A 57,243-nucleotide genomic window follows, 5' to 3' on the forward strand; every position below is an offset into this window, starting at 1 on the left:
AGATGTGGTCGACGCCGGCGCCGATCGAGAAGATGGCGCGCAGATTGGGCAGCGACGACAACAGGTTCGGCCGCTGTTTCCACACCACAGCATAGGTAATCAAGGGATCGCCGGCGCCATTCGGCTCGAGCACCACCTCGCGCTCCGCCGACAGCAGTTCGCGCCAGCGCAGCGGATGAATACCGGTGAGGGCAAGCAGGATGCGGCCTTTTTCCATTGCGGATTGTTTTTCCCTTTTTACCAACAGCGTTCGCGTCCCGACGCGCAAGGCGCGGCAGCGTTTTGATTTTGTGCATGATCTCTGGCGAAAATCTACTCGCTGACGATGCCGACCGGCGCCGTTTCGATCTTGAAGGCGGCCGAGATCAACGCCTTTGTATAGTCGGTCCGCGGGTGGCCGAAAATCTGTTCGGAAGGACCGGCCTCGACGATCCTGCCGTTGCGCATGACGATGACTTCGTTGGCGAGCGCGCGGATAACCCTCAGATCGTGGCTGATGAAGAGGTAGGCGAGGTCGTGCTTGGCCTGCAGGCTGCGCAAGAGGTCGACGACCTGCGCCTGCACGCTCATGTCGAGCGCCGAGGTCGGCTCGTCCAGCATGACGAAACGCGGGTTGAGCACCATGGCGCGCGCGATGGCGACGCGCTGGCGCTGGCCGCCGGAGAATTCGTGCGGATAGCGGTTGCGCGTCGCCGGATCGAGGCCGACTTCCCCGAGCACGTCGACGACTCTGCTGTCCCGCGCATCAGGAGACAGCTTCGGCTCATGGATCTTCAACCCTTCCTCGATGATCTCGGCGACCGACATGCGCGGGCTAAGCGAGCCGAACGGATCCTGGAAGACGATCTGCAACTCGCGCCGCAGCGGCCGCATTTCGTTGAAGGACAGCTGATCGATGCCGCGTCCGTTGAACTGGATGGTCCCGGTCGACGAGATCATCCTGGCCAGCGCCAGGCCGAGCGTCGTCTTGCCTGAGCCGGATTCGCCGACGACGCCAAGCGTCTGGCCGGCCCGCACGGTGACGTCGATGCCGTCGACCGCCTTCACATTGTCGACGGTGCGCCGGAAGAAGCCCTTCTTGATCGGAAACCAGACCTTGACGTCCTTGCCGACCATCACGGACTTGGCGGCCTGGTTGGCCGCCGGCGGCTTGCCTTTCGGCTCGGCGGCAAGCAGATGCCGCGTGTAGGCGTGCTGCGGATTGGCGAATATCTCCTTGGTCGGGCCGGTCTCGACGATCTTGCCCTTGGTCATCACGCAGACCCGGTCGGCGATCTTCCTGACGATGCCGAGATCGTGGGTGATGAACAGCATCGACATGTTCTTGCGGCTTTTCAGGCCGGCCAGCAATTCGAGGATCTGCGCCTGGACGGTGACGTCGAGCGCCGTCGTCGGCTCGTCGGCGATCAAAAGTTCAGGCTCGTTGGCCAGCGACATGGCGATCATGACGCGCTGGCGCTGGCCGCCGGAAAGCTGGTGCGGATAGGCGTCAAGCCGCTTCTCCGGCTCGCGGATGCCGACCTCGTGCAGAAGTTCCAGCGTGCGCGCCTTGGCTTTGCGATCGCCCAGGCCCTGATGCAGCTTCAATACCTCGACGATCTGCTGCTCGATCGTATGCAGCGGGTTGAGCGAGGTCATCGGCTCCTGGAAGATCATGGTGATCTTGTTGCCGCGCACGCGGCGCAAGTCTCTCTCGTCGGCGGCAAGCAGGTCGGCGCCGAGGAACAGTATCCTTCCCGACGGGTGGCTGGCGGTCGGATAGGGCAGCAGCTTCAGCACCGACAGCGCGGTGACCGACTTGCCGGAGCCGGATTCGCCGACCAGCGCCACCGTCTCGCCCTTGGCAAGGTCGAAGGAAATATGGTCGACGGCGATCGACTGGTCGCCGGCTTGCGTGAAGGCGACGCTGAGATCCTGGACCGAGAGCAGCGGGGTGTCGCTCATCTGAACGTCTTGCGCGGATCGAAGGCGTCGCGGGTGGCCTCGCCGACGAAGACCAGCAGCGACAGCATCAGCGAGATGACGACGAAGCCGGAAATGCCGAGCCAGGGCGCGTTGAGATTGCGCTGTGCCTGCTTCAGCAACTCACCCAGCGAGGCGGCGCCGGGCGGCAGACCAAAGCCGAGATAGTCGAGCGAGGTCAGCGTCGAGATCGAGCCGCTGAGCAGGAAGGGCAGGAAGGTCAGCGTCGCCACCATGGCATTGGGCAGCAGATGCCGGAACATGATGGTGATGTTGGAGACGCCGAGCGCGCGCGCCGCGTTGACATATTCGAAATTGCGGGCGCGCAGGAACTCGGCCCGCACCACGCCGACCAGCGCTACCCAGGAGAACAGCAGCATCAATCCAAGCAGGATGAAGAAGCCGGGCGGCAGGATGGCGGCGACGATCAGGAGCAGATACAGCACCGGTATTGCCGACCAGATCTCGATGAAGCGCTGGAACAGAAGGTCGGTCCAGCCGCCGAAATAGCCCTGCAAGGCGCCGGCCGCCACGCCGATCAACGCCGAGCCGGCGGTCAGGATCAGGCCGAACAGCACCGATACCCTGAAGCCGTAGATGACGCGCGCCAGCACGTCGCGGGCCTGGTCGTCGGTGCCCAGCCAGTTCCAGTTGCCGACGTTGCAATTGGGGTCTGCCTCGCCTTTCGGATACTGGTTGCAGCGCGTCTTCTTGTCGTAGAGCCAGGACGGCTTGGTCGGTGCTGCTTCGGGAATAGCGTTGTTGACGGTCTGGTAGGAGTAGCGCACCGGCGGCCAGACCATCCAGCCATTGGCGTTGATCTCGTCCTGGATCACCGGATCGCGGTAGTCGGTGACGGCATAGAAGCCGCCGAACTTCTCCTCGGGATAAGCGACCAGGACCGGAAACAGGATCTCGCCCTTGTAGGAGGCGATGATCGGCCTGTCGTTGGCGACCAATTCCGAAACCAGCGACAGCACGAACAGGAACAGGAATATCCACAACGACCAGTAGCCGCGCCGGTTGGACTTGAAGTTCTGCAGGCGCCGCTGGTTGAGCGGCGACAGAAAGGGCCGCGCGATCCGAGCCGGCGCCGTTTCGGCCATGGTCCGCGCCATCAGACGTCTCTCCGCTCGAAATCGATGCGCGGATCGACCCAGGTATAGATCAGGTCGGACAAAAGCCCGACGAACAGGCCAAGCAGCGAGAATATGTAGAGATTGGCGAAGACTACCGGATAGTCGCGCTGCACCACCGAGTTGAAGCCGAGCAGGCCGAGGCCGTCGAGCGAAAATATGTTCTCGATCAGCAGTGACCCGGTGAAGAAGGCCGAGATGAAGGCACCGGGGAAACCGGCGATGACGATCAGCATGGCGTTGCGGAAGACGTGGCCATAAAGCACCTGCCGCTCCGACAGGCCCTTGGCGCGGGCTGTGACCACATATTGCTTGCGGATTTCCTCGAGGAACGAATTCTTGGTCAAAAGCGTCGTCGTGGCGAAGGCCGATAATACCAGCGCGGTCAGCGGCAAGGTCATATGCCAGAAATAGTCGACGATCCGCGCCGGCCACGACAGCTGGTCCCAATTGTCGGAGGTGATGCCGCGCAGCGGAAACCAGTCCCAGAACGAGCCGCCGGCAAACAGCACCATCAGCAAAATGCCGAACAGGAACCCAGGAATGGCGTAGCCGACGATGACGACGCCGCTGGTCCAGACGTCGAAGGTGGAGCCGTCCTTGACCGCCTTGCGGATGCCGAGCGGGATCGAGATCAGATAGGACAAGAGCGTGATCCACAGCCCGATCGAGATCGACACCGGCATCTTTTCCAGGATCAGGTCGAGCACCGATATGTCGCGGAAATAGCTGTCGCCGAAATCGAAGCGGAGATAGTTCCACAGCATCATGCCGAAGCGCTCGAGCGGCGGCTTGTCGAAGCCGAACTGCTTCTCCAGCTTCTTGATGAATTCGGGATCGAGCCCTTGCGCGCCGCGGTATTTCGAGCCGACGTCGCCGGCGACATCGACATTGGCGCCGCCGGCATCACCGCCGCCGCCGCCGAGGCGATCGCTGCCGCCCTGGTTGGTCAGCCTGGCGATGACCTGCTCGACCGGCCCGCCTGGAGCAAACTGGATGACGGCAAATGACACCGCCATGATACCGAACAGGGTCGGGATCATCAAAAGGATGCGGCGCAATATGTAGGCGCCCATCAGGCTTTACCCTCCTTGAGGACGACCATTGTGTCTGAAGGTGCCCCTAAGGCAATCGCCCCAGGCCAATTGCCGAAGACGGTGCCGCCCCTCATTGCCCTGCCGGACATTTCTCCCCGTATAGTGACGGGGAGAAAGGGGCTGGCCCTAGTCTCGGCGCTTCTATTGCGACGCTTATGATCGGCGAAACCATCGATGAAAGCGCCCCTCTCCCCGTCGCTATACGGGGAGAGGATGCCGGCAGGCAGGTGAGGGGCGGCGCCAGCGCTCGCAAGAAATTCAGGCTTTGCCAATTTTTGCCGCCTTGTCTTTGTCGAACCACCACGACGTCTCGACCGGAAAGTCGTAATCCGGCTTTTGAGCGGGAAAGCCGAACATGTCCCAGAAGGCAGCCCGGTGATTCGCCAGATGGTATGTTGGAATCCAGTCTAGCCGCGCGCGCAAGACCCGATCGAGCGCGTTGAGCGCGGTGACGAGTTCGATCCGGCTCTGCGCCTTGCCGACTGCCTCGATCAGCGCGTCGATGGCTTTGCTTTCCGTACCCGGATAGTTGCGCATCCCCGGCGTTTTCGCCATCCGGGAATTGTAGAGGATCTCCAAACCATCGGCGGTTGGCGTCGCTCCGATCGACCATGCGAGCATGTTGAAGTCGAAGTCGAAATTGCTCTGCCGCGCTTCAAACTGCGCCGAATCGACCTGCCGGACCGAAGCGTCGATGCCGATCGCCTTCATATTCTCGGACCACGGAAGGAAGATGCGAACGAGGCCATCGTCCTCGGCCAGCATTTCCACCCGCAGCCGGTCGCCCATGTCATTGACGACGAAATTGCCCGTTCGCTTCCAGCCGGCTTCGGCAAGCAGTCTCGAAGCCTCGCGCAGCAGCTTGCGGTCGTGGCCCGAACCGTCGGAGACGGGTTGCATCACCGGATCGCCGAAGGTCTCCGGCGGCAACTCGGCTCGAAACGGCTCCAGCAGTTTCAATTCCTGGGGTGAGGGCAGGCCCTTGGCCTTGTAGTCCGACCGCTCGAAGTTCGATTGCGAACGCTCGTAGGAGTCGAAAAACAGAACCCGCCTGGTCCATTCGAAGTCGAAGCAATAGGCGATTGCCTGTCTCACGCGAACGTCGCGGAACTGCGGACGGCGCTGATTGAGTGCGACAGCCTGCATGGATGGCGTTTTCTCGCCGGGAAATTCGCGTTTGACGACCCTGCCATCCTTCAGCGCTGGAAAGTCGTAGCCGGTCGCCCATACCCGCGCGGTGAACTCCTCGCGAAAATGCGTATCCCCTTTCTTGAACGCTTCAAACGCTGCCTGGCGATCAAGGTAGAAATCGATACGGATGCGGTCGAAATTATTAAGCCCGCGGTTCACGGCCAGATCGCGGCCCCAATAATCGGCGACGCGTTCATATTCGATGGTCTGCCCGGCCACCACCCGCCCCATTCGGTACGGCCCGGAACCGAGCGGTGGGGTCATCGTCGAGGCGTCGAAATCATTGGCCGTGTAGAAGGCTTTGGACACGATCGGCATTACGACGATCGCGAGGATATTCTGCGCCGACTGTTGGCCGTTGAAGGTAAGGCTGACTGTAAGCGGATCGATTGCGACCGCATCCGTCATGTGCCGCAGCGCTTGGGAAAGGTTCGGATGTCCCCGATCTTTGTAGAGGTTCAAGGCGAAGGCAACGTCCTCGGCGGTCAGCGGCGAGCCGTCATGGAAACGCGCTTGTGGCCGCAGGCTGAAGCGGAAGCCGTTGCGGTCCTGCGACAAGGTAACGGATTCGGCAAGCTGGCCGTAGACCGCATCCGGCTCATCGACTGCCCTTGCCATCAGCGAATCGAAACAGAGTTCGGTGCGCGGCGGCGAATCCCCTTTCAACACCAGCGAGTTCAGCGTGTTGAAAGTCAGGAAGCTCTGATTGAGGGTGGAGTTCGGCGGGGCGAAATTCATCCGGCCGCCCTTGGGAGCGTCCGGATTGACATAGTCGAAATGCGCGAAATCCGGAGGATATTTGAGATCGCCGAAGGCCGACAGGCCGTGCAGTTTCACGCCGGTCGGGATGGCGGCGAAAGCCCGGCCGGGCAGCAGCGCCGCGGCCGCGGCGGCACCGCCCAGGGCGAGGAAGTCGCGACGGGGCAGCGCCGTCATCAATTGCCACTCTTGTATTTGGCCGCCAGTGCCTTTTCCTTGACCGGGTCGATCCACCAGGAATTCTGGTCGACGCCGCTATAGGCGGGCTGCTTCTCCGGCATACCGAACTTGTTCCAGTAGGCCAGCCAAACCACGGCGCGGTAATATTGCGGCACGACATAGTAGTTCCACAGCAGCACCCGGTCGAGCGCATGGGTGGCGGCAACCAGATCGTCGCGGTCGGTGGCAAAGATGATGCGGTCGACCAGCGCATCGACGACCGGATTCTTGATGCCGGCGTAATTGCGTGATCCCGGCGTATCGGCGGCTTTGGAGCTCCAGAAATCGCGCTGTTCATTGCCGGGAGAGTCCGACTGCCCGAGTATCGAAGTGACCACGTCAAAGTCGAAGTGGGTGACTCGGTTGATATACTGGGTCTGGTCGATCAGGCGCAGCGTTGCGTCGACGCCGATTTTGCGCAGATTGGCGATATACGGGCTGGCGATGACCTGGTCGGTGTCGTTCCAGCCGAGGATCTCGAATTTGAACGGTTCGCCGGTCTTGGCGTTGACCATCTTGCCGCCCTTGATGATCCAGCCTGCCTTGGCGAACAGATCGACCGCGGTCTTCAGGTATTTGCGCTCAGCCTGCGGGTTGTCGTAGACCGGCAGCTTGAATTCCTGGGTAAAGACTTCAGGCGGCAGCTTGTCACGGTACTGCTCGAGGATTTCGAGTTCCTTGCCTTGCGGCAGGCCGCTCGACGCCAGTTCGGTGCCCTGGAAATAGCTGCTGGTGCGGGTGTTGGAACCGAAGAACAGGGTCCGGTTCATCGTCTCGAAATCGAACGGATACATCAGCGCGGCGCGCACCAGGCGATCCCTAAACAGCGGGCGCCTGGTGTTGAGCATGAAGGCCTGCATCGGTTCGGGCGACGCGGTCTTGAATTCCTTCTTGATGACGTCCCCGGCCTGAACTGCCGGGAAATTATAGGCCGTGTTCCAGCGCCTCGAACTGTTCTCCGGCTTGATGTCGTCCAGCCCGCCCTTGGTGAAGGCCTGCCAGGCGGCATTGTCGTCGAGAAAATAGGTGAAACGCTGCCTGTCGAAATTCTCGCGGCCGATTTTTACGGGCAGCTTGGCCGCCCAGTAATCGGGCACGCGCTGCCAGATGATTTCGGAGCCAGGCTTGAAGCTGGCGATCTTGTAGGCGGCGGAGCCGAGCGGCGGCTCCTGCGTCGGCTTTGTGACGTCGCGCTTCTTGCCGTTGGCGTCGGTGCCTTCCCACCAGTGCTTGGGCAGCACAACGAGATCGCCGATGATCTTCGGTAGCTCCCGGTTGCCCTTCTGGCTGAAGTGGAATTCGACCTCGCGGTCGGACACCGCGACGGCGTCGGTGACGTTTTCGAAATAGCGGCTGTACATCGGGCTGTTGGCCTTCAGCACCTGGAACGACCAGATCACGTCCTCGGTGGTGATCGGCTGCCCGTCATGCCATTTGGCCCGTGGATCGAGCCGGTAGGTCGCCGAGGAATAGTCGGCCGGATATTTGTAGCCGTCGGCGATCAGCGTATGGCTGGTGCTGCCCTCGTCCGTCGCCTGCTCCATCAGCGTGTCGTAGAGCAGGCCGCCGCCGAACTGCGCGAAGCCGGCGGCCGGCGAACCCTGCACGATGTAAGGATTGAAGCTGTCGAACGTGCCGAGCACCACTGAGTTCACTGTGCCGACCTTCGGTGCATCCGGATTGACGTAATCGTAGTGCTGGAAATTATCGCCGTATTTGGATTCGCCGATCAGCGACGAGGTCGTGCGCCATTCGTCCGCGAAGGCCGCCTGCAGGCCGCCGGCAAAAGCAGCCACAAACAGCACCGATTTCAGAAGCGTCCGCGCTCGGCCAACCGTCATGCGTTCTCCTCTTCGCGATATAGCGCCGTCACCATAGCGTCTGGGGCCCAATCTAGATCATTTGGCGGCGCTGAAAACCGCAACCGAGCGGCTTTGTCGTCGCATATGCATTTTTCCTAACGAAAAAGCCGGGCTGAACCCGGCTTTTTCAAGGATAATGTCATTACAGTTTTGTTATTTTGCGGGCGCCGCCGGGGCGGCTGGCGCCGCGCCTTCTGCCGGCTTGGCAGGGGCTGCACCTTCGGCCGGCTTGGCGGGCGCGTTTTCGGCCGAGGCGCCGGGCGCCGGCAGCGGCTTCGGATTGTCCGACAGCGTGCGCAGATAGGCGATGACGTTGGCGCGGTCCTCATGCTTCGGCAGGCCGGCGAAGCCCATCGCCGTGCCCTTCACGAACTTCTTCGGCGAGGTGATGAAGTGGTTGAGATTGTCGTAGGTCCACTTCTCGCTGCCGCCCTTGGAGAACTCCTTCATGCCGGCCGAATAGGCAAAGCCCTCATGCTCGGCGACCGGACGGTCGACGATGTCCCAGAGATCGGGCCCAACCTTGTTGGGGCCACCCTTTTCGCCGGAGTGGCAAGCCTGGCATTTCTTGAAGATGGCGGCGCCCGCTTCGGCGTTGGCGGTGGTCAGCAGCTCGGCGATCGGCTTCACGGCCGCGGCGGGAGCGGCCGGGCCGCCTTCGGCGGGCTCGGTCGCCTCGATGGCGAAGCCGGGCTTTTCTGGCGCCGGCGAGGCAAACAGCGCGTCGGATACGATGCCAACGGAAAAGACGATGAACACCGTGCCGAGAAAGCCGGCGAGTAGCTTGTTGACTTCGTTGGAATCCATACGCCCCAGGCTCCCTTTTCCGGCGGACCGATCCGTCCACTCCGTCCGTCGGTATCGTGAACCACCCTGCGAGGCGGTCAAATCGCGCGGAAACTAGGTCTTTTGCTCCGGCGTTGCAACACCTATAAGGGCGCTGCCAGTGAGACCTTTTGCCACTTTTGTCCTCCTCTTTTTCGAGCCCCTGCCCGCCTCATGTCCACGCTCATCCTGATCCCGGCCCGCATGGCCTCGACGCGCCTGCCGGGCAAGCCGCTGGCCGACATTGCCGGCACTCCGATGATCGTCCACGTCGCCCGCCGTGCTGCCGAGGCGGGGCTCGGCCGGGTCGTCGTCGCCACCGACACGCAAGGCGTTGCGGAGGCGGTGCGCGCGCATGGTTTCGAGGCGGTGATGACGCGGGCGGACCACGAAACCGGTTCCGACCGCATCTTCGAAGCGCTGACCATCCTCGACCCTGGCAACAGCGTCGAGACCATCGTCAATGTGCAGGGCGATCTGCCGACCATCGACCCCCTTGTTATCGGCGCCGCGCTGAAGCCTTTCGAGAACGCAGCGGTGGATATCGCCACGCTCTGCGTCGAGATCGTACGCGACGAGGAAAAGACCAATCCGAACGTCGTCAAGCTGGTCGGCTCGCCACTCTCGACGACGCGGCTCAGGGCGCTCTATTTCACCCGCGCCACCGCCCCTTGGGGCGAAGGCCCGCTCTACCATCATATCGGCCTCTATGCCTATCGCCGCGCCGCGCTCGAACGCTTCGTTGCGCTGAGGCCGTCGCCGCTGGAGCGCCGCGAGCGGCTGGAGCAGTTGCGGGCGCTGGAGGCCGGCATGCGCATCGATGCGGAGATCGTGCAGTCGGTGCCGCTTGGCGTCGATACGCCGGACGATCTCGAGCGCGCCAGGGCGCACCTTTCCAACTAAGAAATTCTTCCCCCAATTCCCGAGACCCCGCGCATGCCTGAAAAGACCAACAAAATATCCTTCCAGGGCGAGCCGGGCGCCAATTCCGACACCGCCTGCCGCAACATGTTCCCGTCGATGGAGCCGTTGCCGTGCCCGACCTTCGAGGACGCCTTCAACGCCGTCGAGACCGGCAAGGCCGATCTGGCGATGATCCCGATCGAGAACACCATTGCCGGCCGCGTCGCCGACATCCATCACCTCTTGCCGGAATCGAAGTTGCACATCATCGGCGAATACTTTCTGCCGATCCACTTCCAGCTGATGGTGCTGCCCGGCGTCAGGCGCGACGAGATCAGGACCGTGCACAGCCACATCCACGCGCTCGGCCAATGCCGCAAATACATCCGCAAGAACGGCTGGAAGGCGACGGTGGCCGGCGACACCGCGGGCGCCGCCAAGATGGTCGCCGCGATGAAGGACCGCACCATGGCCGCGCTGGCGCCGGCGCTGGCCTCAACGCTCTACGGGCTCGACATCATCGAGGAGAATGTCGAGGACACCGACAGCAACGTCACCCGCTTCGTCGTGCTGACCAAGAACAAGCAATGGGCTGAACGTCCCTCGGCCGACGCCAGGATGATGACGACCTTCATCTTCCGCGTCCGCAATGTGCCGGCGGCGCTCTACAAGGCGATGGGCGGCTTCGCCACCAACGGCATCAACATGACCAAGCTGGAAAGCTACCAGCTCGGCGCGTTTACGGCGACGCTGTTCTACGCCGACATAGAGGGCCATCCCGACGATCCGCTGGTGAAGCTGGCACTTGACGAGTTGCGCTTTTTCTCGCGCGAAATGCGCATCCTCGGCGTCTATCCCGCCAGCGCCTCGCGCGAGCAGTGGAAGGTGGCGGATTAAGATCCGGTCAGGTCAGGCCGAGCTTGTTCCGTTTGGCCGGCTTGCCGCATTCGCGCCGGCTGATCGACCGGTTCATGGCGTCGATCTTGCCGCTTGCCTGGTCGGCTTCGCGCTTGGCTTTCGAGCGCATATCCGGCGTGAACGGGCCAAAGCCCGTCGCCGGGTTGGAGAAGGACGGCTTGGCGTCCACCGGCAGATGATATTGCTGCGCCAGGCCGTTTCGTTGCGCCAGCAATTGATCGCAAGGCACCTTGTCATATAGCAGCGAGGACTGGACGTTTTCGTCCTGCCGTTCGGACATCGAATTGCCGACGCAGCCGGCCATCGCCAGGCAAGATGCCAAGACCGTCATGTTCCAGCGCATGAACGTGCTCCTTGTCTTTCGCAGCTGCGGCTTCTCATGCGCAGCGGCAGAAGTCTTAGCCAGATTTTACGCTGCCGGAAAGCAAGCTTGCCACTACGGCCAGCCCTTCGACCGGTTCGCGGCGATCCTGCCGGATGATCGTTGCCTGCAGCGACAGGATCGAAAAGCCGTCGGCATCCAGAACCCGCTCTACATAGCCTTGCGAATGCGCGTAGCGGCGCGACGGCTGCAGGGCGAAGCCGGCGCTGTCAGACGATTCTCCGCCCGGGAGCGTCTCGACGGAGAACGCAAACAGACCGCCGCCGGCAAGCATTCCGGCAATCTTGTTCACCACCTTTTCGAGTGCGCCGACATAGATGAACACATCGGCCGCCGTCACCAGATCGGCTTTCGGGCCAGAATAGCAAAAATCCTGCAGGTCCGTCTTGACGAGCAGATCGTAGACGCCTTTGGCGCGCGCCTGCCTCAGCATGCCGGCCGAGATGTCGTAACCCTCCAGCCGGTCGGCGATCGGCCGCAGCTTTTGGCCCATGAGGCCGGTGCCGCAGCCGAGATCGAGCGCCAGCGAAAACCGGCCCGGCCGTGCTGCCCGGATGGCGCGGTCGAGGCATTCGGGCAGACGGTAGCCGAGCCTGTCGACCAGTTCACCCTCGAAACTCCCGGCATAGTGGTCGTACAGCGTCTCGACGAAGGCGCTGGGCGGCGCCTGTGCCGCCGCCGCCATACCGATCAATTGCAGCTTGAGCACCGCGCCAAGCCTGTCCGCCGGGTCCAGCCGCAGTGCCGTCGTCCAGGCCTGCGCGGCACGATCGCGCGCGCCCGCCGCTTCCTGCATCTCGCCGAGGCGGAACCAGCCGGCTGGCCATTGCGGCGCCAGTTCGAGCGCGCCGAGCAGCAATTCCGCCGCTGCCGCATGATCGCCGGATGCATAGAGCATTTCGGCATAGTCGGCGCGGCGGTCGGCGGTCAAATCGCCGGACGAGGTCTGGAGCGGTTTCATGCGATCGGGTTCCGCCGGGTGTTTGCAGCCGGCTTGCGCTCTATGCTGGAGTCAGCAGTGACTTATAACAGGCTTCCCGCGCCGGAATTAGCGCCTATCTTGGGGCCATGCGCGCCAGCGACCTGCTTCATCCCCGGCCGGAAGGGCTGTATTGCCCGCCCGGCGATTTCTTCATCGACCCGGTGCGGCCGGTCAACCGGGCGCTGATCACACATGGCCATTCCGACCATGCCCGCTCCGGCCACCGCTCGGTGATGGCGACGCAGCAGACGCTCGACATCATGGGGCTGCGCCACGGCGACAGTTTTGCCGGAACGACGCAAGCCGCCGTGCTCGGCGAGACGATTGCGCTTGGCGGCGTCACCGTCAGCTTTCACCCGGCTGGCCATGTGCTTGGCTCGGCGCAGATCAAGGTCGCGCACCAGGGCACGTGCATCGTCGCGTCCGGCGACTATAAACGCCAGAAGGACGCGACCTGCGAGCCGTTCGAGCCGCTCAAATGCGACGTCTTCATCACCGAGGCGACGTTCGGCCTGCCGGTGTTTCGGCATCCGCCCGATAGCGAAGAGATCGCCCGGTTGCTGAAATCGACCGAGCAGTTTCCCGAGCGAACGCATCTGGTCGGCGCTTATGCGCTGGGCAAGGCGCAGCGCGTCATGCGGCTGCTGCGCGATGCCGGCTACGAAAAGCCGATCTACATCCACGGCGCGCTGGCCAAGCTCAGCGGATATTACCAGAGCCAGGGCATCGATCTCGGCACATTGGAACCGGCGACCGTCGAGACCGACCAAAAAAGCGACTTTGCCGGCGCCATCGTCGTCGGCCCGCCATCCGCCTTCGCCGATCGCTGGGCGCGGCGTTTTCCCGATCCGATGTCGTGCTTCGCCTCAGGCTGGATGCGCATCCGCCAGCGCGCCAAGCAGGGCGGCGTCGAGCTGCCGCTGATCATCTCCGATCACTCCGACTGGGACGAGCTGACGGCGACGATCAAGGAGACCGGCGCCGAAGAAATCTGGGTAACGCATGGCCGCGAGGAGGCGCTGGTGCGCTGGTGCGAACTCGAAGGCATCGCCGCCAGGCCGCTGCATCTGGTTGGTTATGAGGACGAGGGCGATTGATGGTGTTTTTGGATCCAGCAATCGCCGGTATGGCGCTCTGCGGCAAGCCTTTCTCATTGGCGTCGCCCCTTCCATGAACCGCTTCGCCGAGCTTCTCGACCGGCTGGTGCTGACGCCGTCGCGCAACGGCAAGCTGACGCTGTTGACCGATTATTTCCGCAGCGTCGAGGATCCGGACCGCGGCCTGGCGCTGGCGGCCATTACCGGCGATCTGTCCATCGCCGCGGTCAAGCCGGCGATGCTGCGCACGCTGGTGATCGAGCGCATGGATCCGGTGCTGTTCGGCTATTCCTACGACTATGTCGGCGACCTGGCCGAGACCGTGTCGCTGGTCTGGCCGCAATCGCCTCTCGATATTGCGAACCACGCGCCGACGCTGGCCGAGGTGGTGGCCAAGCTGCAGGCGGCGAGCCGCTCCGACGGGCCGCAGGTGCTGGCCCGGCTGCTCGACAGCGCCAGCAGTTCGGCGCGCTTCGCCATCATAAAGCTGGTCACCGGCGGCCTGCGCATCGGCGTCTCGGCGCGGCTGGCCAAGCAGGCGCTAGCCGATTTCGGCAAGGTCGATATCGCCGAGATCGAGGAACTCTGGCACGGGCTGACGCCGCCCTATATCGGGCTGTTCGCCTGGCTGGAGGGTAAAGCGGAAAAACCCAGGAAGACGGCGCTGGCGCTGTTCAGGCCGGTGATGCTGTCGAATGCCGTCGGCGACGGCGACCTCGAAAAGCTCGACCCGGCCGACTACGCGGCCGAATGGAAATGGGACGGCATCCGCGTCCAGGCGGCTTGCGAAGGCGGCATTCGCCGGCTCTATTCGCGCACCGGTGACGACGTCTCCGGCGCCTTTCCGGATCTTGCCGAGGCGATGGATTTTTCAGGCGCCCTCGACGGTGAGCTTCTGGTCGGAGACCCCAGGCAGGCGACGGGCACGTTCTCGGACCTGCAGCAACGGCTGAACCGCAAGACCGTGTCACCCAAGATCCAGCAGCAATACCCCGCCTTCATGCGCTGCTACGATGCGCTGCAGATTGGTGACGAGGATTTGCGCGGACTTCCCTTCCGCGAACGGCGCGCCCGGCTCGAGGCCTTCGTCAGGACGCTCGATCCGAGCCGCTTCGATCTGTCGCCGCTGGTCGAATTCACCAACTGGCAGGCGCTGGAGGAATTGCGCCGCAAGCCGCTGCATCCGGTCATCGAAGGCGTCATGCTGAAGCGCTGGGATTCGCCCTATGTGGCCGGGCGGCCGAAGGGCCCGTGGTTCAAATGGAAGCGCGATCCGCACACGGTCGACGCGGTGCTGATGTATGCCCAGCGCGGCCACGGCAAACGCTCGAGCTTCTATTCCGACTACACATTCGGCGTCTGGTCCGGGCCGGAAGGATCGGAGGAGCTGGTGCCGGTGGGAAAAGCCTATTTCGGCTTCACCGACGAGGAACTGAGGCAGATCGACAAATATGTCCGCGACAATACGATCGAGCGCTTTGGCCCGGTCCGCTCGGTGCGTGCCGACCGCAGGAACGGGCTGGTGCTTGAGGTAGCATTCGAAGGGCTCAACCGCTCGACGCGGCACAAATCCGGCGTCGCCATGCGCTTTCCGCGCATTTCGCGGCTGCGCTGGGACAAGCCGGCGGCCGAAGCCGACCGCATCGAGACGCTGCAGGCGCTGCTCGATAGTTAATGCATGTCGCGCAAAAAAGAGTGCAGCGGTTTTGCGGTAACGACATGCATCAAAACAAGAACCTGAAGCGCGTCGCATGAGGCCGGAACGCGACGTGCTTTAGGGAACGACAGAAACGCGGATCTCGTAGATGTCGACCGACTTGCCCTGCTTGTCGAAGTCGGAATTAATGGCGATGGTGCCGGCAGCGCCCGGACGCTTGTTGGGAAAGCGCACGTCGAACAGATATTCATTGCGCTCGCGACCGACGGCATAGCGCTTGCGGCCGCAGTCGCCGAGTTCGCCGAAATTGCAATCGACGGAAATCTGCGTCTCCTGGCCCTCCTCGGAGCGCGCGATGATGTCGAATGTGGCATGCTTGCCGGCCAGTTTTTCCAGCACGCCTTGTCCGACGTCGAAGCTGATGGCCGAGCCGGATGCCCCCGAGCGGATGCGCAGGAAGGAACCGCTTTCGTCCTGGATGACGTCGGCCTTGGTGTCCGACGGTGCATTGACCTGCGTCGGGTCACCCGGCGAAAAGACGTTGATCCAGTCGTGCGCCTGGTCCGCCTCGCCCTGCTTCGGCGGCGAAGCGGTGTCGTCCGGCGTGAAATCATCGCCGTCGACCGTTGGCGGCGCTTCCGGTGGCGCTGTGTCGAGCTCGGTCGCCGATTTGAAGACGCCGGTCTGGTTGGCGAAATAAAGGCCGATGCCGGCGGCTGCGAGCAGCGTCACACCGAAGAAGATGGCGGTCAAGGGCAGGCGCCGCCGCCTCGCCCGCCGGTCGTCGCGGTCGGGCGTCACTTCCGCGTCGTCCGTTTCGGCGTCGGCTTCGGTCGGAACCGAGGCCCCCATGTCGATCACGGGCGCCTCGGCAACAGGCGCATCGGGCATGATGTCGGGAACGACCGGCAGGACGCGCGACCGCGGCGCATCGGATTCGGGCGGCTGCGCCGGACCGTCAACGACGACATCGGGCGACGGCGCGGCTTCAGCTTCGGCCGGGGGCTCCACCTCCGGTGCTGCCTCCAAACTGTCGGTCGGCGCGGCGACGTCGGCAACCGCCGGCAGGAATTCCGATTCGATTTCGGTGATCTTCGCCTGGACCGCCTTGCGCCGCTTGATGGCGACCTCCACCGTGACGTTTGGATTGGCCTGCAGGGCACGGTCGAGTGCCGCGAAAGCCGATCGATAGACCCGCTCGCGAAACGCCCGGTCGTCGGCATTGCCTTTCTCGAAGGCATTGCGGATCGCTTTTTCGATCGCGTCCAAGCGAATTCCCTCTGCAATTTCACTCACATTGCCATGATCGTTAGCCGCAGGCGACCAATCAATCAACAAGCGAGCGGCCGCATTCTGCCTTGCCGAGGGGCACAAAGCTCATTTCGGCGGTTTTCGGTAAAGGAATCAACATTTTTCGCTGATTTTCCCGCCACCGCCAACGTGGCGGACGGGACGGCATCACGCGGCCAACGGCAGATCCGCGCGGCGGCTGCCCTTGCGCCCGGCCGGAGGCGGCACCAATTGCCTCGTCCTGAAATCGCGACTGCCATCTTGAATTCGCGGCCGGTTGCGTCTATCACGCAGCCCATCTTGGAAGCTCGGCTTCCCGGGCCGCTTTAGCTCAGTTGGTAGAGCACATCATTCGTAATGATGGGGTCAGGTGTTCGAGTCACCTAAGCGGCACCAAATCCCGCGCGCCTGCTTCAACCAGCGCTCAGCCGAGTGGAAAAGCTGACGCCACCGAGACGAGGGCGAGCATTGCCAGCACGATCCCCGCCGCCCGACAGATGACGCGATGATGCCGCACCGCGGCAGCGCGCACGAGAGGACGCGAAAGCGCTACGGCCAGGAATCCGTACCAGCCTATGTCGATGATGGCGACGATGGCCGCGACCATCAGCATCTCGTTCGAGGTCCGGATCGGCAGCATCAGCCCCATGAAGGCGACGGCGAAGAAAGTGGCGGTTTCAGGCGAGAGAATGCTGATGAGAAACCCGCCGGCAAACAATCCGGCCTGCCGAGGCGCTTCGCCGATGGCCGGCGGCGCCGTTCTGGCGATGCGCAGGGCCATCCAGCCCAGGACGGCCGCACCGGCGATCTTGACCGCCGGCACCGACAGCGACCCGGAAAGATGAACGGCGCCAAACGCCACCAGGACCGCCAGCACGGCGGTACCGGCGCCGATCCCGGTCACCAGCGGGATCGTCCTGCCAAAGCCGTGCAAGGAGGCAAGGCTGCCGGTCGCGAGGCCAATAGGGCCTGGCGTGATCATGATCACCGTATATGCCGCCAGGAATTGCAGCATCGCCGTCGACAGAATAAGCGAACTTGACATGCCAGTCTCCCGTTTGCTGCGCCGGTTACAGATTAGAGAAGAATCACCGTCGCGCTCCCACTCCATATTTCTCACCATGCGACGCTAAAATGCTTAGATGTTTTCGGATTTACTTTCCAAATAGAAGAATATCCCCGCGTGCCCAAAGCAGGTAACAGACGAGAAGCGTCGCAGGCATTGCGAGAGCCTGGATCTGATCGGTGCGAGCGTCAGCAATGACGCGGGCGACTTCGGTCGCCGTGACGATGATTGCCGGAAAGCGGCTGAGCAGTACCGAAAGGCGGAAGAGCTCCGGCACTTTAAGGCCGAAGAGCACCACGCCATGCGCGCCGAGCCTGAAGGCGCTGCCGAACTTGCCCACGGCATGGAGCAACCCCGATGTCACGACCAGGATTGGATTGCCGACGAGCAGCAGACTTGACCCGAGCACCAATGACCCGGTGCCGGACAGAAAATCTGCGCGCTGTATTGCCGACGGGTCGAGATGTCCGTTGCTGAGGGCGCGATGATACTCCTCGCCGCTGCGCAAGAAGATGGCGCTCGCCACCAGCAGCGCCAGTGAGTTCCAGCCGCCGGCGAGGTCGTGGCCGAAAATTAGAGGCGCGGCGAAAGTGCTGCTCGCCTCGGTTAACGCCAGCCGAATCTGCATGAACATGGCCATGCCGAGGCCCAGCACATTGCCGGCAATATAACAGCCTCCGGGTCCTGAAAGCCGCACCGCGACCGCTTGTGCCAATCGTTGTCCTGGCCAGCGCCGCTGGGCATCCGCTTTTTCGCTTGCCGACATCGCCCCTGCTCCTGGTACGATCCGCCCCAGCGACGGACGCCGGCGGCGGCCCCCGTTCCGCCGCCGTTGCCCGCCTTTTCCCCCGGATCGTGAAGGCGTCGTGGTGTTGGGAGGTCCATCCACGCTGCGAGCAGAAGCCTACGCGGAGCGGCGGGCGTGCAAATCGGTACCGCTACCCATTTTTAGGCGGTCGATTTCCCAGTTTTCGCGGAAATTTTGCTGTGGGAACTGCCCAGAGCCTGTTCCATCCCGACAGAATCGGCTGGGATCATGATCCAGTCTGGTGCGATTCCAGCGGATGAGTGCCCGTCAACAGCCACGGCTCGCCTCGCAGGCGCAGGAGGATTTCCATGCGGTTTGCGGCATTGAGCTTGCCGAGCAGCGAGGAGACGTGATGCTCGATCGTGCGGGGCGAGCGCGACAAATGTCGCGCGACCTCCTTGTTGCTGATGCCCTGGGCGATCAGGGCGAGCACCTTCTGCTCGTGCCGTGTCAGGCCGAGCGGATGGCGGCGGGCTGCCGCATAGGGTCCGCGCTGCACCTTCGGCAGCAGGCCTGACAGGCCCTGACGCTGCGCAAGCTTGCGCGCGAGCGCCGCGGCCGCGGGCGCGTCGATCTGGTCGAGCATCGCCACGGCGCGAGCGAGCGCCGCCCCCGCATCCGCCCCACGAACCTGCATGAGGGAAAGCGCTGCCTCGTAGGGCAGCGACAAACGCGTCCACTCCGCCGCGGCGGCCTGCGGATCGCCGAGAAGCTCGGCGGACCAGGGCGAGGGAATCGGCGCCGATTGCGCCGGCAGCGACCCGGGCATTCCGCATCGACGCCACCAGACCGACAATTCGCCAAGGTCCCGGGGGCGGAAATTGTCGAGGTTCATAGCCGCCAGCTCGGTAAGCTGCGCGTGGCTGGCGCCGACATCCTCGGCAAGCCAGGCCGCCTCCGCCAGCGCCAGGCGAACCGGGACGATACGCTGCGGCTCGCCGGTCGTCTGGCCCTCCACAAGCGCGCGCTGCAAAAGGTCGACGCCGTCGGTCTCGCCCAGCCTTACGCGGACCGTGCCAAGCACGGTGAGCGCCGGCAAGTGCATCACCATCGGCAGGCGTTCCACATTCATGACGCCCTGAGCGATGGTTGCGGCCTCGCGAAACCGGCCCTGTTCCATGCAAAGCTGCGCCTGCCGGCCGAGCAGGTATTGCGCCGCCGAATCGAGGTCGTGCCTGGTGCAGAATGCGATGCCTTCGGCCAGCAGCCGCTCCGCCAGCTCGAAGTCCTTGGCCACCACCGCGCATTCCGCAAAGTTCGTATAGGCCCGCGCCCCATGGTCGTGGAGCCCGTGCTCGAGCGCCAGGGCAAGGCTTTCCTCCAGCCGCTCAACGCCGCCGGGGCGGTTGGCAAACATGAGCGCGGTTCCGACATTGTTGAGGGCGTGAACACGCGTCTCGACCTCGCCCAGCCGATCGGCCAGACTGATCGCGCGCTCGCCCCATTCGATCGCCTCATCGAAACGATAGTGCAGCATGTGGAGCTGCGAGCGCGTGCTGTAGGCCATTGCCACCTCGGGACCGGGCGGCAGGCTTTCCACCTCACGCACGGCCTGGTCCGCATATTCCTCCGCTTGCGGGCCTTCGCCGCGCCGCCAGTGCAGGCGCGACAGCCAGCGTAGATTAAGGCCTACCTTGTCGATCCGGCCCAGTTGCCGCCAGATAGCGATGGCGCGATGCCGGGCCTCGATGATGGCGTCATAGACAAGCAGCGCCAACCCGGCCTCGTACGCCCAGTCCTCATGGAGTTGCGCGGCCAGCTCCGGCGGGGCCTGGTCGACATATCTGAGTGCGGTCGCCAGATGCGAGGCCGCCTCCCGATGCGCCCCCAGACGCGCGGCCTGGCTGGCGGCGAGCGGCGCGAGTTCGAGCACGCGTTCGCCATTGTCGGCGCCGCCGGCGTGGTGCACGCGGCGCGAAAGCAGAGCGCTTGCCTGCGAGGCCGGAACTTCCGAGAGTGCCGCTTCGACCTTCGCATGGAGCGAGCGTTGCACAGAGGGGGAGAGCCGGTCGAGCGTCGCTTCCCTGGCAAGCTCGTGGCGAAATGTCAGCGCGCCCTGGTCGTCCCGCCGCAGCAATCCGCGCACGACACATCGATCGACGAGCGCTTCGGCCTCGGCCCCGAGAAGGGCCCGGATCAGCCACGGCTCAACGCTGCCCGGCATGATGCTCATGACCTCCAGGACGTCGCGCTCTCCAGGCGTCAGGCGCGACAGGCGCGACCACACCGCGTCGCGTATGGAATCGGGCACACGCGTCGATTCGGTCTCGCTGCTGGACAGGAGCTCGGTAACGAAGAAGGGATTGCCCTCGGTAATGCGATAAAGCCCGTCGGCGGAACGGCCGGCCTGTTCGGCCAGCATTGTCACCGCCTGGGGAGACAGCGGTTTAAGCGTCACGCGGCGTACCGAGGCGGCGGGAAGATCGCCGAGCACGTGGGTCAGCGGGTGATCGGCGTTCAAATCCTCTCTGCGCATGCTCAGCACCAGCATGGTGCGGAGCAGGGAGACGCGGCGCCCGAGATATCTTACGAGGTCGAGCGTCGCATTGTCCGCCCAATGCATGTCCTCGAAGATGAGCACGGTCGTGCCCTTGGCGCGCTGCAGCGCATTCAGCAATGCCGGGAAAAGCCGCTCCGGCGCAGCGGTTTCCTCAAGCAGCGCCGCCACGCGCGGGTCGAGCAAGTGCGCCATGTCCTGGAGAGGGCCCAATGGGCGCGGCGTGAAGAGCGCCTCGCACCAGCCCCACAGCACCCGGCAGTCCCGGTCGGCGTTTTCCGCGAATTCGCGCAGCAGAGAGGTCTTGCCCAGGCCCGCCTCGCCGTGCACCAGCACGGTCCCGCCATGTCCGGCTGCAGCTCTCTCGGCCGCGGCCAACAAAGCTCCAAGTGGGTCCTCTCGCTCAAGCAGCATCAAGCCCGCGCCTCCAGAATATTGAAGGTACAACAGCAGGCAATGAGTGCAACACAGTCGTTTCACATGGCCGGGGATGTTTGGCAAATAGCCGCTCGGAACCGGGCGTCATTTGTCCTGGAGCAGATATGTTTGCTGCTGCCGTAGGCACGAAGGCCACAGAACAGGCAGACCGCCACGGCTGCAAGCCGTCGGCAAGACCTGGCGAAGCGGACAGGATAGCCTTCACTTCCTTGGTGACAGTGGCGAAAGAAACGCGTTCCATAGATCCAGCCCCAAGCCCATCTCATCGTCGGCTGTTCCGGCCTGACGTTCAACAGGGGAAGAAAATCATGGAAGAGGAAGACGACATCCTGAGCGACCTGAGCTATGTCGCCGAAAATTTCGACGATGTGGGAAAGGAAACGATCATTCTGGTGCTGGAAGCCGCGATCGCCGAGATCATCGGCCTCAGAATCACCGTGCAGACTGCCGCGTCGAAGGCGAAATGGGCGCCAGACTGAGTTGCAGCCGGGGTTGAACGAGCGCCTCACCTCACCGGATTGTCGCCCAGCGACGCCACAGTCTTCAGCGCGCCGTCGAGCATGTCACCCTTCTCGTCCTTCAGCGCCGCTTCGCGCAGGCGCCGGATCCAGTCTGCGGCGTCCGGGCGGCCCTTGAGCTGGTCGAGCGCCGACAGCACCCGGTCGAATTTCGACTGGGCGCGGGCGTGGGTGTCGCTGTAACCCTTGATCAGCCGGCGGCAGTTGAGGATCTCCGTACCAAGCGCGTAGTCCTGGCCGACTTGGCCCAGCGCCAGCGCATACCAGCGCTCGAGATGCGCGGTCTCGACCTTGTGGCGCAGCAGGCGGCGGCGCCAGCGGCGCAGGCCGCCGATGAACCACAAAGCGGCAAAGCCGGCGAAACTGTCGGTGCGGATGCGGCGGCCGCGATTGATGCGGCGGTCGAGAAAGGCGGCGAGCTTCGGCCGGTCCTCGATGTAGCTGCCGAGCCCGGCCGGCAGCGTGCCGCAGAATTCCTCGATGCGCGGGTGGAAATATTCGGTCACCTGCAGGACCGAGCCGTCCTTGACGCCGACCTCACGGCGTACGCGTCGGTCGCGGCTCGAGCGCGTCTTCAGGTCGGCGACGCGGATCATGTCGTCGTAGCACATGGCGTTGGCCAGATGCTTGGCGGCGGCGATCGACAGAGCGTAGGCGTGTTCGGCATCGTCCAGCGCGACTGCCTGGTCGAGCCTATCGAGATACTCGCCGCCATAAGCAACGTCCTGATAGTCGACCACTTTTTTCAGGCCGCGAAGCGCCATGTCGCGGACAGGAGCCGGCAAAGCATCGACCCGGGCGGCCAGCGATTGCCAGCCTTTTAACAGGCTTTCCGGGCCGCTGACTTCTGTCGCGGCGCCCGAGGCGGTTTCAGCGGCCGCCGGCCCTGCAGTCTTGTCGCCCGAAGGCGCACTCGCGAAGCCGCGCGCCCGATCGTAGGCGACGCCGAATGCGGCGAGGCTGGCCTTGACGCCGCGGCCGCCGGCGCCGATCGCCTGCTCGTAGCTCTCGCGTGTAAACGGCAAGGCGTCGGAGCCGGCCAGCGCGCCGAGCAGGCTGGCCGAGATCATCGAGCCATTGTCGGCGGCGATCTTCTCCATATCGAAGGCGATGAAGCGCTTGGCCGCGGCTTCCGCCGTGGCATGCACCTTCGAGGACGAGGCGCGGCCATCGCCGGGCTCGATCTTCTCCGAGACCGCGGCGATGCGGTGCGACGAGGCGATCAGCGTCGTGCGCTCGGGCGTGACGAAGCCGCGGATGATGGCGCGGCCGGCCTCCATCAGTTCGGCCGCAATCAGGATGTCGACGTCGCCCTGCGACGGCGACAGCGCGAAGACCGGCAGGCGGCCGGTGTCGCGGCACATTTCGACATAATAGATGGTGGCGCCGGTGCGCTGGGCGACGCCGGCAACGGAGGTCGATTGCGCGACGTAGCCGTTGCGCTCGGCGACGTCGGTGATCCAGTCGGCCAGCACGCCACCGCCCTGGCCGCCGACAGCCAGCACGGCAAGCTTGATGACGCGCTCGTCGTCCGGCGCGCCGGCCTTTGAACGGGTTGATGGAACGGCGTCAAGCATCGGCGAATATCAGGCGCCGGCTTTCACGGCGCCGCTGCAAGAGACTGATCGTGGCACGACGCGCGGCTTCAAGGAAACGGTCCCAGCGGCTCGGATTGTGGACGACATCGGCGCGGTAGAAGGACGGGCAGAGCACCGCCGCATCGGCAACCTCGCCGCAATTGCCACAGCCGACGCAGCTCTGGTCGATATGCGCCACCGGATCGTCGCGCAACGGGTCGTCCAGCGACTTCACCGAAAGCGACGGGCAGCCGGACAGCCGCATGCAGGCATGGTCGCCGGTGCAGATATCTTCGTCGACACCGAATTTCGGCTTGACTATGCGCGTCCCGCCCTTGATCGCCTTGTCGACCAGCGGCTTTTCGCGGCGCTGCCGGTTGAGCATGCATTCGGACGACGCGACAATGACTTTCGGGCCCTTCTCGTCCGTCGTCAGCGCCTCGCGCAGCGTGTCTTGCATTCTGGTTACGTCGTAGGTGCGGTCGATGTGGCGCAGCCATTTGACGCCCATGCCCTTCACCGCCTCGGTGATCGGGTGCTTGGTCGACTTGGTCTTGTTGCCGGCGCGGGACGACAGGATGTCCTGCCCTCCGGTCGCGGCCGAATAGAAATTGTCGACGATGACGATGACGCCGTCATTCTTGTTGAACACGGCATTGCCGACCGAGGAGGTCAGGCCGTTGTGCCAGAAGCCGCCGTCGCCGACGAAGGAGATCGAGCGGCGCTTGGCATCGGGCGAATTGAACGCCGAAGCCGAGGCCGGCCCCAGCCCGTAGCCCATGGTAGTGGCACCTAGCTCGAAAGGCGGCATGATCGAGAACAGATGGCAGCCAATGTCGGAGGCGATGTGGTGCTTGCCCAGCTCCTGCTCGACCAGCTTGGTGGCGGCGAAGATCGGCCGCTCCGGGCAGCCGACGCAGAAGCCGGGCGGGCGGCCCGGGACGACGTTGATCAGGTCGGCGGCGTCGAGCCCGTCGCCGATCTTGTTCGGCGCGCGGACCTCGCTTGGCAGCAGATGCGGGATGGTGGCACGCAGGAACGATCCGATGCCGTCGAGCATCACCTGGCCGGTATATTCGCCGGCCATAGGCAGATGTTCCTTGCCGACGAGCCTGGTGCCGCGGCCGGCCTTGTGCAGCATCGCGGCAAAGGCCTGTTCGATGTAGTTGGGCTGGCCTTCCTCGACGACGAGAACGGCGTCCTTGCCTTCGCAGAAGGACAGGAACTCGTCGTCGACTAAGGGATAGACGGCGTTGAGCACATAGAGCGGCACGTCGGTGTCGCCATAAGTGTCGGCGAGGCCGAGCCGCTGCAGCGCCCGGATGACCGAATTGTACATGCCGCCCTGCATGACGATGCCGACCGAGCCATGCTCCGGGCCGAAAAACTCGTTGATCTTGTTGGCGCGGATGAAATCCACCGCCGCCGGCCAGCGTTTCTGCACCTTTTCCTTCTCGTGCAGGAAGGACGCGGGCGGCAGCACGATGCGGCCGGTGTCGCGGCGCGGCGCCTCGAGCGCATCGGCCACAGTCATTGCCGGGCGCTTGTTGTCCTTGGCGATGAAATGGCCGTGGACATGGCAGCAGCGAATACGGACCTGCAGCATGACCGGCGTGTTGGAAACCTCGGACAGCTCGAAGCCGTCCTCCACCGCCTTGACGATCGACGGCAGGTTCGGTCGCGGGTCGAGCAGCCAGACCTGGCTCTTCATGGCAAAGGCGTGGCTGCGCTCCTGCATGATCGAGGAGCCTTCGCCGTAATCCTCGCCGACGATAATCAATGCACCGCCGGTGACGCCGCCGGAAGCGAGATTGGCGAGCGCGTCGGAGGCGACATTGGTGCCGACCGTCGACTTGAAGGTCGCCGCGCCGCGGATAGGATAATGCACGGATGCCGCAAGCATAGCGGTGGCGGTCGCCTCCGAGGCGCTCGCCTCGAAATGCACGCCGAGCTCGCCCAGGATATCCTGCGCGTCGGCCAGCACGTCCATCAAATGGCTGATCGGCGCGCCCTGATAGCCGCCGACATAGCCTACGCCGCATTGCAGCAGCGCCTTGGTGATGGCGAGAATGCCTTCGCCGGAAAACTCCTCGCCGGCGCCGAGCCTGAGCTTTTCGACTTCCTTGGCAAAAGACCGTTCGGCCATTTTGGGCTCCTTCCGTTACCGCCCCGATGGCGGCGCGTAAGATCAGATGTCGTGCTTGCGAATGTTCTTCAGCATCTTCTGCAATGTCGCGATCAGCGCCGCGTATTCGGCATCGTCGACATCGTCGAACATTGCCTCGAAAGCGTCGTGCATGGCCGGCCAGGCGCGCGCGAACTCGGCGCGGCCATCGTCGGTCAGGAACACATGGCGGATACGGCTGTCGGTGACCCCCTGCTCGCGCCGCACAAACCCTTGCCCCTCCAGCGTGTCGAGCGTCCGGCTCAAGGTCGACTGCTCGATGACGGTATAGACCGAGAGATCGTTGACGGTGACGCCATCGGTGACCGACAACACGGCCAGCGTGCGCACCTGCGGAATGGTCAGGCCCTGCCTGCGGAAATTGTCACGCAAGGTGGCGTTGTAGCGGCCCATGATGCGGTTCATCAGATAGGGCGCGAATTGCTGCAGGCCGATCTGGCCCAAAGTCGAGATGCGCTGGCGCTTTTCAACCTTCTGTTCCATCACAGCCTCCCCGCCAGGAGAAAGCCGGAGCCGCCGCCCAAGCCAGCACCCGGATGGGTCGAGGCACCGATGTGGTACAGACCCCTGACCCCGGTGGCGTGATTGCGGCTCGTCTTGAACGGCCGCCACAGAAACGACTGGTCGATAGCCGAGGAACCGCCATAGGGGTCGCCGCCGACCAGATTGATGTTCATCGCTTCCAGGTCGGCCGGCGAACAGGCGCGGCGTGCGATGACGCTGTCCTTGAACCCATCGATATGGCTGGCGAGGATCGCTTCGGCACGGTCGGCATAGGCTTCGCGCAGCGCCTCGGTCCAGCGACCGTCTGCCGGTGTCTGCAGTTTGCCGGCGGCATCGCCCTTGATATGCCGTGGCGCCTCGGGCAGTTGCAGCCACAGGACCGCCTTGCCGTCCGGGCAGCGCGACGGGTCGAGCGCGTGCGGCTGGCCGACGCACATGGTCGGCACCTCCGGCAGCATGCCGCGCACGGCTTCGTTGCAGGCCTTCGAGACGCCGTCGAGCCCCGGCGTCAGATGCAGCAGCGCGACCTTGTCCAGGCCCTCGCCGCGCCATGCCGGCGGCTTGTCCAAGGCATAGTGGATCTGGAAATTGCTCTTGCCGTAGCGGTATTTTTGCGCTGCCTCGACGTCGGCTTTCGGCGCCGCGTCGCCGAGCAGCCGCTCGTAGAGCTGGGTCGGCGTGACCGAGCAGATGACGCTCTTGTTCACGTTGATCGTTTCGCCCGAAGCCAGCCGCACGCCGGCGGCGCGGCCTCCGCTTTGGACAATAGCCGCGACGTCGGCGCCGGTGCGGATTTCGCCGCCACGTTCCCTGATCAGGGCTTCGAAGGCGGCCAGCAGATTCCTGGCACCGCCCTTGACGATCGGCGCGCCGGCCGCCTCAAGCGCGAAGGCGATGACCTTGGCGATCTGGCCGGAGAACGCGTCCTCAGGCCCGAGGCCGGCATGCAGCACCCAGGGCGCCCACAGCGCGCGCATGGTTTCCGACTGGTAGGTGCTTTCCAGCCAACCGCGCGCCGGCACCAGCGCGCTGCCGAGAAAGGCGGCAAGGCCACGCGGGCCGCGCCGCCAGGCTTCACCCGCCAGCAGCCTGGCCGTCGGGTAGGACCACAGGCTGCCACCGAGCAGTCCGAACAGCAGACCGGCGTTGCGCTCGATCTCGCCGACATCGTTTGCGTGCCGGTCGCCGTCGCCCGCGGCAAGCGCATTGATCGCCGCTACATTGGCGATACGATCGGTGCGCAGGACGGCATGGCTGCCGTCCGGGCGCAGCACACCGGTCGGCGTGGAGGTGTTGCAAAACTCCAGGCCGTGCCGCGCCAGATCCTTGCCCAGCGCCGCATAGGCCGGCGAGGTGATGAACAGGACAAAGGTCGTCGCCATCACGTCGTGGATGAAGCCGGGCGCGGTGATTTCTTCGGTGCGCATGCAGCCGCCGATGCGGTCGTTGCGCTCGAGCACCAGCACCTTCGCCCCCTTGCCGCCAAGCATCGCCGAACAGACCAGCGCGTTGATGCCGCTGCCGACGACGATGTGATCGGGAGCGCTCATCGATGCGTGCTCCTAGCCGGCAGGAGTTCAATTGCAGAGATTGGCGCTCTACGGCGCCGTAGAGCCGCAGCTTTGCAAGGCTGCCGCTCCCACTCCGTCACCACAGTGCCACTTCCACACATGATCTTCTCCCGAAGACCGCAGCTACCCTATTGCCTTGGCACCAACGCCAACGCGCGGATCGGGCTGCCGGTGCCGTGCTCGATCTTGAGCGGCGCCGCGATCAGGATCGCGCCTTTCGGCGGCAGCCGGTCGAGGTTGCAAAGGCTGGCGAGACCGTAGCGGTTAGCCTTGTGCATCAGGCTATGCGCCGGGAACGGCGGCTCCATTCCCCCTGCTTTTCCAGCATCCGTGCCGATCGTCTCGCTGCCCCAGCCCTTGATGTCCTTGCTAATCAGATACTGGATGGCTTCGGCGGTCGGGCCAGGCGTGTGCGGTCCGGTCTCATTGGCGTTGAGGAACTCGGCTTCCGAGCCGTTGCGCTTATACCAGTCGGTGCGCATCACCACCCACTCGCCGGGGTTGATAGCGCCATGTTCGGCTTCCCATGCCTTGATGTGATCGACGGTGAGCAGGAAATCGTGATCGGCTGCCGCTTGCTTGGAACAGTCGATGACGTTGACGGGTCCGACGAAGTTCTGCGCCGGAATGGTGTCGGTGGCGCCGTCCGGATAATCCTTGCCGGTGATCCAGTGGTTGGGCGCGTCGAAATGCGTGCCCGAATGCTCCCCGAGCTTGAGCCAGTTCCACGCCCACCACGGACCGTTCTTGTCATAGGCGGAGATGGCGTGGATCTCGATCTTCGGCGTGTCGACCGCCAGTTCCGGCGGCAGCTTGATCAGCGGTGTGTCGGGCCCGAGCGGCGCCGTCAGGTCGACCACCTGAATGGCGCCTGAAAGCAGCTGGCCGGCGACTTCGCCTAAAAGTTGTTGTGTGTCCATGGTCTCTGTTCCCTCTTTCTCGATGGTGCTGAAGGCTCTCGCGGCCCTTAATATCCTACTAGACGAAAACATATGCATCTGCAATTATCTTTAAGCATAAAGGAAATGGGACGGGGCGTGAGCGAGTTCGACGCCATATTTGTCGGGGCAGGCCACAACAGTCTGGCATGCGCCGCGCATCTGGCGCTCAAAGGCTGGAAAATCGCAGTTTTCGAGCGTAATGCAACGATCGGCGGCGCCGTTCAGACGCGCGAATTGACGCTTCCGGGCTTCCGGCACGATTTCGGCGCGATGAATCTCAGCCTGTTCGCCGGCTCGGCCTTTCACAAGAAATATGCAAATGAATTGAAAACCCACGGGCTGGAATTCGTGCCGGTGGCCGACTGTTTTGCCAGCGCCTTCCCCGACGGTCGCTGGTTCGGCGTCAGCAGCGACCTGGAAGTGACCGCCTCGCGCATGGCCGCTTTTTCCGACGCCGACGCACAGACATGGCGCCGTCTGGTTGCGGCATTCCCGGCGGAGGCCGAGCATCTGTTCCGGCTGCTGGGCTCGCCGATGAGCGGCCGTGCGCTCGCCGGCACCGCCTGGAACCTCTGGCGCAAGAAGGGTTTTGCCGGCGCGCTCGATACAGGTCGGTTGCTGCTTTCGTCACCCCGCGCCTGGCTCGAGGATACTTTCGAGTCACCGCATGTCAGGGCGACGCTGGCCACCTGGGGCATGCATCTCGATTTCGCGCCTGACATCGCCGGCGGCGCGGTGTTCCCTTACCTCGAATCCATGGCCAACCAGTGCTTCGGCATGGTGCTCGGCAGAGGCGGCGCCGACACGATTATCCGCGCTTTGTCGGGCATGCTCACGGCCGCCGGCGGCAAGATCGTCACTGGGGCTGATGTCGCCGAGATCACGGTTTCGGCCGGCAAAGCGACCGGCGTGCGGCTCACTTCCGGCGAGACCCACACCGCCACCAAGGCCGTCATCGCCGGTGTCGCGCCCAAGGCGCTGACCGGGAAACTGTTGCCTAACGGATCCGGCGACACCGGCTTCGACACGGCCGTGAAAAAATTCCGCCACGCGCCGGGGACGTTGATGATCCATCTGGCGCTCGACGACCTGCCGGACTGGCGCGCCGGTGCCGAGCTTCGGCAGTTCGCCTATGTGCATCTGTCGCCGTCGCTCGATGCCATGTCCTGGACCTATCAGCAGGCGATGTCAGGGGTGCTGCCGGACGAACCGGTGCTGGTCGTCGGCCAGCCGACGGCCGTCGATCCCTCGCGCGCGCCGGACGGCAAGCACGTACTTTGGGTGCAGGTGCGCATGCTGCCAGCCGAGATTGCAGGCGATGCGGCGGGCACGATCGCGGTGGGTCACTGGGACGAGGCTAGGGAGCACTACGCCGAGCGCGTCCTCGACATTATCGAGCGCTATGCGCCCGGCCTTCGTCGGAAGATCCTCGGCCGCGCCGTGTTCTCGCCCATCGACCTCGAACGCGAGAACCCGAACCTTGTCGGCGGCGACCAGATCTGCGGCAGCCATCATCTGGCGCAGAATTTCCTGTTCCGGCCGGCGCGCGGTTACGCTGGCTGGAACACGCCGGTCGGCAATCTGCACCTGACCGGGGCGGCAACATGGCCCGGCGCCGGCACCGGGGCGGCGTCGGGCTTCATGCTCGCGCAACAACTTGGCGGGAGGTAGGCTCCATTTTTCATCTAGGGTGAAGGAGGACAAGGCGCGGTTGCCCAAGGAGCCTGAACCCACCGATTGACAACGACACCGCGCATAAAAGCAACAGGGGAACGACCATGACAATCAACAGACGAGAATTGCTCGGATATGGCGCGGCCGCACTTGGCGCCACGGCGCTCGGCCTGCCGCAAATCGCCAGGGCTGCCGGCGAACTGACCATCGCCTACAATGTCAATTTGCCGTCCTGGGACCCGACCACCGGGCCTTCAGCGGTCAACCCGACCATCCAGGGTCTGTACCAGTCGGTGTTCGACCAGTTCATCCCGCAGAAGCCGGATCTTTCTTTCGCGCCCGGCCTGCTCACCGAATGGGGCTGGAACGAGGGTCGCAGCAAGATCATGATGACGGTGCGCGAGGGCGTCACCTGGCATGACGGCTCGCCATTCACGGCCGAAGACGTGGTCTGGTCGCTGCAGCGGGCGGGCGATGAAAAAACCGGCAACCCGATCCAGTTCGTCTGGAAGAACGTCAGCAACTTCAAGATCGACGGCAACAAGATCACCGGCGACGTCGTGCAATTCGACCCGGTGTATTTCAAGTGGATGTCGTTCCTGACCGGCTACATCATGCCGAAGGCCTATTACGAAAAGGTCGGCGCCGAGGGTTTTGAGAAAGCCCCGATCGGCACCGGGCCCTACATGGTCGACAAATTCGAGCGCAACGCCTTCCTGCGGCTCAAGGCCAACCCGAACTACTGGGGCGGCAAGCCGGCCTTCGAGAACGTAACCATCAAGTTCGTTACCGATGCGGCGAGCCGCGTCGCCGAGATCGAGTCCGGTTCCTCGCAGGTGACGCTGGAAATCCCCTATGAGGAGTATGACCGCCTGATCGCCAAGGATGGACTTGCCGGCTCATGCAAGAACGTTTCCGACATCGGCATGATCTTCTTCAACGACATCGACGTGATGCTGGACAAGAACGTGCGCCAGGCGGCGGTGATGGCGGTCGACAAAAGGCTTTTGGTCGACCGGCTGCTGCGCGGTTACGGCCAGCCCATCGATACGCTGGAGACGCCGGAATACGCGGCCTACGATGCGTCGATCAAGGTGGAGCACAATCCGGACAAGGCCAAGGAACTGCTGGCCGCCTCCGGCTATTCGCCTGAAAAGCCGGTCAAGTTCACGATACAGACGACGAAGGGCTTCAAGCCCAAAGATTACGAGATGATCCAGGCGATCGTCGGCATGTGGCGCAAGGTCGGCATCGAGGCGACGATCGAGGTCTACGAGATCGCCAAGCACTACGAGCTGCGCGCCGCCGACAAGCTGGCGCCGGCGGCCTTCTACAATTGGGGCAATGCCATCGGCGATCCCACCACGTCGACCGGCTTTGCCATGTATGGCCCGAGCCCGCATTCGGTGTGGGACAGCCAGGACCTGATCGACATGATCAACCCGCTATGGGGCGAGAAGGACGAGGCCAAGCGCATTGCCGGCTGGAAGGCCGTCGACAAATACATCGCCGAACAGGCCTATGTGCTGCCGCTGATCCAGTATGCGCAGCCGATCGTGCATGCCAAGGGCGTCAATGTCGTGCAGCATGTGTCCGGCGCGCTGTTGCCGGCGCTGATGAGCCCGGCCTGAGATCAGCCCAGGACTAACGCGCGCCGTCTGCAACCACGGCGCGCCTTTTCCGCCAGGCATACAGGCGACCATGCTGCTGCAAAGATTCCTGATCCGTCTTCTGACCATGGCGATCACGCTGTTCGGCGTGGCGATCGTCGTCTTCATCGTCATCCGTGTCGCGCCGGGCGACCCGATCGCGATGATGCTGCCGCCCGGCGCGACCGATGCCGACATCGCTCGGCTGCGCGCGCTTTACGGGCTGGACAAGACCATCGTCCAGCAATTTTTCATCTGGCTGGCAGGTGTCGTCAGGGGCGATTTCGGCACTTCGATTTCGCTCCGGCAGGATGTTCTGGGCCTGGTCTTCAACCGCCTGCCGGCGACGCTGGAACTCGCGATCGTCGCGCTTGTGATGGCGCTGGCGATCGGCGGCACGACGGCGATCCTCGGCGCGCGCGAACGCGGCACCGCGGTCGAAGCCGGCATCGACATCGCCAGCGGTGCGGCGCTCTCGATTCCCGATTTCCTGTGGGGTTTGGTTCTGATCCTTTTGTTCGGCGTGCTGGTGCCTATCTTCGACATTTCTGGCCGGGTGTCGCCGCAACTCGATCTGCCCTTCGTCACGCAATTCTATCTGTTCGAAAGCATCGTACGGCTGCGCTTCGACCTGACCAGGGACCTGCTGGCACACATGCTGATGCCGGCGATTGCGCTGGCGCTGCCACTGGCCGCGATCATCTCGCAGCTGCTGAAACAGTCGCTGAAGGAAGTGCTCGACCTCGACTACGTCGTGCTGGCGCGGGTAAAGGGCTTTTCGGAAACGCAGGTCATCCTGCGCGAGGCGCTCAAGAACGCGGCCCTGCCGACGCTGACGCTGGTCGGCGTGCAGTTCACCTTCCTCATCGGCGGCACGGTCATCGTCGAACGACTGTTTTCCTATGAGGGTCTCGGCAACATGGCGATCGATGCCGTCATCAACCGCGACCTGCCGCTGATCCAGGGCATCGTGCTGGTGTTCGCGCTGTTGTTCGTGCTGATCAACCTCAGCGTGGACATGATGTATGCGCTGCTTAATCCGAGGCTGCGCCATGGATGAGGCCCGCATTTCGAGACATGGCTCGCGGGCACGCCTGTGGCTGGCCGGCGGCTGGCTGGTGATTGCGCTGCTGGCCGCGATTTTTGCGCCGTTGGTCGCGCCGCAGGACCCACTGGCGCAGGATTTGATGCTGGAGCGGCTGCCGCCGTTCTGGCTGAGCGGTGCTGAGCCCGGCTACTGGCTCGGCACCGACAGCCTCGGCCGCGATCTTCTGTCCCGGCTGATCTTCGGTGCCCGCATCGCCTTCATCGTCGCCTTCGCGGCAGCCCTTGCCGCCTGCCTGGTCGGCTCGACGCTGGGGCTGGTCGCCGGCTATTTCGGCGGCTGGGCCGACCGCATCATCTCGCGCATCGTCGATGTCTGGATGGCGTTTCCGCCGGTGCTGTTCGCCATCCTGCTGGTCGCCGTGCTCGGCACGGGCTTAAGCTCAGTCATCATTGCCATTGCCGTCATCGACTGGACGCGCTTCTGCCGGGTGATCCGCGCCGAGACGATGGGCCAGTCGCGCATGGACTATGTCGAGAACGCCCGCATCGCCGGCTACGGCCGCATCGGCATCATGCTGCGCGAGGTGCTGCCCAATGTGGTGCCGTCGATCGTCGCGCTGCTGTCGCTGGAGATGGGCATTGCCGTCATCGTCGAGGCGATCCTGTCCTTCGTCAATCTGTCGATCTCGACCGATGACCCGACCTGGGGCGGCATCATCGCCGAGGGCCGCCTGTCGATCCATCAGGCCTGGTGGGTGCTGGTGTTCCCGCTGGTGACGCTGATCCTGACGGTGCTGTCGTTCAGCCAGTTTGGCGAGGGCCTCAGGGCACGTTTCGATCCGGTGCTGCGATGAACGCGCTGGCGAAACCCTGCCTCGACATCCGCAGCCTTAGCGCGGTGCTGCCTAATGGCTTGCGCGTGCTGCGCTCGGTGTCGCTCGCCGTCGAGCCCGGCGAGGTGCGCGCGCTGGTCGGCGAGAGCGGCGCCGGCAAGACGATGATCGGCAAGGCGGTGCTCGGCGTGCTGCCGCCGAGCGTGCGCATTGTCGAAGGCGACATGCTGCTGGAGGGCGAGGACCTCGGCAAGCTTCAGCCAAAGGCAAGGCGCACGCTGATCGGCGCGCGCACCGCGCTGATCCCGCAAGACCCGCTGACCGCGCTCAACCCGTCACGCCGCATCGGCCCGCAGATGACCGACCGGCTGGTGCGCATCCTCGGCTGGAGCGGTGAGAAGGCCGATACACGCATCCGCCAATTGCTGGACGAGGTGCAGATCCGCGACCCCGAGCGTGTCCTCAAAAGCTATCCGCACGAGCTGTCCGGCGGCATGCGCCAGCGCGTGCTGATCGCCGCGGCGTTTGCGGCCGAACCAAGGCTGATCGTCGCCGACGAGCCGACCACGGCGCTCGACGTGACCGTGCAGAAGCAGATCCTGCGGCTGATCGCGCAGCTGCAGCGCGAGCACCGCACGGCGATCCTGTTCGTCACACATGATCTCGGCGTCGTCGCCAAGATCAGCCAGAAGGTCTCGGTGCTCTATGCCGGCAAGGTGGTCGAGGAGGCCGAAACGGCCGCTCTCTTCGCCGCTCCGCAGCACCCCTACACACGAGCTCTGATGGCCGCGACGCCACGCTATACCGACCCCTTCGCCTCGCTGAAGCCGGTGGACGAGGCGGTGCTGGCCGGGCTTGCTTCGGAGATCGCCGCCGCCGATCAGGCCTGGAGGCGCCCGCATGGCTGAGCCGCTGTTTTCCGTGCGTGGGCTGAAGGTCGCGCTGCCCGACATGACGCGCAAGCCGCTGATCGGCCGCGCGCCCTTGGCCGAGATCCTGAAAGGGCTGGATTTCGACCTGCCAAAGGGATCGGTGACCGGCATGGTCGGCGAATCCGGCTCCGGCAAATCGACGCTTGGCCGCGCGTTGGTGCGGCTTCTGGAGCCCAGTGCCGGCAACGTCATCTTCGACGGCCGCGACATCACCCATTTGCCTGAGGCCGAGCTCCGGCCGCTGCGCCGCAATCTGCAGATGATCTTCCAGGATCCGATGTCGTCGCTCAATCCGCGCCGCACCATCTTCAGCATCATCGCAGCACCGCTCAAGCAGAACGGGCTTGGCGACAATCTCAAGGGGCGTGTCGCGGAGGCATTGCAGCGCGTCGGCCTGCCGCAAAGTTTTGCCAGCCGCTACCGCCACGAACTGTCGGGCGGCCAGCGCCAGCGCGTCGGCATTGCCCGGGCGCTGGCGCTGTCGCCGAAATTCGTGCTGGCCGACGAAATCGTCTCCGGCCTCGACGTGTCGACGCAGGCGCAGATCCTGACCCTGCTGGAAAAACTCGCCGCCGAAATGGGCCTGACTGTCGCCTTCATCAGCCACGATCTGTCGGTCATCCGGCGGCTGTGCCGGCAAGTGATCGTCATGCGCGAGGGCGTGATCGTCGAGGCTAGTGCGACGGATACTTTGTTCGAGCAGCCGCAGCAGGGCTACACGCGCGATCTCCTCGCCGCCATTCCGCTGCCCGAGATCGATGATGCCTGGCTACTTCCCGCCGCAAAGGCGCCGGCATGAACACATTCCTATTCGCACGCTAAAGAGCGGGCCTCAGGCGTGCACCCGGCAAAATGTCCCGCGATGGAGGATGACTGACATGAAGAATGCAATCCGCTACGCAGTGCTCACCGCCACCGTGCTGGGAGGCATCGGCACGGCTTACGCCAGTTCCATTCCCGGCATGCGTGGCCACGACCACACCGGCGTCACCGTCCCCGACATGGAGCAGGCGGTCGATTTCTTCACCGAGGTGGTTGGCTGCAAGAAGGCGATGTCGTTCGGCCCGTTCGCCGACGACAAGGGCACATTCATGCAGGATCTGCTGGGCGTCGATCCCAAGGCGGTGATTGAGGAGATCACCCTGGTCCGCTGCGGACACGGGTCGAACATCGAGCTGTTCAAATACACCGCGCCGGACCAGAAGGACCTGACGCCTCGCAACAGCGACATAGGCGGCTTCCATATCGCCTTCTATGTCGACGACATCGCCGCCGCAAAAGCCTATCTTGACGGCAAGGGCGTCAAGACGCGGATGGGGCCGCTGCCGGTTACCGAAGGCCCGGCCGCCGGCCAGACCATCCTCTACTTCCAGGCGCCCTGGGGCTTGCAGTTGGAAGCGATCAGCTATCCCAATGGTATGGCTTATGAAAAAGATGCGGAGACGGTGCTGTGGAGCCCGAAGAACCCGGAAAAATAGCCCGGGGCGTCCCTGGCCTGCGCAAGCCGACTGCCGGCAAGCTGGGTTTCTGGGGCGGATTGTTTCAATCCTGAAACTTCAAGCTTGAATTAATCCGTCTCAGGCGTAAACTCGACAAACAGAAGCGAAGAGGAGATCGCACGATGAAAGTTGCGGTTCTCGGCGGCGGACCAGCCGGGCTCTACTTTGCAATCTCGCTGAAGCTCAGGGATGCCGCGCATGAGGTCACGGTGTTCGAGCGCAACCGTGCCGATGATACGTTTGGCTGGGGCGTCGTGCTGTCGGCCGAAACGCTGGAGAACCTGACCAAAAACGACCCGGTCAGCGCCGTCTGGATCCGCAAGCATTTCGCCTATTGGGACGATATCGCCGTCATCCATGACGGCGTGCGCACGGTCTCGACCGGTCACGGCTTTTGCGGCATTGGCCGCAAGCGGCTGCTCACGTTGCTGCAGCGGCGGGCGCGCGAACTCGGCGTCAAGCTGGTCTTCGAAACCGACATCGCCGATCCCAAGCCATATATGGAGACGCACGACCTGGTTGTCGCCGCCGACGGGTTGAACTCGAAAGCGCGGAGCGCCTTCGTCGACGTGTTCAAGCCCGATATCGACATTCGTAGATGCAAGTTCGTCTGGCTCGGCACCCACCAGAAATTCGACGACGCCTTCACCTTCATCTTCGAAAAGACCGAGCATGGCTGGGTGTGGGCGCATGCCTACCAGTTCGACAGCGATACCGCGACCTTCATCGTCGAATGCAGCGAGCAGACCTGGCAGCGCTTCGGCTTCGGCGCGATGTCGCAGCAGGAATCGATTGCCGTCTGCGAGCGCATCTTTGCCCGCCATCTCGGCGGCCACGCGCTGATGACCAACGCCAATCATATCCGCGGCTCGGCGTGGATCAATTTCCCGCGCGTCTTGTGCGAACGCTGGTCCTACAAGAACCTGGCGCTGATGGGCGACGCGGCGGCGAGCGCGCATTTCTCGATCGGTTCCGGCACCAAGCTGGCGCTGGAAAGCGCGGTGGCGCTGGCCGACTATGTCGAGTCCGAGCCAGACCTCGAGGCCGCCTTTAGCAAATACGAGGACGCCCGCCGCACCGAAGTGCTGAAGCTGCAGTCGGCGGCGCGCAATTCGCTCGAATGGTTCGAGGAGGTCGAGCGCTATCTCGGCCTCGATCCGGTGCAGTTCAACTATTCGCTGCTGACGCGTTCGCAACGCATCAGTCACGAGAATTTGCGGCTGCGCGATGCCGAATGGCTGGCCGGCGCCGAGGAGTGGTTCCAGCGCCAGGCCGGCGCCGGGGGCAACAATCTGCGTCGCGCGCCGATGTTCGCGCCGTTCCGGCTGCGCGGCATGGCGCTGCAGAACCGCGTCGTCGTCTCGCCGATGGCGCAGTACAAAGCGGTCGACGGCTGTCCGACCGATTGGCATTTCGCCCATTACGCCGAACGGGCCAAGGGCGGCGCCGGTCTCCTCTACATCGAGATGACGTGCGTCAGCGCGGAGGGCCGCATCACGCCTGGCTGCCCTGGTTTCTATGCGCCCGAGCATGAGGTCGCCTGGAAGCGGCTGGTCGAGTTCGTCCATGCCGAAACCGAGGCCAAGATCTGCGCCCAGATCGGCCATTCCGGTGCCAAGGGGTCGACCAGGCTCGGCTGGCAGGGAACCGACGTGCCGCTGCCCTCAGGCAATTGGCCCGTCATGGCAGCGTCTTCCGTGCCGTGGTCGCGGGAAAACCAGGTGCCGAAGGCGATGGACCGCGCCGACATGGATATGGTGCGCGACCAGTTTGCCGCTTCGGCCGAGATGGCGGCGCGCTGCGGCTTCGACATGCTCGAAATCCACGCCGCGCACGGCTATCTCCTGTCCTCCTTCATCACGCCCTTGACCAACCGGCGCACCGACTCCTATGGCGGCTCGCTGGAAAACCGCATGCGCTACCCCTTGGAAATCTTTCATGCGGTGCGCGCCGCGTGGCCGGCCGAGAAGCCGATCTCGATGCGCATCTCCGCCAATGACTGGCTGGGCATCGAAGGCGTGACGCCGGCCGATGCCGTAGAGATCGCGCGGCTGCTGCATGAGGCCGGCGTAGACATCTGCGACGTATCGGCCGGCCAGACTTCGGCCGTGGCAACACCGGTCTATGGCCGCATGTTCCAGACGCCGTTTTCCGATCGCATCCGCAACGAGGTCGGCATGGCGACGATGGCGGTCGGCAATATCTATGAGCCGGACCACGTCAACTCGATCCTGATGGCGGGCCGCGCCGATCTCGTCGCACTGGCTAGGCCGCATCTTGCCGATCCGTATTGGACGCTGCACGCGGCCGTAACGCTTGGCGATCGCGGCGTCAAATGGCCGGATCCCTATCTGCCCGGCCGCGACCAGCTCTACCGGCTGGCCGAACGCGAAGCGGCAGCGGGGTTGAAAGTATGAGTGCCGCGGCGACGATTTCGGGGCGTCATGCGCTGGTCACCGGCGGCGGCTCCGGCGTCGGCCGCGCGATCGCGCTGGCGCTGGCCGGCGGGGGCATTGACGTGACCATCTGCGGCCGGCGCGTGGAGCCGCTTGCCGAGGTCGCCGCGGAGAACAAGTCCATCTTCGCCATTGCCGCCGACGTCGCCGACGAGACGTCGATGGCGTCGCTCTACGAGGCAGCGGAAGCGGCACGCGGAGCGTTCGACATCGTCGTTGCCAATGCCGGCATGTCCGGCAGTGCCCCGGCGCAGCGGACCTCGCTGGCAGACTGGCAGCGCACGCTCGACGTCAACTTGACCGGTGCGTTCCTGACGGTGAAGCCGGCGTTGGCCGGCATGGCAGTGCGCAAGACTGGCCGTATCATCTTCGTCGCTTCCACCGCCGGACTGAAAGGTTATCCCTATGTCGCAGCTTACGTTGCCGCCAAGCATGGCGTCGTCGGCCTGATGCGGGCACTCGCCGTCGAGACCGCCAAGTCCGGCATAACAGTGAATGCCGTGTGCCCAGGGTTTGTCGAAACCGAGATGCTGGAGAGCACCGTCCAGCGCATCGTCCAAACGACCGGCCGCTCGTCCGAGCAGGCACGGACAAGCCTAGCGGCGACCAACCCGCAAGGCCGCTTCATCCAGCCGGAAGAAATTGCGGCCGCGGTACTTTATCTGTGTGGCGACGCCGCCCGGTCGATTACCGGGCAGACGATTTCGATCTCCGGAGGTGAGACATGGTAGCCGGTCCCCTGCCCGCCCCGTCCGGACCCGGCAAGGACCGCCTGCGGCTGTGGATACGCCTGCTGCGCGCCTCGCGCACCATCGAGGCCGAGCTGCGCGAACGACTGCGGCAAGAGTTCAACACAACGCTGCCGCGCTTCGACGTGATGGCCGCGCTCTACCGCGCGCCGGAGGGCATGCTGATGAGCGATCTTTCGCGCTTCCTGCTGGTGTCCAACGGCAATGTCACCGGCATCATCGACCGGCTGGTCTCGGAAGGGTTGGTGATGCGGGCCCGACGCAATGGCGACCGCCGCACCTCGATGGTGCGGCTGACGGAAGAGGGATCGAAGATTTTCGCCGTGATCGCCGCCGCGCATGAGAAATGGGTCGGCGAGTTGCTGGGCAATGTGAGCGAGGATGAGGCGCGCCGGCTGACCGGCATGCTGACCTCCTTCCGCAGCAATTGGGAGGGACGGGAATGACGAAGCTGGCCGGCCGCAAGCCGAAGCATTTCCACTGGCAGGTCGAAGGCAAGATCGCAAAGATCCGGCTCGATCGACCGGAGCGCAAGAACCCGCTGACTTTCGACAGTTATGCCGAATTGCGCGACATATTTCGCGACCTTGTCCACGCCGATGATGTCGATGCTGTGGTGGTCCTGCCCAATGGCGGCAATTTCTGCTCGGGCGGCGATGTCCACGAAATCATCGGCCCACTGGTCAAGATGGACATGAAGGCGCTGCTCGCCTTCACCCGCATGACGGGCGATTTCGTCAAGGCGATGCTGAATTGCGGCAAGCCGATTATTGCGGCGGTCGATGGCGTGGCGGTCGGCGCCGGCGCGATTATCGCCATGGCCTCCGATATCCGCATCGCCACGCCCCAGGCCAAGACAGCATTCCTGTTCACCCGCGTCGGCCTTGCCGGCTGCGACATGGGGGCCTGCGCGATCCTGCCGCGCATCATTGGCCAGGGCCGCGCCGCCGAGCTGCTCTATACCGGCCGCACGATGAGTGCCGAGGAAGGCGAGCGCTGGGGCTTCTACAACCGGCTGGTCGATGCCGCAACGCTTGAGGCCGACGCGCTCGACATGGCCGCGCGCATCGTTTCCGGCCCGACCTTCGCCCATGGCATGACCAAGACGCAGCTGAACCAGGAATGGTCGATGGGTCTCGACCAGGCGATCGAAGCGGAAGCACAGGCGCAGGCGATCTGCATGCAGACCCGCGATTTCGAGCGGGCGTACACGGCTTTCGTGGCTAAGGAGAAGCCGGTGTTCGAGGGAAATTGAGATGATCGCTTCCACGCTGGCGGGACAGCACCCCCCTCTGGCCTGCCGGCCATCTCCCCCTCAAGGGGGGAGATTGGATATCAGGCCCGCTTTCGCCAATCTCCAACATCGCAGGGAGAGCCGTGGCAGCGAAGCCGCCAATCGCCCCCCTAGAGGGGGAGATGTCCAGCAGGACAGAGGGGGGCGCCGTGGAGCGCCAGGGCCGGAGAATTGTGGAGGCAGCAATGCCTGACCGTTCCTTCCTCTCCTGGCCGTTCTTCGAGGATCGCCACCGCGATCTGGCGGAGCGGCTGGAGGCATGGTGCGCCAAGAACCTGCCGGTCGCGCATGACGATGTCGACGCCGCCTGCCGCGAGCTGGTGGCCAAGCTCGGCCAGGACGGCTGGCTGAAGCCGACGGCGCTCGACACCGAAAACCCCTCGCCGCTCGACGTGCGCACGCTCTGCCTCACGCGCGAGACGCTGGCCCGGCATGATGGGCTGGCCGATTTCGCCTTCGCGATGCAAGGGCTCGGCACTGGCGCGCTCAGCCTGTTCGGCTCGCCCGACCAGCAGAGCTGGCTGGCGAAGACACGGGCCGGCAAGGCGATTTCGGCTTTCGCACTGTCGGAGCCGCGCTCGGGCTCGGACGTTGCCAATATGGAAATGACGGCTACACGTGACGGTGACAGCTATCTCTTGTCCGGCGAAAAGACCTGGATCTCCAACGGCGGTATCGCTGACTTTTATGCTGTCTTTGCCCGCACCGGCGAAGCGCCCGGCGCCAAGGGGCTTTCCGCCTTTGTCGTGCCTTCCGACACCGAGGGGCTGATCGTTGCCGAGCGGCTGGAGGTGATCGCGCCGCACCCGCTCGCCCGGCTGTCCTTCGACAATGCACGCATTCCAGCCTCGGCGCTGATCGGCAAACCCGGTGACGGTTTTCGCATCGCCATGTCCGTGCTCGACGTGTTCCGTTCGACCGTCGGCGCAGCGGCGCTCGGCTTTGCCCGGCGCGCGCTGGACGAAAGCATCACAAGAGTGGCCGAGCGCAGGCTGTTCGGTGCGCCGATGGCCGAGCTGCAGATGGTGCAGGGCCACATCGCCGACATGGCGCTGGATGTCGATGCCGCCGCGTTGCTGGTCTATCGTGCCGCCTGGACCAAGGACATGGGCGCGCCTCGGGTTACCCGCGAAGCCGCCATGGCCAAGCTGTTCGCTACCGACAAAGCGCAGGAGGTGATCGACAAGGCTGTGCAGCTGCATGGCGGCGACGGCGTCCGCAAGGGCCATATCGTCGAAAGCCTGTATCGCGAGATCCGGGCGCTGCGCATCTACGAGGGAGCGTCCGACGTGCAGAAGGTGGTGATTGCACGGCAAGTGATGGGAGCGGCCTGAGACAGGAGTTTGCGTGAAAATTATTGTCTTCGAGTTTTGAACGACCGGATTTGAGCATTGGGAGGTTTTGACATGCACACCATCCTGCAGCCGGAAGGCTGGGCGAAACCCGTCGGCTACGCCAATGGCGTCGCCGCGCGTGGGCAGCTTGTCTTCGTCGGCGGGCAGGTCGGCTGGAACGGACAGGGCCGCTTCGAGACCGATGAGCTTGTCGGCCAGGTGCGGCAGACGCTGGCCAATATTGTTGCTGTGCTCGCCGAGGCCGACGCCAAGCCGGAACATATCACCTCGATGACCTGGTACTTTACCGACAAGGCGGAATATTTGGCCAATCTCAAGGGGATCGGAGAGGTCTATCGCGAGGTGATCGGCCGGCATTTTCCGGCGATGGCCGCCATGCAGGTGATGGCGCTGGTCGAGGATCGCGCCAAGGTTGAGATCCAGGCCACGGCGGTTATTCCGGAGTGACGGCAACACGTGGCAATTTTTTAAGCTTAAAACTTTCGCCTTGAAAAGCGCGGCACTTTGGATAGCATCCGATGTCTTGCGACTGCCGTGCCGGGAGGGCTTTCCGGCAGTCCCGTCACTTGGCGCATCAAAACCGTGCGGGGCCAAACCCGTCCGATCACAACCAGAGGGAACGAAAATGAACTTCACCCGTCGCAACCTGCTGCTTCTTGCTGCTGCCATCGGCATCGCCGGCGGCCCGGCCTACGCCGAAGGCACGCTGAATGTCGGCGCCTATCCGACCAATCCGCCTTTTGAATACAAGAACGAGAGCGGCACGTTCGAGGGTTTCGAAGTCGACATCATCAATGAGGCGGCAAAGCGTGTCGGCATGACCACAGATATCGCCGATCTCGGTTTCCAGGCGCTGTTCGCCGCCACCACCTCGAAGCGCATCGACGTCGCCATCTCGTCGATCACCATCACGCCGGAGCGGCTGAAGTCTCAGTCGTTCACGCAGCCCTACTATGATTCCGACATGGGCATCGCCGCGAAGGCCGACAGCCCGATCAAGGCCGAGGCCGACCTCAAGGGCAAGATCGTCGGCGTGCTGTCCGGCTCGACCGGCGAAGCCTGGGTCAAGGCCCACCAGGAAGCGGACGGGTTCAGTGACGTCAAGGGCTACGACACGCAGCAGAATTTGCTGCTCGATCTCAGCTCCGGCCGCGTCGATGCGGCGGTCAGCGATATTCCGGGCCTGGAATATTCTTTCACCAGGATGAAGGATCTCGCCGTAAAAGAGCGCATCAAGACCGGCGAGCAGTACGGTCTGATGATGACCAAGGACCACCCGCTGCTCGGCAAGCTGAACGACGCGGTGACCGCGATGAAGAAGGACGGCACGCTGGCCGCGATCCACAAGAAGTGGTTCGGCAGCGACGCACCTGCCGATTCCTCGACCGTCAAGGAAATGCCTATGCCGAAGGCCTGAGCGGCAGTTCGCGCTTAAATGTCGTGCCGGCTTTCGATGCCGGCACGATTTCGGATTTCGGGCTCGGGCTCGAGCGTCGCGGGACGCCAAACGTTTCGGAAATGCTGCGATGTCGCTGCTGGACACCTTCTTCAACGCCGACGTCATGGTCTCCAGCCTGCCGGCGCTGCTGCGCGGTTTCCTGAACACCCTGCTGCTCGGAATCATGAGCATCGGCATCGGTATTCCCGTCGGCCTCGCGATCAGCCTGGTGCGGCTCTATGCGCCAAAGCCGCTTCGGCTGCTGGCTGTCGGCTACATTGACATTTTCCGGGCGATGCCGGTGCTGGTCGTGCTGATCCTGATCTACTATGCGCTGCCGTTCCTCGGCATTCGCCTGTCATCGTGGACGTCCGCGGTGATGGCCTTCGCCATCATCATGGCGGCCTATTCGGCCGAGGTGTTCCGCTCCGGTATAGAGAGCATTCCGCGCGGCCAGTTCGAGGCGGCGCAGGCGCTCGGCCTGCCGTTCTTGCTGACCTTGCGCAAGGTAGTGCTGCCGCAGGCGATCCGCGTCGTCATTCCGCCAATGACCAGCAATTGCGTTTCGATGTTCAAGGATACCTCGCTCGCTTCCACCGTGGCGCTGCCCGAACTGCTGAAGGAAGCGACCAACGCGCAATCGCTCTATGCCAATCCTTCACCGCTGATCGGCGCGGCGCTGGTCTATCTCATCTTTCTCTGGCCGATGGTCCGTCTCGTCAGCCTCCTTGAACGCCGCTTTCAAACCGAAAAGACCCGCTAATCTGTCAGCGCACTTCGCAGGAGACGACCTTGAACCAGCATCAGATTTCGAAAACCGGCGATGCCGCAGCTTTCCCGGTCGAGACGATCCGCGCCATGTTTCCCGCCTTGCAGCAAGCCGGGGACTTCGTCTTCATGGACAATGCCGCCGGCGCGCAGATCCCGCAAAGCGTGCTCGATGCGGTCACCAACCATTTGGTCGCGCATAATGTGCAGCGCGGCGGCCGCTATGGCCGCAGCGTCACCGTCGACCAAGCCGTCGCCGGCGCTCGCGAAAGCGTGGCCTTGCTGATCAACGCCACCAACCCGGCGGAGATCTGCTTCGGCATGAACGCCACTTCGTTCATCCGCCTGGTCAGCCTCGGCATCGGCCAGATGCTTTCCGAGCGCCCAAACGGGGAGCGTGACGAGATCGTCATCACCGACATGGATCACGACGCCAATATCGCGACGTGGCTGGCGCTGGCGCCCGCCGGCGCCAAGTTCAAATGGTGGCGGATGCGCGACGACGGCAATCTGCATGTCGACGATTTGCGCCCGCTGGTCTCAGAGCGCACCCGGCTCGTCGCCTGCACGGTAACGGCGCATTCGATCGGCTCGATTGTCGACGTTGCCTCCGTGGCTGCGATTGCGCATGCGGCAGGCGCCGAAGTGTTCCTCGACTGCGTGCATTACGGGCCGCACGGGCTGATCGATGTGCAGGCCTGGGATTGCGACTATCTCGTCTGCTCCGGCTACAAGAATTTCTCGCCGCATATGGGCTTCCTATGGGGCCGCTTCGAAACACTGAAGCGCTTGCCGACCTTCCGCGAGGATTTCATCCCCGACGAGCCGCCCCACAAAATCGAAGCCGGCACGTTCATCTACGAGAACGTCTCCGGCATGGATGCCGCGGTACGTTACCTCGAATCGATCGGCCGCAATTTCTTGTCCGAGAATAACCGGTCGCGCCGCGACAACATCGTCGCCGGCATGAATGCAATCCGCGACTACGAACAGGTGCTGGCGCGCGAAATGCTGGCGGTGCTCAAGGATTGCGGCGCGACGATCTACGGCGTGGCCGAAGAGGCACGCCTCAGCGAGCGCGTGCCGACCTTCTGCTTCAATGTCGGCACGCTATCGCCGCAGAGGATCGTCGAGGAAATGGCCGAGATGCAGATCGGCATTCGCGACGGCCACATGTATGCGCCGCGTCTGATGAAGCGGCTCAACCTCGGCATGGACAGCGGCGCCGTGCGCGCCTCGCTGGTGCATTACAATACGATCGAGGAAGTCCGGCGCTTCGGCGAGGCGCTGCGCACCATCATCGCCCGGCTGTCCTGATCGGAGTGGGCGGCGGCGCCGGCGCGATCCTCGTGAAGCGCAAAGGCGGTCGCACCCGGGTTCTCCAAGCCGGGGCGCAATTGCATGCTTGGGATCAAGTAATCGCCGCCATTCTGCTGCCGATAACGAATGGGCCGGATTGTCTCGAGCGTTCGCATCCTTTCGCGCAGTCGCTCCGCGACAGGCTCGAAATCCGCCTCCCCGAAACGGTCCACCCTGTAAACCACGAACGGCGGAAGCACGTCGTAGCCCGGATAGTATAGAATCCCGTGATTGATCGGGAACAGCAGGTCGTCGATCGGGCCGTTGACGCCGCGGGCGGAGTAATGCTCTTCCCAGCCGCCTGCGGTCACGATCAGCATTGCGCGCTTGCCGGCGAGCGTTCCCTCACCAAAGCGGTCACCCCACCGCTTGTCGCTGTGCTCGCCAACGCCATAGGCGAAGCCGTAGGCGTACACGCGATCGACCCAGCCCTTGAGGATCGCCGGCATGGCGTACCACCACAGCGGGAACTGGAGGATCAGGGTGTCGGCCCATAGCAGCTTGTCGATCTCGGATTTGACGTCATCGGTCAGAGTGTTGGTCGCAAAAGCCTTTTTGGAGGCGCCGGCCGGCAGCAAGCGTGCTTCGGGCGGCCACGACGGAAAGTCGGCACGGTCCACCTCGGCTTTCCAGCCGTCGGCATAGAGGTCCGACACCCGCACCTCGTGGCCTTGGGCCTCGAGTTCCCTGATGGCGACGTCACGCAGCGCGCCGTTGAGCGAACGCGGTTCAGGATGAGCAAAAACAAGCAGGACTTTCATGGGTCTACTCCGAAGAAGGACGATAGGCACCAAAGGTAGCCAGCCGCGGAATGATCCACTATATGTAGGAAATGTATAAGATAATGCCGAATAATGGATAGATCGGACGTCACTCTCGAGCGCATGCGCACCTTCGTTCGCGTCGCCGAGCGCGGCAGCCTCTCGGCGGTGGCGCGCGAGCTCGGAGTTGGGCAGTCGACGGTCACACGGCATTTGCGAGAACTCGAGGAGGCCGTCGGAGTGCCCTTGCTCAGCAGGACCACCCGGCGTGTGACGATGACTGATGAAGGCAGCCGTTACTATGCCGACAGCGTCCAGGTCCTGCGCCTCGTTGAGCAGGCCGGCGATGAGGCGCGGGGCACGCGCGGCGCGTCGGCCGGCACGATCCGGATATCCTGCACGGCGGCGCTCGGGGTCTTGCACGTCAGCCGGCTGATCTTCGCCTTTCAGGACCGCTATCCCGATATCGGCATCGATCTTAGCCTCACCGACGAGCGCATCGATCTTGTGCGGGAGGGCGTCGACATTGCGCTTCGCCTGGGTCCGCTCACCGACAGCTCAATGAAACTGCGGGCGCTCGGGCAATCCCGGCGTCTGCTGGTGGCGGCGCCGGCCTATCTGGCGGCGCGGGGCAGACCGGCTGTCCCGCAGGATCTGCCTGGCCATGAAGGCATCCGGATGTCGAACATCGCGGGAAGCGACACACTCGCCCTGCAGGAGCCGGTCGGCAAACGCTTTGCGGTGCCCTTTGGCGGTCGATTTCGCGTCGACCATGGGCTTGCCGCGCGCGAAGCCATTGTCGCCGGACGCGGTATCGCACCCGCCCACCATTGGCTTGTCGACGATCTCCTGGCGGCCGGCCGGCTGGAAGTGGTCCTGCCGGGCTATTTTCCGCCTCCCGTCCCGCTGAGCATGCTGATCGTTCCGGAGCGTGCGGGCATTGCCCGGGTGCGGCTGCTGGTCGACTTTCTCGCCGAGCAGATCTCCGGCATTCCGGGGATCGAGAAGCGGTAGCCGGCCGGCAAACCTCGCCGGATCAGGCGGCCTTCTTCTTCGCCAAACGTGCCTTGATGCTGGCAACGTCGGCACGTGGCGTCGCAGCGAACAGCGTCCTGGTGTAGCTGTGTTTGGGGTCGGCGAAGACCTCGTCGCGCGAGCCGTATTCGACCGCTTCGCCGAAATACATTACCATCACGTCGTCGGCGATGTACCGCACCACCGACAGGTCGTGGCTGATGAAAACATAGGTTAGCTGAAACTCGTCCTGCAGGTCGGCGAGCAGGTTCAGCACCTGCGCCTGCACCGAAAGATCAAGTGCCGAGACCGGCTCGTCCAGCACCAGAAGGCTGGGGTTGAGCATCAGCGCGCGGGCGATGGCGATCCGCTGGCGCTGGCCGCCCGAAAACATATGCGGGTAGCGATTAAAGTGCTCGGGGCCGAGACCGACCTTCTTTAGCATCTTCATGGCAAGATCGCGCCGCTCGTCGGCCGTGCTGTCGGTGTTGATGAGCAGCGGCTCGGCAAGCACGTCGCCGATCTTCTGGCGTGGATTGAGCGAACCATAAGGGTTTTGGAAGACGATCTGGACCTTGCGGCGCATTTCCTTCGACAGACCGTTCCTGCCGATGTCTACCCTCTTGCCGTCGATGAAAAGCTCGCCGGAGGTCGCCGGGTCGATCAGGGTGATGATGCGGGCGAGTGTTGACTTGCCGCAGCCGCTCTCGCCGACGATGGCCAGCGTCTTGCCCTTGTCGACGCTGAACGAAACACCCTTGACCGCATGAACCGTACGGGAGGGGCGGAAAAGCCCGCCACCGACATGATAGTCGCGCACGATGTTCTTGCCTTCGACTACCGTCACGCTCATGAGGCGGTTCCTCCTGCGGACCGGGCTGCGACTACAGATGGGGCCGGCTCAAACAGCATGTCGGAAACAGTAGGCAACCGGTCGCCGACGGCGTTTTCGGGCAGCGCCGACAGGAGCGCGCGCGTGTAGTTGCTCTTGGGGGACTCGAACAGCGACAGCACGTCGGCCTCTTCCATCTTGCGGCCCTTGTACTGGACGATGACACGGTCGGCGGTCTCGGCAACCACCCCCATATTGTGGGTGATCATGATCAGGCCCATGCCATATTTGGCCTGCAGGCCGACCAGCAGATCGAGGATCTGCTTCTGGATGGTGACATCGAGCGCCGTGGTTGGCTCGTCGGCGATCAAAAGCTTGGGATTGCAGGCGATGGCGATGGCGATCATGACGCGCTGACACTGACCACCCGACATCTGGTGCGGGAAGGAGCCCAGCCGTTCCTCGGGGTCGGCGATGCCGACCAACTTCATCAATTCGATGGCACGCGCCCGGCGCTGGGCGCGGTCCATGCCCATATGGAAGCGCAGCACCTCCTCGATCTGGAAGCCGACGGTGAAGCACGGGTTGAGGCTGGCGACCGGCTCCTGGAAGATCATCGAAATGTCCTTGCCGACGATCTTGCGCCGCTCGGATGGGCCGAGCTTGAGCAGGTCGATGCCGTCGAAGGCCATGCGGTCGGCCCTCACCGTCGCGGTGTTGGGCAAAAGCCCCATCACCGCCAGCATCGCCACCGACTTGCCCGAACCGGATTCGCCGACGATCGCCAGCACCTCGCGCGGTTCGACCGACAGGTCGATGCCTTGTACCGCCATGAATGGTCCAGCGGCGGTGTCGAAGGAAACGGTCAGGTTCTTGATCTCGAGAAGAGGCATTGGATTATGACCTCTTCAGCTTGGGATCGAAGGCATCGCGCAAGCCGTCGCCGATCAGATTGATGGCAAGCACAGTGATCAGGATGGCAAGGCCGGGGAAGGTCACCACCCAAGGCGCGCGCAGGATGAACTCGCGCGCCGAGGCGAGCATCGTGCCCCATTCCGGCGTCGGCGGCTGCGCACCGACACCGAGGAAGCCGAGCGCCGCAGCCTCGAGAATAGCGTTGGAGAAGGACAACGTCGCCTGCACGATCAGCGGTGCCAGGCAGTTCGGCAGGATCGTCCTCACCATCAAGCGAAGATGACCGGCACCAGCCACCTTGGCGGAGATGACATATTCGCGGTTCTTTTCGGCCATCACGGCGGCGCGGGTGAGGCGCGCAAAATGCGGCTGCAGCACCAGCGCGATCGCCAGCATGGCATTGAAAAGGCCGGGGCCGAGGATCGCCACCAGCACCAGCGCCAGAAGCAGCGACGGGAAGGCCAGGATGATATCCATGATGCGCATGATCAGAGTGTCGACCCAGCCGCGGAAATAGCCGGCGAGCACGCCAAGCACGATGCCGCTGGTGAGCGAGAAGACAACGACCACCAGACCGATGAACAGCGAGAAACGCGCCCCGAAGATCAACCGTGAAAGCATGTCGCGGCCGACCGCGTCGGTGCCGAGCAGGAACATCGATTTGCCGCCTTCCTGCCAGGCAGGGGGTGCCAGCAGCGCATCGCGAAACTGCTCGTCGGGCGAATGTGGGGCGACGAACGGCGCAAAGATTGCCACCAGCACCAGCGCCGAAAACACGACAAGGCCGATGACCGCGCCGGTGTTCATCGAGAAGTAGTGCCAGAACTCGGCGAAAGCCCGTTGCCTGCCGCCTGTCGGGATGGAGGCGGCGGTAGCTTCGGCGGCGGATTCGTCGGTCATCTCACTGCACCCGGATGCGCGGATTGATGACGGCGTAGAGCACGTCGACGATCAGGTTCACCGCCATGACGATCAGCGCGATGATCAGCAATCCGCTCTGGACGACGACATAGTCGCGCTTGCCGATGGCATCGATCATCCATTTGCCGATGCCCGGCCAGGAAAAAATGGTCTCGGTCAGAATGGCGCCCGCCATCAAGGTGCCGACCTGCAGTCCAATGGTGGTGACTACCGGGATCAGCGCGTTGCGAAAAGCGTGCAGACCGATGACGCGGCGAGGCGCCAGGCCCTTGGCGCGCGCGGTGCGGACATAGTCCTCGCCCAGCACCTCGAGCATCGCCGAGCGCGTCTGGCGCGCTATGACGGCAAGCGGGATCGTCGCCAGCACGATCGACGGCAGGATCAAATGGCTGACGGCAGATTTGAAAGCGCCGCTCCTGCCGGAGATCAGGCTGTCGATAAGCATGAACCCGGTCGTCGGCCTGAAGAAATACTGCAGGCCGATGCGGCCGGAAACCGGCGTCCAGCCGAGATAGCCGGAGAAGAAGATAATGAGCAGCAACCCCCACCAGAAGATCGGCATCGAATAGCCGGTCAGCGCGACACCCATCGTAGCCTGGTCGAACCACGAGCCGCGCTTGACCGCGGCGAAGATACCGGCAGGAATGCCGAGCAGGACGGCGATGATCAACGCCACTGTCGCCAGTTCCAGCGTGGCTGGAAACAGCGCCTGGAATTCGCCGAGCACTGGCCGCTTGGTGGCAATAGATATGCCGAAGTCGCCGGTCAGGACCCTGCCGATATATTCCAGGTATTGGATGACATAGGGCCGGTTGTAGCCAAACTGCTCGATGAGCTGGGCGTAGCGCTCGGGGCTGACGCCGCGCTCGCCCGCCAGGGCCAGGATAGGATCGCCGGGCAGAAGCCGGACGAAAGCAAACGCCGCCAGCGATATGCCGAACACGGTCGGGATGATCAAAGCGAGCTTGTGGAGGAGATAACGGAGCATCTTGCTTCATAGAACGGCGGCGCGGGAAGTCCAGCGCCGCCGTTCAATTTCTCAGGACTTATTCGGTGACGTCGACGCCGTCAAACCGATGAATGCCGAGCGGGTCCATAACGAAGCCCGACACCTTCTTGTTCATCGGCATGAAGACCTTGGAGTGGGCGATGGTCAGCCACGGAGCCTCACGCTTGAACACCACCTGAGCTTCCTCGTAGATCTTAGTGCGCTCGGCGACGTCCGTCGTCGCCTTGCCTTTTTTCAGCAGGGCTTCGAATTCCTGGTTGCACCAGATCGCATAATTGGACTGGCCGATGGCATCGCAACCGAGCAGGAAAAAGAAGTTGTCCGGATCGCCATTGTCACCGGTCCAGCCCAGTTGGAAGGCGCCGTCGCGATCCTTAGCCTTGCCTCGCTGGCGATACTCGGTCCATTCGTAACTGACGATCTCCGCCTTGACGCCGACGGCGGCATAGTCGGCCTGGATCAACTCGGCGACGCGCTGGGCGTTCGGGTTGTAGGGGCGGCTGACCGGCATAGCCCAGATCTTCATCGACAGATCCTTGACGCCTGCATCGGCCAGCATCTTCTTGGCCGCCTCCGGATCATAGGGATCGTCCTTGATGTCCTTGTTATAGGACCACATGGTCGGCGGGATCGGGTTGATGGCCGGCGCGCCGGCGCCCTGATAGACCGCGTCGATGATCGCCTTCTTGTTTACCGCCATGTTGAGGGCCTTGCGGACCTCGACCTTGTCGAAGGGCGGCTGCGTCGTGTTGTAAGCCATGTAGCCGATGTTCAGGCCTTCCTGCTCGTCGACCTTGAGGTTCGCGTCAGCCTGCAGTCCGGCAATGTCGGCCGGCGCCGGGTATGACATGATATCGCACTCGCCCGCCTTCAGCTTCTGCGCGCGTACGGCCGGATCGGGCGTGATGGCGAAGATCAGATCGTCGATCTTCTGTCGCCCGCCATAGTAGCCGTCCCATGCTGCATAGCGCACGACCGCATCGACCTGATAGTCGACGAACTGGAACGGACCAGTGCCGACCGGCTTCTGGGTGAACTGCTGCCTGGTGCCGGCCTTGTCGAGTTGGTCGGCATATTCCTTGGAGACGATCGAGGCGAAATCCATGCCGAGGTCCGGCAGGAACGCGACTTCAGGCTTGTTCAGCACGAATTTCACCGTCAGGTCGTCGACCTTGACGATTTCCTTCAGGAGATCGGGAAAGCCCATGCCGGTGAAATATTCCCAGCCGGTGCCTTCCAGATAGCTGTACCACGGGCTTTCTTTCTTCCACTGGCGTTCGAAGGAAAAGATCACGTCGTCGGCGTTGAGGTCGCGCGTCGGCGTGAAATAATCGGTCGTCTGGAATTTCACACCCGGGCGAAGCTTGAAGGTGTATTCGAGACCGTCGTCGGAAACCGTCCAGCTCTCGGCCAGGCCGGGCGAGATGGTGGTCTTGCCATGCTCGAACTCGACCAGGCGCGAATAGATGGTGCGCGACGAGGCGTCGAAGTCGTTGCCGCCGCTCCATGGCGACGGGTCGAAGCCGGCCGGCGAAGCCTCCGAGCAATAGACCAGTTGTTTTGCATTGGCCATGCCGCCGAGGACGCTTGCAGCCAGCAACGCGGCTGCAAAAGTCAGTTTCTTTTTCATTGAGCACTCCCTGATGTTCTTCCAAGCCCCTCTATCAGGCTCGCGAAGGCCGCATATAAGCACCGTTTTTCTAGCTTTGGAACTGCTTGTTTGCCTAACCCACGGGAAGCAGAAAAAAATTCCGGCACGCGGCAAATTGTGGAAAAAACGAGCCGAATCCGCAGATCACGACATTATTAGCGACTTCAATTTTTTGTTGATCGGCGATGCCGCCAATTGTAGGAATCGAGCCGTTCGGTTCAAGAGATGCGCATCCGAAAACCGGTCGCGGCCGAGAGGTTTGACGGCAAGTCTTACCGCACTCCAGGTGGCGAGGCTTGCACGGCCGTCGCTTGTGGCAATACATAGATAGGTGGGCAGCGTGCCGGAATTTCCCACGTTCCGGACATTGCGGCAAGCGTGGGATATCGTTGTGATCAGGGCGGTGGTAGCGCGCAAGCATGCCGAAACAATAAGAACGATTGAGGGAGCGACAGGTGGCAAAACCGGCAAAGACAACCAACGCGGCGAAAGCAAAGGCCGAGGCAACATCGAAAGCAGTCAAGTCAAAAGCGGCCGCCGCCAAGCCGACGGCCACCGCGAAGGCAAGCGCGAAGCCGGCGGCGAAGACCACGGCTGGAGCGGCTGCTAAACCGGCAACCGGCAAGACGGCGCCTGCTGCAAAGTCTGCCGCCAAGCCGGCGGCGAAGGCAGTGCCGACAGCGCCACGACTGCCGGCAGGTCCGGCCAAGAGATTACCAAAGGCGATTACGTCGCTGGCCGCCGGCCTGCCGGAAAAACCGTGGCTCAAGAGTTATCCAAAGATCGTGCCGGCCGAGATCGGCGCCCTGCCCTCCAGCTCGATCGGCGACTTTCTCGTCACCGTGTGCAAGCAGTTTGCAAGCCGGCCGGCTTTCGTCTGCATGGGCAAATCGATCACCTATGCCGACCTCGAGCGACAGTCGGCCGCCTTCGGCGCCTATCTGCAATCAACGGGGCTGCAGAAGGGCGCGCGCGTCGCGCTGATGATGCCGAATGTGCTGCAATATCCGGTGGCGATGATGGCAGTGCTTCGCGCCGGCTATGTCGTGGTAAACATCAATCCGCTCTACACGCCGCGCGAGCTGGAGCACCAGCTCAAGGATTCCGGCGCTCAAGCCATTGTCATCCTCGAAAATTTTGCCTGCACCCTGCAGGCGGTGATCGCCAGGACCGCGGTCAAGCATGTCGTGGTCGCCTCGATGGGCGACATGCTCGGCGGGCTCAAGGGAACGATCGTCAACTTCGTTGTACGCCGCGTCAAGAAGATGGTGCCGGCATGGTCGCTGCCCGGCCATGTCAAGTTCAACGCCGCGCTGAAGGCGGGCACCGGCAAGGCCTTCAGGCCCGCAAGGGTCGCGGCCGACGACATCGCCTTCCTGCAATACACGGGCGGCACGACCGGCATCTCCAAGGGCGCGATGCTTTTGCACAGCAACATTTTGGCGAACGTCGCGCAGAACGCGCTGTGGGCCGAAGACGCTTTTACCGTCAAGCCGAAGCCGGCGCATCTGAACTTCCTCTGCGCGCTGCCGCTCTATCACATTTTTGCGCTGACGGCGAACGTGCTGGTAGGCATGCAGCAAGGCGCGCAGAATGTCCTCATCCCCAATCCGCGCGACATTCCCGGCTTCGTCAAGGAGCTGCAGAAATACCCGATCCACATCTTTCCGGGCCTCAACACGCTGTTCAATGCGCTGCTCAATAATGAGGATTTTCGCAAGCTCGATTTCAAGCCGCTGATCCTGACGCTGGGTGGCGGCATGCCGGTGCAGAGGGCCATCGCCGAACGCTGGAAGGCGCTGACCGGCTGCCCGATCAGCGAGGCCTACGGGCTCACCGAGACCTCGCCGGGAGCAACGATCAACAAATTCAGCGACGGCGTTTACACCGGCACGATCGGCCTGCCGCTGCCCTCGACCGAGATCGCGATCCGCGACGACGACGGCAACAATTTGCCGCTCGGCGAAGTCGGCGAAATCTGCATCCGCGGACCGCAGGTGATGGCCGGCTACTGGAACCGGCCGGACGAGACCGCCAAGGTGATGACCGAGGACGGCTTCTTCAAATCGGGCGACATGGGCTTCATGGACGAGCTTGGCTACACCAAGATCGTCGACCGCAAGAAGGACATGATCCTGGTTTCCGGCTTCAACGTCTATCCGAACGAACTCGAGGAAGTGGTGGCGCAGCATCCAGGCGTACTCGAAGTTGCCGCGATCGGCGTGCCGGACGAGCATTCGGGTGAAGTGCCGAAGCTGTTCGTCGTCAAGAAGGACCCGGCAGTGACCGCCGACATGCTGACGGCTTATTGCCGTGAGAACCTGACCGGCTACAAGCGTCCCAGGTATATTGAGTTCCGCACCGAGCTGCCGAAGACACCGGTCGGCAAGATCCTGCGACGGGCGTTGCGGGGCTAGGCGCAGCTTGAGCGATTGCATCGCCGGCGCCAACGCCGTGAGCATAGGTTCGCGCCCGGACCCGGCACAGTTCATCCGGGCGAACATGCGGATCGCCCCCGTGCCCGCGCTTCCCGAAATTCGGCTTTACACCGCCCATCCGGGAAGCGGGCTCAGGCGGCTTCTCGAATGGAACCAACATGCGACCGAAGAAGACGGACCTGAACCGGAGCCACCGTACTGGGCCTATGTCTGGGCCGGCGGCGCGGTGCTCGCCCGCTACATATTCGACCGGCCGGAGACCGTGGCCGGCCGTCGCGTGCTCGACCTCGGCGCCGGCTCCGGCCTCGTCGGCATCGCGGCGGCGAAGGCCGGAGCCAGCGCGGTGATCGCGGCCGAGATCGATCACAACGGTGTGGTTGCGCTCGGCCTCAACGCGACTGCGAACGGCGTCACTATCATGATCATTGGCGAAGACATCGCCAGCGGTCCGCCGCCACCGGTGGATGTCGTGGTGGTCGGCGACCTGTTCTACGCCCATGATCTCGCCGGCCGGGTCGTCCCCTTCCTCGACCGCTGCCTTGCAGCCGGCATCGCCGTGCTGATCGGCGATCCGGGCCGCGCCTATCTGCCCCGCTCGCGGCTTCGCCTGCTGGCCGAATACGAGGTGCCGGATGTCGGCGAAGGCAGGAATGCGGCGATGAAACCGAGCGGCGTGTTCTCGTTCGGACTAGCTAGCTGCGAGTCTAGACTGTCTCGCTGACCCGCGCCGAAAGAAAATCAGGCAGGTCGGCCACCGAATCCAGAATGACGTCGGCTATCTGGGACAGCGATTCACGTGTGCCGGTGCCGGACAGCACGCCGACCGCCAGACCGCAGCCGCCCGCCCGCGCCATTTCAAGATCGTGACGGTTGTCGCCGACCATGGCGATTGCCGAGGGCCTGAGCCCCGTCAGATCAGAGAAGGCAAGGATCGTATCCGGCGCCGGTTTTGGATTGGCCACCGCGTCGTAACCATAGGCGGCGTCGAAAAGCTGCGCGACGCCCAGCGTGACCAGGGTCTTTTCCGCGCCGCTGGTCGAGTCGTTGGTGGCGACACCAAGCCGGTAGGATTTTCTGTGAAGCAGGCCAAGCGTCTCGACCACGCCCGGCAGCGCCACCGCCATTGCCGATCCTTGCGCCGAGGTGATGGCGTTGAAGCGGGCGACGGCAAGCATCTGGTCCTCGTCGGACAGCCGTGGAAACCACAGCTCGACGACGTCCATGTTGGTGCCGGAGGCAAAAATCGAATCCGGCTTGAAGCGCTTGGTGGCGAAGTCGAAGCCCGCCGCCGCAAGCAGCCTGTCTGCTTTCCAGCGATCGCTTTCGGCCGCATCCATCGCCATGAAGTCGGCGATGCCCAGCCATGTCGCGTTGAAATCTACGAGCGTGCCGTCCTTGTCGAACAATATTCCCTTGATGTCCGCCAAGCTTTTCACTCCGGGCCGCGCAAGCGGTGGATGTATTCCACCAGTCCAGCAGTCGAGGCATCCCGCTTTGCGGCGTTCTCCTTGCCTTCAACGACGGGCAGCAGCCCGGTCGCCAGTTCCTTGCCGAGCTCGACGCCCCACTGGTCGAAGGAGTTGATGTTGAACAGCGTGCCTTCGACGAAGACGCGGTGTTCGTAAAGCGCAATCAGCCGTCCGAACGTGTGGGGGTCGAGTTTCCTGTAGAGGATCGTCACTGAGGGGCGGTCGCCGGAGAAGACGCGGTGCGGAGCAATCCTGTCGACATCGGCCGGCTTCATGCCTTTCGCCAGCATCTGCGCTCGGGCTTCCTCAAGCGTGCGGCCCTTCATGAAGGCTTCCGACTGCGCCAGGCAATTGGCAAGCAGAAGGTCGTGGTGATGCTTCAGTTCCGGCTCGTGGCCGACGGCAGCGGCGAGGAATTCGACCGGAATGAAATCGGTGCCCTGATGCAGAAGTTGGAAGAAGGCATGCTGGCCATTGGTGCCGGGCTCGCCCCAGACCAGCGGGCCGGTCGGCGTCGTTACAGCGCCGCCGTCCAGGGTGACGCTCTTGCCGTTCGATTCCATGTCGAGCTGCTGCAGATAGGCCGGCAGCCTGGACAGACGCTGATCGTAGGGGATGACGGCGCGAGCGGGGTATTTGCAGATCACGCGGTGCCACCAGCCAATCAGCCCCATCAGCGCCGGCAGGTTCTTCGCCAGCGGGGCGGTGCGGAAATGCTCGTCCATCTCATGGGCGCCGTCGAGAAAGGCGCGAAAATCCTTCGGGCCGATGGCGATCATCACCGGCAGACCGATC

General features: G+C 63.6%; 51 protein-coding genes and 1 tRNA gene (2 of these 52 only partly in view). 25 read left to right on the forward strand and 27 right to left on the reverse strand.

The window, feature by feature from the left end:
• The 7 genes from NKH99_RS00525 to NKH99_RS00555 form a co-directional block, all read right to left on the reverse strand.
• Positions 1–217, reverse strand: partial view of a 2-hydroxyacid dehydrogenase gene (locus tag NKH99_RS00525; protein WP_353011939.1) — the start only. The gene continues 725 nt to the left of window position 1, outside the view; the window shows 217 of its 942 coding nt (coding positions 1–217); the start codon lies at positions 215–217; its stop codon lies beyond the left edge, outside the window.
• A gap of 95 nt (positions 218–312) precedes the next feature.
• Entirely contained in the window at positions 313–1,944 is a 1,632-nt protein-coding gene (locus NKH99_RS00530; protein WP_353011942.1) for an ABC transporter ATP-binding protein, read from the reverse strand.
• Positions 1,941–3,080 carry an ABC transporter permease gene (locus NKH99_RS00535; protein WP_352540489.1) on the reverse strand — a complete coding sequence of 380 codons (1,140 nt, stop codon included), beginning with the start codon at positions 3,078–3,080 and terminating at the stop codon, positions 1,941–1,943. The genes NKH99_RS00530 and NKH99_RS00535 overlap by 4 nt, the downstream gene beginning before the upstream one ends.
• Positions 3,080–4,174 (reverse strand): microcin C ABC transporter permease YejB, encoded by a 1,095-nt coding sequence (locus tag NKH99_RS00540; protein WP_352470038.1) that lies wholly within the window; start codon positions 4,172–4,174, stop codon positions 3,080–3,082. Before NKH99_RS00540 ends, NKH99_RS00535 begins: the two co-directional genes overlap by 1 nt.
• A 279-nt stretch (positions 4,175–4,453) precedes the next feature.
• Positions 4,454–6,322, reverse strand: coding sequence for an extracellular solute-binding protein (locus tag NKH99_RS00545; RefSeq protein ID WP_353011945.1), 1,869 nt, complete (start codon positions 6,320–6,322; stop codon positions 4,454–4,456).
• On the reverse strand, positions 6,322–8,205 hold the full coding sequence (locus NKH99_RS00550; protein ID WP_353011948.1) for an extracellular solute-binding protein: 1,884 nt from the start codon (positions 8,203–8,205) through the stop codon (positions 6,322–6,324). The genes NKH99_RS00545 and NKH99_RS00550 overlap by 1 nt, the downstream gene beginning before the upstream one ends.
• 174 nt (positions 8,206–8,379) lie before the next feature.
• A complete protein-coding gene (locus tag NKH99_RS00555; protein ID WP_353011951.1) occupies positions 8,380–9,033 on the reverse strand; it encodes a c-type cytochrome in 654 nt (217 codons plus the stop codon).
• A 192-nt stretch (positions 9,034–9,225) separates the two neighbouring features.
• Between NKH99_RS00555 and NKH99_RS00560 the strand changes: the two genes are divergently transcribed.
• A complete protein-coding gene (locus NKH99_RS00560; protein WP_353011954.1) occupies positions 9,226–9,954 on the forward strand; it encodes a 3-deoxy-manno-octulosonate cytidylyltransferase in 729 nt (242 codons plus the stop codon).
• A 33-nt stretch (positions 9,955–9,987) separates the two neighbouring features.
• Positions 9,988–10,851 (forward strand): prephenate dehydratase, encoded by an 864-nt coding sequence (locus NKH99_RS00565; protein WP_023717847.1) that lies wholly within the window; start codon positions 9,988–9,990, stop codon positions 10,849–10,851.
• 7 nt (positions 10,852–10,858) lie between these two features.
• Here the strand turns inward: NKH99_RS00565 and NKH99_RS00570 are convergent, their stop codons facing one another.
• Both NKH99_RS00570 and NKH99_RS00575 read right to left on the reverse strand, forming a co-directional pair.
• Positions 10,859–11,215 carry a hypothetical protein gene (locus tag NKH99_RS00570; protein ID WP_352770717.1) on the reverse strand — a complete coding sequence of 119 codons (357 nt, stop codon included), beginning with the start codon at positions 11,213–11,215 and terminating at the stop codon, positions 10,859–10,861.
• Between the two features lie 55 nt (positions 11,216–11,270).
• A complete protein-coding gene (locus tag NKH99_RS00575) occupies positions 11,271–12,215 on the reverse strand; it encodes a methyltransferase domain-containing protein (protein ID WP_352770715.1) in 945 nt (314 codons plus the stop codon).
• Positions 12,216–12,322: 107 nt separating this feature from the next.
• Here NKH99_RS00575 and NKH99_RS00580 point away from each other — a divergent pair, with 107 nt between their 5' ends.
• Together NKH99_RS00580 and NKH99_RS00585 are read left to right on the forward strand one after the other, a co-directional pair.
• The gene (locus NKH99_RS00580; RefSeq protein WP_353011957.1) at positions 12,323–13,333 is read left to right on the forward strand and encodes a ligase-associated DNA damage response exonuclease; all 1,011 of its coding nucleotides are present in this window, start codon (positions 12,323–12,325) and stop codon (positions 13,331–13,333) included.
• 73 nt (positions 13,334–13,406) lie between these two features.
• Positions 13,407–15,008 (forward strand): cisplatin damage response ATP-dependent DNA ligase, encoded by a 1,602-nt coding sequence (locus NKH99_RS00585; RefSeq protein WP_353011960.1) that lies wholly within the window; start codon positions 13,407–13,409, stop codon positions 15,006–15,008.
• 99 nt (positions 15,009–15,107) lie between these two features.
• Here the strand turns inward: NKH99_RS00585 and NKH99_RS00590 are convergent, their stop codons facing one another.
• Positions 15,108–16,259, reverse strand: a complete 1,152-nt coding sequence (locus NKH99_RS00590) for a hypothetical protein (RefSeq protein WP_352767107.1) — start codon at positions 16,257–16,259, stop codon at positions 15,108–15,110.
• Between the two features lie 341 nt (positions 16,260–16,600).
• Here NKH99_RS00590 and NKH99_RS00595 point away from each other — a divergent pair.
• Positions 16,601–16,676 (forward strand) — tRNA-Thr (locus NKH99_RS00595).
• Between the two features lie 28 nt (positions 16,677–16,704).
• On the opposite strand, the gene NKH99_RS00600 is transcribed toward NKH99_RS00595, so the two are convergent.
• The 3 genes from NKH99_RS00600 to NKH99_RS00610 form a co-directional block, all read right to left on the reverse strand.
• Positions 16,705–17,325 carry a LysE family translocator gene (locus NKH99_RS00600; RefSeq protein WP_352969843.1) on the reverse strand — a complete coding sequence of 207 codons (621 nt, stop codon included), beginning with the start codon at positions 17,323–17,325 and terminating at the stop codon, positions 16,705–16,707.
• A 109-nt stretch (positions 17,326–17,434) separates the two neighbouring features.
• On the reverse strand, positions 17,435–18,001 hold the full coding sequence (locus NKH99_RS00605; protein WP_353011963.1) for a hypothetical protein: 567 nt from the start codon (positions 17,999–18,001) through the stop codon (positions 17,435–17,437).
• A gap of 379 nt (positions 18,002–18,380) precedes the next feature.
• A complete protein-coding gene (locus tag NKH99_RS00610) occupies positions 18,381–21,065 on the reverse strand; it encodes an ATP-binding protein (RefSeq protein ID WP_353011966.1) in 2,685 nt (894 codons plus the stop codon).
• 128 nt (positions 21,066–21,193) lie between these two features.
• Here NKH99_RS00610 and NKH99_RS00615 point away from each other — a divergent pair, with 128 nt between their 5' ends.
• Positions 21,194–21,568, forward strand: coding sequence for a hypothetical protein (locus NKH99_RS00615; RefSeq protein ID WP_353011971.1), 375 nt, complete (start codon positions 21,194–21,196; stop codon positions 21,566–21,568).
• A 26-nt stretch (positions 21,569–21,594) separates the two neighbouring features.
• Here the strand turns inward: NKH99_RS00615 and NKH99_RS00620 are convergent, their stop codons facing one another.
• The 5 genes from NKH99_RS00620 to NKH99_RS00640 form a co-directional block, all read right to left on the reverse strand.
• A complete protein-coding gene (locus tag NKH99_RS00620) occupies positions 21,595–23,184 on the reverse strand; it encodes an indolepyruvate oxidoreductase subunit beta family protein (protein WP_353011974.1) in 1,590 nt (529 codons plus the stop codon).
• Positions 23,177–25,330 carry a thiamine pyrophosphate-dependent enzyme gene (locus NKH99_RS00625; protein ID WP_353011977.1) on the reverse strand — a complete coding sequence of 718 codons (2,154 nt, stop codon included), beginning with the start codon at positions 25,328–25,330 and terminating at the stop codon, positions 23,177–23,179. The genes NKH99_RS00620 and NKH99_RS00625 overlap by 8 nt, the downstream gene beginning before the upstream one ends.
• Positions 25,331–25,372: 42 nt before the next feature.
• A complete protein-coding gene (locus NKH99_RS00630; RefSeq protein ID WP_023676846.1) occupies positions 25,373–25,852 on the reverse strand; it encodes a MarR family winged helix-turn-helix transcriptional regulator in 480 nt (159 codons plus the stop codon).
• Complete coding sequence (locus NKH99_RS00635) at positions 25,852–27,423, reverse strand: phytoene desaturase family protein (RefSeq protein WP_352921861.1); 1,572 nt, start codon at positions 27,421–27,423, stop codon at positions 25,852–25,854. Before NKH99_RS00635 ends, NKH99_RS00630 begins: the two co-directional genes overlap by 1 nt.
• 149 nt (positions 27,424–27,572) lie before the next feature.
• Positions 27,573–28,364 (reverse strand): cyclase family protein, encoded by a 792-nt coding sequence (locus NKH99_RS00640; protein ID WP_352540480.1) that lies wholly within the window; start codon positions 28,362–28,364, stop codon positions 27,573–27,575.
• A 117-nt stretch (positions 28,365–28,481) separates the two neighbouring features.
• On the opposite strand from NKH99_RS00640, the gene NKH99_RS00645 reads away from it, so the two are divergent.
• From NKH99_RS00645 to NKH99_RS00720, 16 genes are all read left to right on the forward strand, one after another.
• Positions 28,482–30,056, forward strand: coding sequence for a phytoene desaturase family protein (locus NKH99_RS00645; protein ID WP_353011980.1), 1,575 nt, complete (start codon positions 28,482–28,484; stop codon positions 30,054–30,056).
• 107 nt (positions 30,057–30,163) lie between these two features.
• Positions 30,164–31,690, forward strand: a complete 1,527-nt coding sequence (locus NKH99_RS00650) for an ABC transporter substrate-binding protein (protein ID WP_353011983.1) — start codon at positions 30,164–30,166, stop codon at positions 31,688–31,690.
• A gap of 70 nt (positions 31,691–31,760) precedes the next feature.
• Positions 31,761–32,768: an ABC transporter permease gene (locus NKH99_RS00655; RefSeq protein WP_353011986.1), complete on the forward strand. Its 1,008-nt coding sequence runs from the start codon at positions 31,761–31,763 to the stop codon at positions 32,766–32,768.
• Positions 32,761–33,609, forward strand: a complete 849-nt coding sequence (locus NKH99_RS00660) for an ABC transporter permease (protein WP_353011989.1) — start codon at positions 32,761–32,763, stop codon at positions 33,607–33,609. The genes NKH99_RS00655 and NKH99_RS00660 overlap by 8 nt, the downstream gene beginning before the upstream one ends.
• Positions 33,606–34,496, forward strand: coding sequence for an ABC transporter ATP-binding protein (locus NKH99_RS00665; protein WP_353011992.1), 891 nt, complete (start codon positions 33,606–33,608; stop codon positions 34,494–34,496). The genes NKH99_RS00660 and NKH99_RS00665 overlap by 4 nt, the downstream gene beginning before the upstream one ends.
• Positions 34,489–35,319 carry an ATP-binding cassette domain-containing protein gene (locus NKH99_RS00670; RefSeq protein WP_353011995.1) on the forward strand — a complete coding sequence of 277 codons (831 nt, stop codon included), beginning with the start codon at positions 34,489–34,491 and terminating at the stop codon, positions 35,317–35,319. The genes NKH99_RS00665 and NKH99_RS00670 overlap by 8 nt, the downstream gene beginning before the upstream one ends.
• Before the next feature lie 79 nt (positions 35,320–35,398).
• The gene (locus NKH99_RS00675) at positions 35,399–35,998 is read left to right on the forward strand and encodes a VOC family protein (RefSeq protein ID WP_023676837.1); all 600 of its coding nucleotides are present in this window, start codon (positions 35,399–35,401) and stop codon (positions 35,996–35,998) included.
• A gap of 143 nt (positions 35,999–36,141) precedes the next feature.
• Positions 36,142–38,436: a bifunctional salicylyl-CoA 5-hydroxylase/oxidoreductase gene (locus tag NKH99_RS00680; protein ID WP_353011999.1), complete on the forward strand. Its 2,295-nt coding sequence runs from the start codon at positions 36,142–36,144 to the stop codon at positions 38,434–38,436.
• Positions 38,433–39,206 carry an SDR family NAD(P)-dependent oxidoreductase gene (locus NKH99_RS00685; protein WP_353012002.1) on the forward strand — a complete coding sequence of 258 codons (774 nt, stop codon included), beginning with the start codon at positions 38,433–38,435 and terminating at the stop codon, positions 39,204–39,206. The genes NKH99_RS00680 and NKH99_RS00685 overlap by 4 nt, the downstream gene beginning before the upstream one ends.
• Positions 39,200–39,670 (forward strand): MarR family winged helix-turn-helix transcriptional regulator, encoded by a 471-nt coding sequence (locus tag NKH99_RS00690; protein ID WP_023676834.1) that lies wholly within the window; start codon positions 39,200–39,202, stop codon positions 39,668–39,670. The genes NKH99_RS00685 and NKH99_RS00690 overlap by 7 nt, the downstream gene beginning before the upstream one ends.
• Positions 39,667–40,479 (forward strand): enoyl-CoA hydratase family protein, encoded by an 813-nt coding sequence (locus NKH99_RS00695; RefSeq protein ID WP_353012005.1) that lies wholly within the window; start codon positions 39,667–39,669, stop codon positions 40,477–40,479. Before NKH99_RS00690 ends, NKH99_RS00695 begins: the two co-directional genes overlap by 4 nt.
• Positions 40,480–40,703: 224 nt before the next feature.
• A complete protein-coding gene (locus NKH99_RS00700; RefSeq protein WP_353012008.1) occupies positions 40,704–41,852 on the forward strand; it encodes an acyl-CoA dehydrogenase family protein in 1,149 nt (382 codons plus the stop codon).
• Between the two features lie 72 nt (positions 41,853–41,924).
• Positions 41,925–42,320 (forward strand): RidA family protein, encoded by a 396-nt coding sequence (locus NKH99_RS00705; protein WP_352820829.1) that lies wholly within the window; start codon positions 41,925–41,927, stop codon positions 42,318–42,320.
• 178 nt (positions 42,321–42,498) lie between these two features.
• Positions 42,499–43,290, forward strand: a complete 792-nt coding sequence (locus tag NKH99_RS00710; RefSeq protein WP_352743125.1) for an ABC transporter substrate-binding protein — start codon at positions 42,499–42,501, stop codon at positions 43,288–43,290.
• A gap of 109 nt (positions 43,291–43,399) precedes the next feature.
• A complete protein-coding gene (locus NKH99_RS00715; RefSeq protein ID WP_292656040.1) occupies positions 43,400–44,074 on the forward strand; it encodes an amino acid ABC transporter permease in 675 nt (224 codons plus the stop codon).
• Between the two features lie 29 nt (positions 44,075–44,103).
• Positions 44,104–45,396 (forward strand): cysteine desulfurase-like protein, encoded by a 1,293-nt coding sequence (locus NKH99_RS00720; RefSeq protein ID WP_352540468.1) that lies wholly within the window; start codon positions 44,104–44,106, stop codon positions 45,394–45,396.
• Here NKH99_RS00720 and NKH99_RS00725 read toward each other — a convergent pair.
• Positions 45,327–46,199, reverse strand: coding sequence for an NAD(P)H-dependent oxidoreductase (locus NKH99_RS00725; protein WP_353012012.1), 873 nt, complete (start codon positions 46,197–46,199; stop codon positions 45,327–45,329). The genes NKH99_RS00720 and NKH99_RS00725 overlap by 70 nt on opposite strands.
• 93 nt (positions 46,200–46,292) lie before the next feature.
• Here NKH99_RS00725 and NKH99_RS00730 point away from each other — a divergent pair, with 93 nt between their 5' ends.
• Positions 46,293–47,213, forward strand: a complete 921-nt coding sequence (locus NKH99_RS00730; protein ID WP_353012015.1) for a LysR family transcriptional regulator — start codon at positions 46,293–46,295, stop codon at positions 47,211–47,213.
• Positions 47,214–47,235: 22 nt separating this feature from the next.
• Here the strand turns inward: NKH99_RS00730 and NKH99_RS00735 are convergent, their stop codons facing one another.
• The 6 genes from NKH99_RS00735 to NKH99_RS00760 form a co-directional block, all read right to left on the reverse strand.
• Positions 47,236–48,066 carry a dipeptide ABC transporter ATP-binding protein gene (locus NKH99_RS00735; RefSeq protein WP_353012018.1) on the reverse strand — a complete coding sequence of 277 codons (831 nt, stop codon included), beginning with the start codon at positions 48,064–48,066 and terminating at the stop codon, positions 47,236–47,238.
• Complete coding sequence (locus NKH99_RS00740) at positions 48,063–48,938, reverse strand: ABC transporter ATP-binding protein (protein ID WP_023676824.1); 876 nt, start codon at positions 48,936–48,938, stop codon at positions 48,063–48,065. The genes NKH99_RS00735 and NKH99_RS00740 overlap by 4 nt, the downstream gene beginning before the upstream one ends.
• A gap of 4 nt (positions 48,939–48,942) precedes the next feature.
• A complete protein-coding gene (locus NKH99_RS00745) occupies positions 48,943–49,860 on the reverse strand; it encodes an ABC transporter permease subunit (protein ID WP_023676823.1) in 918 nt (305 codons plus the stop codon).
• Between the two features lies 1 nt (position 49,861).
• A complete protein-coding gene (locus NKH99_RS00750) occupies positions 49,862–50,869 on the reverse strand; it encodes an ABC transporter permease subunit (RefSeq protein WP_023676822.1) in 1,008 nt (335 codons plus the stop codon).
• Positions 50,870–50,927: 58 nt separating this feature from the next.
• Positions 50,928–52,520, reverse strand: a complete 1,593-nt coding sequence (locus NKH99_RS00755) for an ABC transporter substrate-binding protein (RefSeq protein WP_352448537.1) — start codon at positions 52,518–52,520, stop codon at positions 50,928–50,930.
• Positions 52,521–52,614: 94 nt separating this feature from the next.
• Positions 52,615–53,166, reverse strand: coding sequence for a hypothetical protein (locus NKH99_RS00760; RefSeq protein WP_353012021.1), 552 nt, complete (start codon positions 53,164–53,166; stop codon positions 52,615–52,617).
• Positions 53,167–53,212: 46 nt separating this feature from the next.
• On the opposite strand from NKH99_RS00760, the gene NKH99_RS00765 reads away from it, so the two are divergent.
• Positions 53,213–54,958, forward strand: coding sequence for a long-chain fatty acid--CoA ligase (locus NKH99_RS00765; protein ID WP_353012024.1), 1,746 nt, complete (start codon positions 53,213–53,215; stop codon positions 54,956–54,958).
• Positions 54,959–55,043: 85 nt separating this feature from the next.
• Complete coding sequence (locus tag NKH99_RS00770) at positions 55,044–55,700, forward strand: class I SAM-dependent methyltransferase (protein WP_353012027.1); 657 nt, start codon at positions 55,044–55,046, stop codon at positions 55,698–55,700.
• Here NKH99_RS00770 and NKH99_RS00775 read toward each other — a convergent pair.
• On the reverse strand, positions 55,684–56,406 hold the full coding sequence (locus NKH99_RS00775) for an HAD family hydrolase (protein WP_353012030.1): 723 nt from the start codon (positions 56,404–56,406) through the stop codon (positions 55,684–55,686). The genes NKH99_RS00770 and NKH99_RS00775 overlap by 17 nt on opposite strands.
• A 5-nt stretch (positions 56,407–56,411) precedes the next feature.
• Positions 56,412–57,243, reverse strand: partial view of a glucose-6-phosphate isomerase gene (gene pgi / locus NKH99_RS00780; RefSeq protein WP_352591237.1) — the 3' portion only. The gene runs 812 nt beyond the window's last position; 832 of the gene's 1,644 nt are visible here — the last part of the coding sequence; its start codon lies beyond the right edge, outside the window; the stop codon is at positions 56,412–56,414.

The organism is Mesorhizobium sp. M0854, assembly GCF_040319815.1.
Taxonomy (GTDB): domain Bacteria; phylum Pseudomonadota; class Alphaproteobacteria; order Rhizobiales; family Rhizobiaceae; genus Mesorhizobium.

What these genes read in the sequence shown, in the direction of transcription:
- NKH99_RS00530 (WP_353011942.1), bottom strand. Translation starts at nt 1,944, where the DNA reads ATGAGCGACACCCCGCTGCTCTCGGTCCAGGATCTCAGCGTCGCCTTC.
- NKH99_RS00535 (WP_352540489.1), bottom strand. Translation starts at nt 3,080, where the DNA reads ATGGCGCGGACCATGGCCGAAACGGCGCCGGCTCGGATCGCGCGGCCC.
- NKH99_RS00540 (WP_352470038.1), bottom strand. Translation starts at nt 4,174, where the DNA reads ATGGGCGCCTACATATTGCGCCGCATCCTTTTGATGATCCCGACCCTG.
- NKH99_RS00545 (WP_353011945.1), bottom strand. Translation starts at nt 6,322, where the DNA reads ATGACGGCGCTGCCCCGTCGCGACTTCCTCGCCCTGGGCGGTGCCGCC.
- NKH99_RS00550 (WP_353011948.1), bottom strand. Translation starts at nt 8,205, where the DNA reads ATGACGGTTGGCCGAGCGCGGACGCTTCTGAAATCGGTGCTGTTTGTG.
- NKH99_RS00555 (WP_353011951.1), bottom strand. Translation starts at nt 9,033, where the DNA reads ATGGATTCCAACGAAGTCAACAAGCTACTCGCCGGCTTTCTCGGCACG.
- NKH99_RS00560 (WP_353011954.1), top strand. Translation starts at nt 9,226, where the DNA reads ATGTCCACGCTCATCCTGATCCCGGCCCGCATGGCCTCGACGCGCCTG.
- NKH99_RS00565 (WP_023717847.1), top strand. Translation starts at nt 9,988, where the DNA reads ATGCCTGAAAAGACCAACAAAATATCCTTCCAGGGCGAGCCGGGCGCC.
- NKH99_RS00570 (WP_352770717.1), bottom strand. Translation starts at nt 11,215, where the DNA reads ATGCGCTGGAACATGACGGTCTTGGCATCTTGCCTGGCGATGGCCGGC.
- NKH99_RS00575 (WP_352770715.1), bottom strand. Translation starts at nt 12,215, where the DNA reads ATGAAACCGCTCCAGACCTCGTCCGGCGATTTGACCGCCGACCGCCGC.
- NKH99_RS00580 (WP_353011957.1), top strand. Translation starts at nt 12,323, where the DNA reads ATGCGCGCCAGCGACCTGCTTCATCCCCGGCCGGAAGGGCTGTATTGC.
- NKH99_RS00585 (WP_353011960.1), top strand. Translation starts at nt 13,407, where the DNA reads ATGAACCGCTTCGCCGAGCTTCTCGACCGGCTGGTGCTGACGCCGTCG.
- NKH99_RS00600 (WP_352969843.1), bottom strand. Translation starts at nt 17,325, where the DNA reads ATGTCAAGTTCGCTTATTCTGTCGACGGCGATGCTGCAATTCCTGGCG.
- NKH99_RS00610 (WP_353011966.1), bottom strand. Translation starts at nt 21,065, where the DNA reads ATGCTGCTTGAGCGAGAGGACCCACTTGGAGCTTTGTTGGCCGCGGCC.
- NKH99_RS00615 (WP_353011971.1), top strand. Translation starts at nt 21,194, where the DNA reads ATGTTTGCTGCTGCCGTAGGCACGAAGGCCACAGAACAGGCAGACCGC.
- NKH99_RS00620 (WP_353011974.1), bottom strand. Translation starts at nt 23,184, where the DNA reads ATGCTTGACGCCGTTCCATCAACCCGTTCAAAGGCCGGCGCGCCGGAC.
- NKH99_RS00625 (WP_353011977.1), bottom strand. Translation starts at nt 25,330, where the DNA reads ATGGCCGAACGGTCTTTTGCCAAGGAAGTCGAAAAGCTCAGGCTCGGC.
- NKH99_RS00630 (WP_023676846.1), bottom strand. Translation starts at nt 25,852, where the DNA reads ATGGAACAGAAGGTTGAAAAGCGCCAGCGCATCTCGACTTTGGGCCAG.
- NKH99_RS00635 (WP_352921861.1), bottom strand. Translation starts at nt 27,423, where the DNA reads ATGAGCGCTCCCGATCACATCGTCGTCGGCAGCGGCATCAACGCGCTG.
- NKH99_RS00640 (WP_352540480.1), bottom strand. Translation starts at nt 28,364, where the DNA reads ATGGACACACAACAACTTTTAGGCGAAGTCGCCGGCCAGCTGCTTTCA.
- NKH99_RS00650 (WP_353011983.1), top strand. Translation starts at nt 30,164, where the DNA reads ATGACAATCAACAGACGAGAATTGCTCGGATATGGCGCGGCCGCACTT.
- NKH99_RS00655 (WP_353011986.1), top strand. Translation starts at nt 31,761, where the DNA reads ATGCTGCTGCAAAGATTCCTGATCCGTCTTCTGACCATGGCGATCACG.
- NKH99_RS00660 (WP_353011989.1), top strand. Translation starts at nt 32,761, where the DNA reads ATGGATGAGGCCCGCATTTCGAGACATGGCTCGCGGGCACGCCTGTGG.
- NKH99_RS00665 (WP_353011992.1), top strand. Translation starts at nt 33,606, where the DNA reads ATGAACGCGCTGGCGAAACCCTGCCTCGACATCCGCAGCCTTAGCGCG.
- NKH99_RS00670 (WP_353011995.1), top strand. Translation starts at nt 34,489, where the DNA reads ATGGCTGAGCCGCTGTTTTCCGTGCGTGGGCTGAAGGTCGCGCTGCCC.
- NKH99_RS00675 (WP_023676837.1), top strand. Translation starts at nt 35,399, where the DNA reads ATGAAGAATGCAATCCGCTACGCAGTGCTCACCGCCACCGTGCTGGGA.
- NKH99_RS00680 (WP_353011999.1), top strand. Translation starts at nt 36,142, where the DNA reads ATGAAAGTTGCGGTTCTCGGCGGCGGACCAGCCGGGCTCTACTTTGCA.
- NKH99_RS00685 (WP_353012002.1), top strand. Translation starts at nt 38,433, where the DNA reads ATGAGTGCCGCGGCGACGATTTCGGGGCGTCATGCGCTGGTCACCGGC.
- NKH99_RS00690 (WP_023676834.1), top strand. Translation starts at nt 39,200, where the DNA reads ATGGTAGCCGGTCCCCTGCCCGCCCCGTCCGGACCCGGCAAGGACCGC.
- NKH99_RS00695 (WP_353012005.1), top strand. Translation starts at nt 39,667, where the DNA reads ATGACGAAGCTGGCCGGCCGCAAGCCGAAGCATTTCCACTGGCAGGTC.
- NKH99_RS00700 (WP_353012008.1), top strand. Translation starts at nt 40,704, where the DNA reads ATGCCTGACCGTTCCTTCCTCTCCTGGCCGTTCTTCGAGGATCGCCAC.
- NKH99_RS00705 (WP_352820829.1), top strand. Translation starts at nt 41,925, where the DNA reads ATGCACACCATCCTGCAGCCGGAAGGCTGGGCGAAACCCGTCGGCTAC.
- NKH99_RS00710 (WP_352743125.1), top strand. Translation starts at nt 42,499, where the DNA reads ATGAACTTCACCCGTCGCAACCTGCTGCTTCTTGCTGCTGCCATCGGC.
- NKH99_RS00715 (WP_292656040.1), top strand. Translation starts at nt 43,400, where the DNA reads ATGTCGCTGCTGGACACCTTCTTCAACGCCGACGTCATGGTCTCCAGC.
- NKH99_RS00725 (WP_353012012.1), bottom strand. Translation starts at nt 46,199, where the DNA reads ATGAAAGTCCTGCTTGTTTTTGCTCATCCTGAACCGCGTTCGCTCAAC.
- NKH99_RS00730 (WP_353012015.1), top strand. Translation starts at nt 46,293, where the DNA reads ATGGATAGATCGGACGTCACTCTCGAGCGCATGCGCACCTTCGTTCGC.
- NKH99_RS00735 (WP_353012018.1), bottom strand. Translation starts at nt 48,066, where the DNA reads ATGAGCGTGACGGTAGTCGAAGGCAAGAACATCGTGCGCGACTATCAT.
- NKH99_RS00740 (WP_023676824.1), bottom strand. Translation starts at nt 48,938, where the DNA reads ATGCCTCTTCTCGAGATCAAGAACCTGACCGTTTCCTTCGACACCGCC.
- NKH99_RS00745 (WP_023676823.1), bottom strand. Translation starts at nt 49,860, where the DNA reads ATGACCGACGAATCCGCCGCCGAAGCTACCGCCGCCTCCATCCCGACA.
- NKH99_RS00750 (WP_023676822.1), bottom strand. Translation starts at nt 50,869, where the DNA reads ATGCTCCGTTATCTCCTCCACAAGCTCGCTTTGATCATCCCGACCGTG.
- NKH99_RS00755 (WP_352448537.1), bottom strand. Translation starts at nt 52,520, where the DNA reads ATGAAAAAGAAACTGACTTTTGCAGCCGCGTTGCTGGCTGCAAGCGTC.
- NKH99_RS00770 (WP_353012027.1), top strand. Translation starts at nt 55,044, where the DNA reads ATGCGGATCGCCCCCGTGCCCGCGCTTCCCGAAATTCGGCTTTACACC.